The organism is Nocardia sp. NPDC051321 (genome assembly GCF_044455225.1).
Taxonomy (GTDB): Bacteria; Actinomycetota; Actinomycetes; order Mycobacteriales; family Mycobacteriaceae; genus Nocardia.
Genome location: NZ_JBITEM010000001.1, coordinates 510722 through 567152, shown reverse-complemented (window position 1 = coordinate 567152; position 56431 = coordinate 510722). Strand labels below are relative to the sequence as shown.

Below are 56431 nucleotides of genomic sequence, written 5' to 3'. Positions count from 1 at the left end.
CCTCGACGCACTCGTCGTCGGCGCAGAACTCCATCGCGGCTTCCAGGTCGAGCTGCAGCGGCTTGGCCAGCGTCTCGAACACGTCGGCGGTCGCGCTGCGCATGTTGGTCAGCTTCTTCTCACGCGTCACGTTGATGTCGAGATCCTCGGCGCGCGGGTTGATGCCGACAACCATGCCCTCGTAGGTGTCCGCGCCCGGTTCGACGAAGAACTGACCGCGATCGGCGAGCTGGATCATCGCGAACGGGGTCACCGAACCCGCCCGGTCGGAGACCAGTGCACCGGTGTGCCTGGCCCGGATCTCGCCCGCCCACGGCGCGTAGCCGTGCGAGACGGCGTTGGCGATGCCGGTGCCGCGGGTGTCGGTGAGGAAATCGGTGCGGAAACCGATCAGACCGCGCGACGGAACGATGAACTCCATCCGCACCCAGCCGGCGCTGTGGTTGGTCATCTGCACCATCTTGCCCTTGCGGGCGGCCAGCAACTGGGTGACCGCACCGAGGTACTCGTCGGGGCAGTCGACGGTCAGCTCTTCGTAGGGCTCGTGCACCTTGCCGTCCACCTGCTTGGTGACCACCTGCGGCTTGCCGACGGTCAGCTCGAAGCCTTCGCGGCGCATCTGCTCGACCAGGATGGCCAGCGCGAGCTCACCACGGCCCTGCACCTCCCAGGCGTCCGGGCGGCCGATGTCGAGCACGCGCAGCGAGACGTTGCCGACCAGTTCCTGATCGAGGCGAGACTTCACCATGCGGGCGGTGAGCTTGTGCCCCTGCACCCGGCCGACCAGCGGCGAGGTGTTGGTGCCGATGGTCACCGAGATGGCGGGCTCGTCGACGCTGATCCGCGGCAGCGCGACCGGGTTCTCGAGGTCCGCGAGGGTGTCGCCGATCATGATCTCCGGAATGCCCGCGATGGCGACGATGTCACCGGCCACGGCGACCTCGCCCGGCTGGCGCTCGACGCCGATGGTCTGCAGCAGCTCGGTGATCTTCACCTGCTTGACGCCGTCGCCGTGCATCCACGCGACGTTCGCGCCCTTGCGCAGCTCGCCGCTGTAGATGCGGACCAGCGCGAGACGGCCGAGGAACGCGGAGGCGTCGAGGTTGGTGACGTGCGCCTGCAGCGGTCCGGCCGGATCGCCCTTGGGCGCCGGGATGTTGTTGAGGAGCACCTCGAACAGTGCGTCCAGGTTCTCCGCGTCCGGCTCGTGTCCGTTTTCCGGACGCTCCCTGGACGCCTTGCCCGCGCGGCCCGAGGCGTAGAGCACCGGCAGGTCGAGCGCGAGCTCGGCGGCCTCGGCGGCGGAGTCGTCCAGATCGGAGGCCAGGTCGAGCAGCAGGTCGTGGCTTTCCTCGACGACCTCCTCGATCCTGGCGTCGGGCCGGTCGGTCTTGTTAACCACCAGGATCACCGGCAGCGAGGCGGCGAGTGCCTTACGCAGCACGAACCGGGTCTGCGGCAGCGGGCCCTCGGAGGCGTCGACCAGCAGCACGACACCGTCGACCATGGAGAGGCCGCGTTCGACCTCACCACCGAAGTCGGCGTGGCCTGGTGTATCGATCACGTTGATGACGGTGACGGAACCATCCGCGTGGTGCTTATGCACCGCGGTGTTCTTGGCGAGAATGGTGATGCCCTTCTCGCGCTCCAGGTCGCCGGAGTCCATCACCCGATCGACGAGCTCGGCTCGCTCGGCGAAGGCGCCGGATTGGCGGAGCATGGCGTCGACCAGCGTCGTCTTACCGTGGTCGACGTGGGCCACGATGGCAACGTTGCGAAAATCGCGCGCAGACGACACGCTGAATCCTCCTGCTGTTAGGTGTAGGTACCGGCCGACCCCTGCAAACAGGTGGAGAATCGAAACTCACCGGGCATTGCGGCCATATACACCCTACCTGTGTTCGGGTCACCCCTCCGCGCCAGGCACGCAACTAAGGGTATGCTAACCGACATGGGCAAGGTCAAGGCTAAGCAGGTTTCGCGGCTGAAACCGAAGAAGAAGTGCTGCCGGAAAAAGACGCGCTGCGTGAAATGCCCTGTGGTCATTATGCGTATGAAGAAGTGTGAAGCCGCAGGCATCTGCGGCAAGGACCTGAAAAAAGCGCTCAAGCAGGCGCGCGCCGCCTGAGCTTGCCGACCCTCCGGCAAGGCCTTCGAACCCGATCGCGCCCGACTGATCCGGCAATGACGGACATCACTCCCGGCGGAGGAGTAGAACCGGGGTTATGAGTGCCCCGTTGCTGACCGAAACCGAACTCACCGAGTCACTGACCACCCTGCCGGACTGGACCAGGGACGGCGACGTGCTGTCCCGCACCGTCCAAGCGCCAACCTTCCTCGCGGGCATCGAGCTCGTCCGGCAGGTCGCCGAGGCGGCCGAGGCCGCCAATCATCATCCCGACATCGATATCCGCTGGCGCAAGGTCAGCTTCGCGCTGTCCACCCACGATTCCGGCGGTCTCACCGCGCTCGACATCGACCTCGCCCGCAAGATCGACCAGCTGGCGGCTCAGCTCGGCTGACCGACTAGGCGGTGCGCGCCTGGCCCTCGGTGGCCACGCGCGCCGCCTGCGCCGGGTCCGACTTCTGGCGCAGGCCGGATCGGATCACCCAGACGAAGAACACCAGCGAGCCGATCACGTCCACCGTGCCGAGCCAGGCCAGCACGGCCGGTCGGGGAATGGTCCAGATCGAATCCTGGAAGAACGACAGCACCCACGGGATCCCGATCAGCGTATTCACCAGCCAGTAGCCCGCGATGATCTTGGCGCCGGGCGCCCGCCGCAGCGGACCGTAGAGCAACCACAGCACCGTCGGCAGCAGCCAGACCCAGTGGTGCGACCAGGAAATCGGCGAGACGAGCAGCCCGAACAGCTGCACCATGATCAGCGTGCCCATCCGGTCGTCCGGCTCGAGCACCCGCCAGGCGAAGAACGCCAGCACCGCGACCACCAGCACCCCGGCCAGCCACCACGGCCCGGATTGCACGTCGTAGCCGAGGATTCGGCTCAGCGCGCCGCGCAGCGACTGGTTCCACACCGAGCCGACCGGACCGATCCGGTCGGCGTCGCCGAGCAGGGTGCCGAAATACCGCCGCGCCTCATGCGGGGCGATCAAGAAGCTGATCCCGACGGTCCCGCCGAACACCGCCGCCGACCACACCACCGTCAGCCAGCGCCGCTGCGCCACGAAGTACAGACCGCTGATCGCCGGGGTCAGCTTGATCCCGGCGATGATGCCGACCAGCCCGCCGGACAGCCACCAGCGCGAACTGCGCACCGCGATCATCGCGCCGAGTACCAGGAAGACATTGACCTGGCCGTAGTCGATCGTGGTCCGCACCGGCTCCATCCACATGCCGAGCGCGGTCCAGCCGACGGTCGCGACCTGCCAGCCCGGCTCGTGTGCCCGCTCCACCCCGAGGATCAGCTCCAGCGCGATGCGCACCACGACATAGAGCGCGGCAACGGTGGCCAGCAACCAGCCGACGGCGACAGCCGTGAACGGCAGATAGTGCAGCGGGAAGAAGACCAGCGCGGCGAACGGTGGATAGGTGAACGGCAGCGGGAAGTCCGGCGTCTTCTCCGCGTAGGTGAAGTCGTAGAGCTTGTCGGTGAGCAGCGACGCCGATCCGTCCACGTACACGTGGAGGTCGACGACGTTGAGACCGTTCTTGTTCAAGAACATCCAGAGCAGCCTGGACAGAATGGACAGACCGAGTACCGAGACAGCCCATCGGAGTTGACGGTTCAAATCGCAGGCTTTCGACTCGGGTGGGGGGCGTCGGCCGAACACCCGCGATGCGAGTGTTCGGCGACAAGAACGGGTGGCCCCGACTAGATTAACCGCAGCGCCGATCCAGGTCGTCGCGCCCTCGTGTCACCACCCGAATCACTGATAACATTTGCATCACCTTTCACACCAGTAACACATGATGCGCGCTACCGTCTGATAACACTGATCGTCCGCAACACCTGTAGGGCGACGCAGCTGTACACATAGCCGCGTAATCCCTAGAGTGACCCCCGAAACGATGGCTTTTCAGCATCGGCCCAGATGTACCCGAGGTAAGGACGGCTAGACCAGTGCTTCGCACCCGAGGATCGCGGATTGCATTGTCGGCGCTCGCCATTGCGGCGACCGCCACGCTTGCCGCGCCGACGACTGCAGTCGCGGCGCCCGCGCCCGCGCCTGCGGCGACCCCGAACACCGTGCCGATGGTCCCGGAGGGTGTCCCGATCGACGCCCTTGCCGCCCTGGCCCCCGCCATCGTCGGCTCGATCGCCGGCCCCGCCGATGTCGCGGCAGGCCCGCAGTCGGCCATCCTCGATCAGGCCCGCAAGCTGCTCGCGACGCTGAGCCTGCCGCCGCAGATCAAGTCCACGCTGGAACGGATCATCACCTTCCTGGACGGCAGCGGTGGCGGTGGCCCCGAGCTGCCGCAGGAAGGGCCGGTCATCGCGCAGTTCCTCTACCCGACCATCGGCAAGGGCTGCATCGGCCCGACCGCCGACTCCATCGGCACCGCGCTCGCGGTATCCGGCCCGGCCCAGCTGCCGCCGCCCGGACCGAAGGCAGGTCAGGCCGGATTCGTGTTCACCGCGCTCGGCACCAAGGCGCCGACGGAGGTACAGAATCCGCCGATGACGGTGCAGTGGATGAACCTGGACACCCGCCAGGGCGGCCTGCTGCCGCTCACCGACGAGGCCAAGATCAACCCGGGCGGCCCGGCCACCCTGTCCGCGATCGCCGACACCGGTTCCGGCCGGGTCGTCGCGGTCATCTCCGGCTCGCTGACCACCAAGGCCGACGACGCCGACCCGCGCACCTGCTCGTTCCTCCCGACCCTCGGATTCTTCACCGTCGCATAGGTTTCAGACCAAAGGCGGCGTCCCTGCGGGGTCGCCGCCTTTGTCGTCTTTACGACATCACCTCGGCGAAACGCCGCGATGACAGATGAATGGGTGACGAATGTGGTAGACCGCTAACTATGGCGATCGAACATTCGATACGGCCCGGCCGCTCCATTCGGAGCAGGCGTTCGCATCGATCGATACTGTCCTTCCGATCCGAGGGCTCGATCCTGTCCATCGGATCGGCCTACTCGATCCTGTCGATCGGCAGCGTCGGCTCGATCCTGTCGATCGGTTCGGTCGGCTCGTTCGGGTCGGCCATCTCCTCGTTCTCGTTCACCAGCCTCGGTTCGGCGTTCTCCGGCCTGTCCCGCTGGTCACTGTTCTCCTGGCTCGGCGACCACGAGGCACCGGACAGCCGCCCGGCATTGCGAGTAGTTCCCGACGAGGAACCCGATCTGCGCGAAGCGCCGCTGAGCCACTCGCAAACCTAGGCTCGGCTCACCACTGCCCGTATTCGGGGGCCAGCGCGTGGTTGAGGTCGATGCCGATGCCGTCGAGCGAGCGCTTGTCGATCTCGAACTGGTGCAGCTGCGCGGCGGGGTGGATGACACCGTTGGAGCCCCAATTGTGTTGCCAGTACCAGGAACCCAGGCCTGCGACGCGGGCCAGTTCGATAGTCGGGGCGTTGGCGTACATGCCGGTGTTCTCCTTGCCGAGCACCTCCTGCCAGCCGAGCAGGTAGGGCGCGATCATGGTGGCGAAGTCGGCCGCGGTCGGGTTGTCGTCGATGGCGGCGTAGATCGGCACGCCCTCGGGCCCGCCCGCGGCGAGGTGCAGGTCGAGCCCGCGCTGCGCGTGCTTCTTGCCCGCCTCCAGTCCGCCGCGCCAGTCCGCGGTGGGCCCCTTGCCGAACTGGTAGCAGGACACGATCTGCAGGTTCGCCTCGTGCAACTCGTCGACCTCGTTGGCGCGCAGCGGCTTGCCCGCCATCCATTCCGCGCCGGGGCGCCGGTCGGAGACGTACCGGATCACGCCGAGATGTCCGGCGTCCCTGATCGATTCGGCCGAGGGCACCCCGCCCGCGTAATCGATCAAGGTGCCGACGGCACCGGCGGTGGCGGGTTTCGCGGAGGCGGTCAGGCCGATCGCGGCCGCCGCGGCGGCATAGCCGAATAGCGCACGCCGGGATACCGGAATGGAACGCATCGTAGGACTCCTTCGCGCAACCCCGACCATGGATGGCAGCGTGCCCGGCGCACCTTCCCCATACATTCAGCACGCGCCGGGAGCCTCGAACGTGTACTTATTTCACCATATTCACATGGGAACCGCTAGACCCACGGGACACATCCTTTCACATTGGTCACATAAGCAACCGGGATGCCGACGAGACATCTGATCGCGGGAACGCGGCAACTCGCCGGATACGGGCCCACTCACCCCCCGGGCGCCAACCCGCCTAGGTCTGGTCAGTAGTCCCCGGCGAGACCGGGGAGCTCGAGCCGATGCGGGCGGCCACGTCGATCGTCCGGCCCGAACTGTCCGCGAGCTCTTTGCTCACGACCCCCGCGACCTGGGCGATCACCTGCTTTTTGATGCCCGCGAGCGCACCGAGGGTCGCCGCACGCACACCGTGCGCCTTGAACTCCAGCCGGATGTCGTCCGGGTCGGGTGGGGGCACGTCGATGACAACGAGCAACGGGTCGGCAGCGCGCGCGGTCAACACCAGCGGCACCTCGACGTCGGCGCGGTAGCGGTTGGCCTTCAGCACGTCCACGGTGATGTCCAGGCTGACCGGCAGCGTCAGGTCGAAAGATCGTGGCGTGTCCGTCTTATCGTCCAGCTGCGGCACTCGGACACTCCCCCGCACGGTGACGGTCGCCGATTTGCCGGGCCCGGTCTTCAGTGGGCCGATCTCGATCGGCCGTCCCGCCATCCGTTCGACCACATCGAAAACGCGCTCGCGCGTCACGATGCGCGAGAAGAACCGGTGCCCGAATTCGTCGTAGCCGATCCAGTCGAACTCCGCCTGCTCCCGATGCGTCGACTTGGTGCCGCTCACGATGGCCTCGACATCGAAGACTCGGCTGCGCCGGGCCTGCGGGTCGGCGAGCATGGCGTTCACCCGCGAGGCGACCTCGCGCTGCACCAGGCCCGCGATCGGATCGAGCAGCATCTCCCCCGCCGCGTCCATCGCTTGGGCGCGCAGCACGAAGCTGACGTCACGCTGGGTGATCGGCGGGATGTCGATGACGATCAGCAGCGGGTCGGCGGTGCGTGCGTGCAGGGTGAGGTCGATTTCGACCCGCGCCTCCAGCCGCAACTTCTTGCCGCCGAGCATTACCTTCAGCGTCAGCGACACCGGAACGGTGACCTCGAACGTGACGTGCGGGCCGCTGTGCAGCACTTCCGGCTTGCCGACCTTGCCCTCGGCGACGAAACCCGCGAGACCGGCCGGGCCGAGGGAGAACGGGCCGATGGTCATGCCACGTCCGGTCATCCCGGACACCGCGGCCTCGATCCGGTCCTTCGTCACCGCGTGCGTGACAAATCGCTCGCCGAAATCGGCATAGTCGATCCACCCGGGATCGCTGATCGGTTCGTCGGTCGACTGCATCAGATGTTCCGCAACCCTCACCGCTCGATGGACACCGGACACGGTACGCGACCAACATTGCCCGAAACTTGCCCAAGTCTGAACCCGAGATCCCCGTCCTGCCGATGAGGGGGAGGCAGGGCGGGGATCGGCGACGGCGCTGCCGGGCGCCGTCACTATCTATCGTAGGGCTATCGCGCACGCCCGAAAGACGTGCGCACCAACCAACCACCGCCGTCGGCCGTCGATACTTCTCACAATTTGCCGAATCCGACGATCCCCGGCGCCTCGGCCAGCGCGAATGTGTGGATGCTCACCTCGCCGAACTCGTTGCCGCCGATCGTGGTCACGACACCGGCGCCGGATTTCAGCACAATGTTCGTGTGCTGGCCGAATGGGCTGGTGCTGTCGTACATCAGTACGTCACCTGTGCGCGGCTGGTAGCTGCCGAACGGGGCGAAGCGCCCCGTGCTCGCGTAGTACTCCTGCAGCGTGTACACGCCGGGGATCCGCCACGAGCCCGAATTCGGGTTTGCCAGCGGCGCCCCCGACTCCCGCATCACCCAGCTGACGAAGTCGGCGCACCACGGTTCGCTCGCTCCTTCGGCGTATTTGGTGCCCGCCCCCGGACTGTTGAATTCCCGTGCCGTCACCGCCACTACCGCGGCCTGTGCCGGGTCGAGCGTCGAGCGATCGACCGCGGGGAACTCGGCGCCGCGCTGGCCGACGATCGCCGCCGGGTTCGAATGGTCTTGCCACCAGCGGACTCCCAGCACTCCCGCCACCGTGAGCGCGAGCACCGCCAGTCCCACCGCGAGCCACCGGCCCGCGTGCCTGCCAGAGCGGCCGTGCCGCGGGCCCTCCGTGCGGTGGCGCACCCGATGCGAGGTTCTGACCTGGTGCTCCGACATCTCTCCCCCAGTTTGATTCGTGGTCGCGACCGTCTCGGTCCTTGCTGAATTGGACGAACGCGGTGCCCGAACGGTTCCCGTCGAATAATTATTTCCCGCGGCGATGGAACCAGGGTAGAGTATCTACCATCCCAGTCCAGGAGGGTAGACCCCATGGGTTTGAACATAAAAAATGAGAAGGTGCACGCCTTGGTGCGTGAGGCAGCGGAGCGGACGGGGATGTCCCAAACCAGCGTTGTCGAGGAGGCACTGAAACGCATGTTGAAAGAACTGGACGCCGAGCGTGAAACGGCGCGACAGTCGCGCAAGGCGCGACTCTGGGAAATCGTGGCCGATATCGACGCCAGGATGACTCCCGAGACCCGAGCGTTGCTCACCACCGATGATCTTTACGACGATCAGGGGATGCCCGCATGATCGTCGACGCATCGGCCCTGCTCGCCATCATCAAACAAGAGCCCGAACGTGGCAGTTTCATCGACGCGCTCGACGCGGCCGAGAGCCGGTCGATGTCGGTGGTCAACCACTTCGAGGTAGCGATCAAAGTGGATCGCAGTCCCGACCCGATCATGGCGCGGCGATTCGCGGAGTTGATCGGTGAGGGAGACATCGAACTCACTCCCGTCTCGCTGGAGCAGGCCGCCATAGCCCGAGCCGCATACCGCGATTTCGGCAAAGGCAGCGGACATAAGGCACAACTCAACCTCGGCGACTGCTTCGCCTACGCGCTCGCCACCATCACCAAGAAGCCGCTGCTCTACAAGGGCAACGACTTCGTGCACACCGATATCAGATCCGCGGTCTGACCTCGACGCTCGGTTCCGGGCGGCGGCGCGCCGCCCGGAATACCGTCCGGGCGAAGCGAATCCGCGCTACCCTCCCAGGACACCGGGCGACGGGGAGGTACGACCCTGGACACGCTGTGGACTTTCGTAGTACACCGGCGACATCAGCTGCTCATCGACTCCTACCTGCATGTGTCGGCGGTGTTGCAATCGGTGCTGATCGCGACCGTCGTCGCGGTGCTGATCGGGATAGCGGTGCATCGCAGCCCGCTCGGCTCGTCGATCTCGACGGCCGTGGCCAGCGCGATCCTCACGGTGCCATCGTTCGCACTGCTCGGCCTGCTGATTCCGATCCTCGGCCTCGGTGTCGCCCCGACGGTCACCGCGCTGGTGCTCTACGCGCTGCTGCCGATCCTGCGTAACACGATCATCGGACTGTCCTCGGTGGATCCCGCGGTGACCGACGCGGCGCGCGGCGTCGGCATGAATCGCTTGCGGGTACTGACCGCCATCGAGCTCCCGCTCGCCTGGCCCGCCATCCTGGCAGGCATACGGGTCAGCACGCAGCTGATCATGGGCATCCTGGCCATCGCCGCGTACGCCAAGGGGCCGGGGCTCGGCAACCTCATCTTCTCCGGACTCGCCCGGCTCGGCAGCCCGAACGCGGTGCCACAGGCCCTGGTCGGCACGGTGCTGATCGTCGTACTCGCGCTCGTACTGGACGGGATCTACGTCCTCGTCGGACGCCTCACCACCTCGAGGGGAATCCGTGACTGACACCGAAACCCGTTCCGGCGGCATCGAATCGGCGGTGTCCGGCGAGGAGATCGTGCTCGACGCGGTCACCAAACGCTATCCAGGCCAGCGCGATCCGGCCGTCGGCGAGGTGTCGATGACCATCCCGGCAGGCGAAATCGTGGTACTCGTCGGCCCTTCCGGCTGCGGCAAGACCACCACCATGCGAATGATCAACCGGCTGATCGAGCCGACCTCGGGCACCATCACCATCGGCGGGCGCGACGCCGCGTCGATGAATCCCGACCAGCTGCGCCGCGGCATCGGCTACTCGATCCAGCAGGCCGGGCTGTTCCCGCACATGACGGTCGCCAAGAACGTCGCGACGGTGCCCGGCCTGATCGGCTGGGACCGTAAGCGAGTCGCCGCCCGCACCGACGAGATGCTCGACCTGGTCGGCCTCGACCCCGACACCTATCGCGGCCGCTACCCGCGCCAGCTGTCCGGCGGCCAGCAGCAACGCGTCGGCGTCGCCCGCGCGCTCGCCGCCGACCCGCCGGTGCTGCTGATGGACGAGCCGTTCGGCGCGGTCGACCCGATCACCCGCGGCCTGTTGCAGGACGAATTGCTACGGCTGCAAGGCGAACTGGGCAAGACCATCGTCTTCGTCACGCACGACTTCACCGAGGCGGTCAAGCTCGGCGACCGAATCGCGGTGCTGGGCAACCAGTCCCGCATCCTGCAGTACGACACCCCCGCGGCGATCCTCGCCGATCCCGCGGACGAGACCGTCGCGGGCTTCGTCGGCGCGGACGCCTCGCTCAAGCAGCTCACGCTCACCAGGGTGAGCGATGTCGACATGGGACAATGCCCGACCGCCGTAGAAGACGAGCCGGTCGACGTACTACGGACCGCGCTGGCCGGGCAGGACTGGCCGTGGGCACTGGTGCTCGACAAGCAGCGGCGGCCGCTGCGCTGGGTGTCGGCCGAGCATCTGGCGCACGCGAACTCGTTGCGCGGCACCGGAACACCGATCGGCGAGCCACTGTCGCCGCGGTCGACGCTGCAGGACGCACTGGAAGCACTGCTCGCCGATCAGACGGCGAACGCGGTCGTCACCGGCAAGCGCGGTGAATACGTCGGGCTGATCACCATCGACACGCTGGTCGCGCACCTGTCGGCGATGCGCGCCGAACACGGATCCGGCCATCCCGCGGCGGGTGACGCGCCGTGACGGCGGCCATCGGCACCCCGCCCGCGACCGCATCGCCCGCCGCCCAGCGCCGGGCCGAGCGCATCCGGCTGTTCGTCCAGCCGGTGGTCGTGCTGCTGCTCACCGCGGGCGTGCTGATCTGGGCGTTCGCGCGAGACCTGACCACCACCCAGCAGGCCAGCCTGAACACGCACAACATCTTGAGCGTCACCTGGCAGCACATCCTGATCTCGGCGACCGTCGTGTTGATCGTCATCGTCATCGCGGTGCCGCTCGGCACGGTGCTCACCCGGCCCGGATATCGCCGTCTGGCACCAATTTTCGTCGGCATCGCCAATATCGGCGCGGCCGCACCGGCCATCGGCCTGATCGTGCTGTTCTACCTCGCCACCCGCACCACCGGCTTCTGGATCGGCGTCGCTCCGATCGCGTTCTATTCGCTGCTTCCGGTGCTGCGCAACACGATCCTCGGCTATCAGCAGGTCGACCAGACACTCACCGATGCCGGCCGCGGGCAGGGCATGTCGGCGGCAACGGTGTTGCGGCGCATCGAGTTTCCCCTTGCCGTGCCCTACATCCTGGCCGGCCTGCGCACCTCGCTGGTGTTGGCGGTCGGCACCGCGACGCTGTCTTTCCTGGTGAGCGCGGGCGGTCTCGGCATCCTGATCGACACCGGTTACAAGTTGCGCGACAACGTCACCCTGGTCGTCGGCGCCGTGCTCGCGGTAGCACTCGCGCTGCTGGTGGACTGGCTCGGCGCGCTCGCCGAGCAGTTCCTCGGACCGAAGGGGCTGAAATGAACCGGCGGTGGCGCGGTGTCGCGCTGGCGGCCGGGATGCTGCTGGTGGCGGCCTGCGGCTTGGAATCCGGTGGCGCGGTGCCCCTTCGGGTGGGGCCGGGCAGCATCGGCCCCGTTCCCGAACTCGATGGCGTCCGAATCATTGTGGGGTCCAAGGACTTCACCGAGCAGAACATCCTCGGCTACATCATCGAGTTCGCCATGTCGGCGGCGGGCGCGGACGTGCGGGATCTGACGAACATCCAGGGCTCCAACAGCCTTCGCGACGCCCAGCTGCACGGTCAGATCGATGTCGCCTACGACTACACCGGCACCGGCTGGGTCAACTACCTCGGCAAAGAGACCCCCGTCCCGGACGAGGTGGCGCAGTTCGACGCCGTCCGCGACGCCGACCTCGCGGCGCACGGCATGGTGTGGGCCGACATGGCGCCGATGAACAACACCTACGCGCTGGTGATGAGCCCGGCAACCGCGCAGGAGACCGGCGTGCGGACGCTGTCGGACTATGCGGCACTGATCGAGAAGGACCCTGCCGCCGCGGCGACCTGCGTCGGCACCGAATTCAATGTGCGCCAGGACGGATACCCCGGCATGGCCCGCAAATACAACATCGATGTCGGCAAGGTCCACAAACAGATCGTCCAGGATGCGGTGGTCTATCAGGCCACCGCCGACGCCAAGCAGTGCAAGTTCGGCTCCGTCGCCACCACCGACGGCCGCATCCCGGCCTTGAAACTTGTGCTGCTGCAAGATGATCAGCGCTTCTTCCCGAAATACAACGCGGCGGTTGTGATGCGCAAGTCCTTCGCCGACGCGCATCCGCAGGTCGCCACCATCCTGGCGCCGATCTCGCAGCGCCTCACCAACGAGGCGGTCACCGAGCTGAATCGGCTGGTCGACCTCGAGGGCCGAGAGCCAGCCGACGTCGCCCGCGACTGGATGGTCGCCCAGGGGTTCGTCACCGCACGCTGACGGTTTTCGATTGCGGCACAGCAGGTTGATACCGGCCGCGCACCTCGCCTCGCTTCAGGCGCGCGGCACGCGACCGAGGTAGTGCAGGAGTTCGGCGACCACGGTGTCGTCGGCCTGCCCGTCGACGACCGCGGCGTACGCGCCCCACTGACGCAGCGGCTCAACGATTTCCGCCTCCTGGCCACTCCCCGGTGCCGGGTGCGCGCTACGTGCCGCGGTGAGCAGATACCCAGCCAATTCCTCGGTCAACGGCGATGCCTGTCCGGTGCCGATCGCGATATCCCAGGCGTGTACCGCGGCATCCAGCGCGCACATCACGGCGGCGACCGGCGTCGGGAGCGCGCCGTGCGGCAGCGGCGTCGGAACGGCCTCGGTGCCGTCGGCGACGGTCGCCCAGGCGGCCGCGGTCTGCTCGATCGCGTCATCGACCAGCGCCGTCGGCGAGCCGTCGACACTGCCGGACGGATCGAACGGGTCGTACGCGGGCCCGGTTCCGACGCCGAGGGCCGCGGCGTAGGCGAGCTGATCGCCCGCGGCGTGCTGGACCACCTGCGTCACCGACCATTCCGAGCACGGCGTCGGCAGCTGCCACTGGTCGTCGCGAACCCCGGCGACAACGTTTGCCAGGGCACGGTAGGACTCGTCCAGGACGTCGCGCCACACAGGGCTCAGGGTGGCGATGGAGGAGGTGGTGGCGTTCATGTCAGGACCTTTCGAGATGGTGTTTCTTGCTTCTGACATCAGCCTATGAGTCCATTAGGCTAGTTTCGTTCCTATTTTTCCAGAGGTGAAATGTGACGCCGACCACAGTGCGTGTACTGCGTTTGCTGGCACTCCTCCAAGATCGTGCACACACCGGCAGGGAACTGGCCGAGCAGCTGGCGATCACCGACCGCACACTGCGCAATGACATCCAACGCCTGCGCGAGCTCGGCTACCCCGTGCAGGCGCAACGCGGCCCGATCGGCGGCTACCGCCTCGGTCGCGGCACCACCATGCCGCCGCTGCTGCTGGATGACGACGAGGCAGTGGCCGTCGCGGTCGCGGTCGGACTGGCCGAGGACGGCGCCACCGGGATCGCGGATATCACCGACAATGTCACCCGCGCGCTGGCCAAACTCGACCAGATCCTGCCGAAACGCCTGCAGCGCAAGGTGACCGCGTTACGCGAGGCCACCGCCATCGGCCCAGCGACCACCGGATCGCGCGAACCCGACGCCCCGGTCCCCGCCGCGATCCTGACCACGCTGGCCGGCGCCATCCGCGACGGCGCCACCGTGTTGATCGACCAGACCGACCTGGCGCGCGAAGAAGTCGAACCGTATCGACTCATCAATTGGCAGCGCCGCTGGTACCTGGTCGCCTACCACCTCGAAACCCATTCCTGGAGTGCGATTCCCGTCGCCAGAGTGCAGCAGGCCAGCACCGGCGCTCGCCGTTTCGCCGCCCGCTCACTGCCAGACGACGACCTCGTCGCCTTCGTCATGCGCCACATCGCCCGCACCGGCTGGAAGGTGCACGCCCGCGTCACCGTCCTGGCCCCCGCCGAAACCGTCATCGCCCGAATCAATCCCGCGGTCGGCGTCGTGGAGGCAGTCGACGCCGACACCTGTGTCCTGCTGACCGGCGCCGACGCCCTGGAAACCCTCGCCATCTACCTGAGCATGCTGATGATGGACTTCCGCGTCGACGGCCCCCCAGAACTCGTCGCCCACATCCGCACCCTCGCCCGCCGCTACACCGAAGCCGTCACACCCGACAACCCGACGACGCAGGCATAAGCTGTGCCCCGTGGCCGAAAACGAGTTGTTTCGATCGCTTCGCCGCCGCGTACACCGACGGCCTGACCGCGCTGCCCGAACCCGCTGAACAGCGGGCGCTGTCGACCAGACGACGTGGGTGGCCGAGGCGCTCGCGGGTCTCGGGCTGCGGCGCGTACACCTGCTCGGCGTCAGCATCGGCGGCTGGCTGGCCGTACGGGTGGCCATGCACCGCCCGGAATGCGTGGCCTCGGTAACCCTGCTCGATCCGGCGAATACCTTTGCGCCCATTACCTGGAAGGTGATCGTCATCTCGCTCGGCAGCATCATTCCCGGCCTCCCGAAGCGCGTGCGCTACTGGCTGCTGAGCTGGATCTCGGGCGGCATCCCGGTGGACGAATCCCTCCCCGAGGGACGCCTGATCGCTTCTGCCATGCGCGATTTCAGCTCGGCTCAGCCGACGCCCGTCCGTCCGACCCCCGAAGAGCTGGCCGCCATCGAGGTCCCGGTGCTCGCAATCCTGGCCGGGCGCAGCATCATTCACAATCCGACCCGCGCCGCCGAAACCGCCCGAACCATCCCGGGAGCCCAGGTCGAGGTGTGGCCGGACGCCTCACACGCCATCAACGGCGAGTTCCCGGACCGCATCTCCCAGCGTTTCGCCGAGTTCACCGCAGCCATTGGCTAGGCACGTCGGACGAGGCGACCGTACTGGAGTGCGCCGCCGACCACGGGCGCTGGGCAACTGACCTCGGAAACAGCGGAGCCGACCCGGGGTAACCGGGTCGGCTCCAACAGTTCTCAGCTCAGGCGTGACCGACGGTCGCCGCCGCGTCGGGCGCCTTGCGCATCGGGATCAGCGCGGTCAGCACGATCGCGACAATGGCGGCCGCCGTGGCGATCAGGAAGGTGGTGTGGAATCCGTCGCGCGACGGGAACACGTGCACGCCGAGCTGCATAGTCATGTGCGCGAGCACCACGCTCATCACCGCCGACGAGGTCGACGTTCCCACCGAACGCATCAGCGAGTTGAGCCCATTGGCCGCGGCCGTCTCGGTGATCGGCACGGCGCCCATGATGAGCGCGGGCATCGCGGCGTAGGCAAGGCCGACACCCGCGGCGACGATCATCGAGGCCACCATGATTTCCCAGACGCTGTTCATCAGCACCACGGCGCACAGGTAGCCCGCCGCGATCACCGCGGAGCCGAGCGCGAGGGTGATCTTCGGGCCGCGCGCGGCGGACAGCTTCGCCGAGACCGGGGAAAGCAGGATCATCACGAATCCGGTTGGCGCCAGCGCCAATCCGGCGTTGACCATGGTCAGGCCGAAGCCGTAGCCGGTCTGCTCCGGTGCCATCAGCAGCTGTGGGAAGGTGAGCGACATGCCGTAGAGCGCGAAGCCGACCGCGACGGACGCGATATTGGTGAACAGCACCCGCGGCCGCGCCGAGACCCGCAGGTCGACCAGCGGCGAACGCTGGCGCAGCTCGTAGGCGCCCCAGCCGAGGAACACCACCAGCGACACCGCGAACAGGATCAGGGTGGTCGGGCTCGCCCAACCCCAGTCGGCGCCCTTGGTGATCGGAATGAGCAGCGCCAGCAAGGCGATCGAAAGCCCAACCGCGCCACCGAAATCGAACCGCGCGGGGGTGCGCACCGGCGACTCCGGGACAAACACGAAAACCAATGCGGCACAGATGAGGCCGAGGCCGGCCGCGGTCCAGAACAGCATGTGCCAGTCCGCGTTCTGCGCGATCGCCGCGGCGAGCGGCAGGCCGAGGGCGCCGCCGACGCCAAGCGTCGCGCTCATGATCGCCATCGCCGAACCCACCTTCTCGGCGGGCAGTTCGTCGCGCATGATGCTGATGCCCAACGGAATCGCGCCGACCGCGGCACCCTGCAGCGAGCGTCCGATGATCTCGGGAATCAGCGAGGTGAAGGCCGCGCAGACGACCGAACCGGCGACCAGCGAGAGCAGGTTGACGAACAGCACCCGGCGCTTGCCGAACATGTCGCCGAGGCGACCGCTGATCGGGGTGAATACCGCGCCGGCGAGCAGGGTGGCGGTCACCACCCAGGAGGCGTTGGACGCCGAGGTGCTCAGCAGGTCGGGCAGCGTCGGGATGATCGGAATGACCAGCGTCTGCATCAGCGAGACGACGACACCGACCATGCCGAGGGTGGCGATGAGGACGGCCGGCGATGGACGCCTTCGGTCGTCGGAATCAGAGACGGTCGAAGACACGTCGGCAGCAACAGTCACAAATGTGCACGCTACACATCTTGTGTATCGTGCACAATTGGATATAACGTGACGCACCCGACATAGTGAGGCCCATGTCCGAATTCGGTCCCACCGACAACGCGGCGCTAACCCGCCTGGTCTACGAGCTGACCCTGCTCGCCAGGCACTTTCCCGCGTCCCTACTGCGCCGTCCAGGTTTCCAGCTCGACCGCTCGGCCTTTCTCATCCTGACCAGGCTGGAGTTCGACACCGCGCTGAGCCTGCGCGAGCTGTCCGAGACGTTCCAGCTCGACATCTCCACGATCAACCGTCAGGTCGGCGCGATGCTCAAACAGGGCCTCGTCGACCGGGTCCCCGATCCCGACGGCGGCATCGCCCGCAAGATCCAGGCCACCGGCAAGGGACTGGACGCGCTGGCCGCGGATCGCCTGCAGAGCCGGGACGGCATCGGCGCGGTGGTCGCCGACTGGGACGATGCCGATGTCGACCAGTTGAGCAGGCTGATCGCGCGGTTCAACCAGTCCGTCGAGCACATCGAAGACAATCCGTGGCCACGCCCGCCTGGGGTGCGGCAATCGGTCTAGCGGACCACCTTGGCTGATTTCAGCTCGGAGACCGTCCGGCCGCCCGCCTTGATCGTCGCGAGGACCGGGGCGGTCTCCAGCGTCCGGATCTGCTCGAGCTCGCCGAGGCGGCCGGTGAGGTATCCATGCAGCGCGGCGGGATCCGGGCACATCGCCTGGGCGACGAGGTTCGCCGAGCCGGTGGTCGCGACGACGAAGGCGAGCTCGTCGTGTCCGGCCAGCCTGGTGGCGACCGCGTCGAGGTGGGCCGGGGCGACCGACATCCACAGCAGCGCCTGCGTGGTCGCGCCGAAGTGCGCGTCGTCGAATTCGACATCGAAGAAGAGCGCGCCGGTCGCCCGCAGGTCGGCGAGGCGCCGGGTGACCGTCGCCGGTGACCAGCCGGTCGCCGTGGCGAGCTCCGCGAGTCCGCAGCGGCCGTCACGGCTCAGCGCGCCGAGCAAGGCGGTCTCGGCGGCAGACAGTGCCCGATTTCGCGGCGGGCTGTCGGCGCTGATCCGAAGCTGTTGCTGCTGAGCGGCATTCAAGGCATTGACATGGCCGCGCCACACTCCTGGCCCGCCGTGATAGGTATGCAGCACCAGATGCGCGGACACCCCGGTGATGCCGGCTGTGCGCGGAATATCGTGCAGCAGTAGCGATCGCGAGGTCTGCGCGCCCAGCGGGACATCGACGATGAGCAGGATTTCGGTGCCGCCCGACATCAACTTGACCCACGAGGTGTCGCAGCGGCGGGCCAGCGAGTTGGCGAGGTTTCGCGCGGCGGCCGTCGTGGTGGTGAGCCGAACCAGCCACTGCGCCTTACCGATTCCGCCCGCGTCTGGTATCCCGACAACGCGCAGACCGGCCTCCGCGCGGAGCCGGCGGTACCGGCGGGCGATGGTCTGGGTGGACACACCGAGGACCGCACCGATCTGATTGAACGGTGCCCTGCCGTCGATGTGCAGCGCGTGGATCAGGCCGCGATCCACTTCGTCCAGTGTGGTCATTCCTTTCATATCACCACGGCAAATGGAAACTTTCCACTAGCTACGAGCAGTAGATGGATCGGTTTACGGTTCCGGTCGCACGCTGGTCCAGGCAGCAAGCGCTCGACCGGAACGCTCGCACCATCGAAAGAGGAAGCGACACCATGATTCTCGTAACGGGTGCCACCGGAACCATCGGCCGCGCGCTGATCGACCAGCTGCGTACCGCGGGCGAACACGTTCGCGCAACCAGCCGACACCCGGCGGACGCGCACCTGCCCGCCGACGTCGAGGTGGTCCGAGCCGACCTCGGCGACCCCGCCGACATGGCCGCAGCCATGGCAGGCGTGGATCGGGTGTTCCTGTTGTCCACCGGCCCCGCGATTCCCGAGCACGACGCCGTCGTCGCCAGGGCCGCCGCCGAGGCGGGCGTCACGCGGCTGGTGAAGCTGTCGTCGGGCCGCACCGGCGACGACACCGCCACCGATCCCATCCCCACCTGGCATCGCGCGGGCGAGCGGTCCGTGCGCGCCTCCGGCGTGCCGTGGACCATCGTGCGCCCGCTCGGATTCATGTCCAACGCACTGCACTGGGCAGGCACGATCCGCGCGTACGGTGCCGTGCACGCGCCATTCGGCCAGGGGCGGATGGCCGTCATCGATCCGCGCGACATCGCGGCGGTCGCGGCCGTCGCACTCACCGCCGACGGGCACGACGGTCAGGTGTACACGCTGAGCGGACCGCAGGCGCTGTCCCCTCGCGAGCAGACCGCCATCCTCGCCGAGGCACTCGGCCGCCCGCTCGAATTCGTCGAAGTCGCACCGGAACAGGCCCGGCAGGCCATCCTCGAGCACGGCGTTCCCGCCGACCTCGCGGACGCGATCATGGCGCTGCGGGCCACCGCGCTTGCGGCTTTCACGTCCGTCGTGCACGACACCGTCGAGCGGCTCACCGGCGCTCCACCACGCACCTTCCGGCAATGGGCCCTCGATCATGCCGCCGAGTTCTGCTCCGCCGCAGCCTGACTCGGCCCGGGCAGCGTCGCGGCGGCAACCACCGTACGATCAGAGGGTGAGGCTGGGTGTGGGGTTGCTGGCCGTGTCGGTCCTGGCGACCGGGTGCGACGCCAGCGAGAACGAGTGGTCCGACTGGACCGTCACGGCGTACTACACCGCCGTCGAGTCCTACCACGACGGACCGCGCGAGACGGTGCACGGCTGCACCGACATCGACTGCGCCGACTCCGACGCCCAACTCGGCGACCTGCCCAGCGATTTCGTCGACGCGGTCCGCGACGAGGGCACCGGCCGCATCACCAGCGGTAGCAATGCGGGCGCCTACCTGAACTGGTCCTACGACTCCGGCTTCTGGCTCGACTCGCACCCCCGCGACGCCGCGGGCGAAATCCTGCAACCCTTCCACAGTGCCGCGGCCGACGGCCTGGAACCAGGCACCCGTCTGCGCCTGACCGACTGCGGCATCTTCGATCCCGAAGCCACCATGATCTGCACCAAATTCCAAGCGGCCGAATGGTCTATAGGCGACGAATTCATTCCGGGCTCCAGCGGCCCGCACCACCTCGACCTCTACATCGGCGAGGAAACCGCCGCGGATTTCCCGGAACCCGCCGACGTCCCCCTCTTCGCTGACGTCACGGTAGAACCGGTGCAGGACACGCCGAACGGGGAGTGAGGGCGCAGCTCCTCGCGCGTTCTGTGCGCGGAAGCGTCTGGCTGACAACGTGATCGGGGACTTTGCCGTTCGAGGTGAGGTTTGCGCGCTAGGCTCTGCGGCTGGGTCGGACCCGACGTCATGGGAGGCGCTTCGATTCACACGAAACAACACGCATGGTGGGACAACTATCTCGTCGCCCTGCTCGGTCTCGTGCTCGCGGCCGGATTCGCGATCGCCGCGATCGCCGCGGCCTCGGGCGGGGCCTATCCGCTGGCGATTGCGCTGGCGATGCTGGCACTGCCCTTCGCCGTTCCCACCATCGTTCAAGTACTCGGCGAGCTACTCATCTACTTGATGATTCCCGTCGCGTTGGTCGGCTTCGTACTGTTTCTCCCGGTTCTGGCCGTCAGCCCGGCGGCCAGGAAGTGGGCGCGGCGGCGGTGGCGGAACCGCTGAGCCGGGACCGCGCGCCGACGAAGATCACATAGCTCCTTCGTTAGCCGTCCGTAGAGTTATCGGCATCGAGCTGTTTGCCGGGTAACCGAAGGACGGAGGCCATGGGTGAGCGGTAGCAAAGCCCGGACCTGGGACGTACGTGGGATCGCCTGGTGGCTACCCGGGCTGGCCGTGATCATGTCGGGCGTGTTGCTGTACTCACCCTTCGGCGTCTCACTGATCGAGGGACGCGTAGTCGTCGCGGTCGCGATGCTGGTGCTCGGCGCGTCTGCCGCCGCTCGGTGGTGGTTGGCGCGGAGCGGGCGTTCGGCAACCGCCGAATCGGATCAGGCGTCGGGCGACGCCGGCCATGTATCCGCGCGAGTTGTGCGTGCTCGGCGGTTGCTGGGCATCGAGGCGGTGCTGGCCGCCGGGTTCGGTGCGCTCGGAATCGCCGGGCTGACCATGTCGGTGTCGCTCGCTCTGGTGTGGGTCGGGGCGTGCTGGATCGGGGTCGGGATCTGCGGGCTGTCGGCCGGAACACAGCGGGATGACGTCGTCGTCGCGTCCGCGGCACTCGCGGGCTGGCAGGTACTCGCCGGCCTGATTCTCGCCACGCTGCCGTTTCGCACCGGCCTGGATTTCACCGCGTGGACGATCGTCACGCTCTTGATCACCGGCGCGGCGATGGTGGTCCGCGGCGTCCGGCTGACCGCGCCCCTGCCGCGCGCGAGCACCCTGCGCTGGTGGCGTCCGGCCGCGGTGACCGTGCAGCTGATCGTGCTCGCCGTGCCGCTCGGCTGGTACGGGACGATCGTCACCCTGGCCGCCAGACAGGACGCGGAACAAACCCGGCTGGCCGCCTTCTACGACGTGCCACAAGGCATCTCACCCCAGCCGCCGGGCACCGTGATCCGTTCGTCGCCGATGTCACTGCCCGGCGTGCACGGCCACGGCCAGCGCATCCTGTACTGGTCCCAGGACCGCAACGGCACCCCGGCCGTGTCGTCCGGCATGGTCTGGACGCCACTCACCGAGGGCACCGATCGCCCCATCCTGAACTTCGCCCACGGCACCGTCAGCCTCGGTGCCGAATGCGCGCCGAGCAGGCAATCCGGCATCGCCGCGTCCATGCCCTGGCTCAACGACGCGCTCGGCCGCGGCTGGGTGGTCACCGCCAGCGACTACGCGGGCGCCGCGGGCACCGGCGACGGCGAGCACTACCTCGTCGCCACCGACCAGGGCCGCGACACCGTGAATGCCGCCCGCGCGGCCCGCAACCTGCCCGGCACCGGCGCGGGCACCGACATGCTGATCTACGGCATCTCGCAGGGCGGCCTCATCTCCCTGGCCGCCGCGGCCCAGACACCCACCTACGCACCCGAACTGCACCTCGTCGCCGACGCCGCCACCGCACCCGCGTCCGACATCGCGGGCATCCTCCGGGAACGTCCACCCCAACTCCTCAACGGCTGGGCCGTCACCCCCTTCCTCACCACCCAGTACGCCAAGGCCTACCCCCAACTCGACCCCAACGCCCTGCTCACCCCGCAAGCCGCGGCACGCAATCAGGAAATGGCCGGGGCCGGTTGCGCCGCAACACCTTTCGCCGCACTCTTCGCCCGGATAACCACCGTCCCAGGCATGGGCGACTACTTCAAAGGCGACCCACTCGCTGACCCCGCATGGCGCCAAGCCTTCGAGGAAAACCGCGCCCCCGACCTACCCCCGGGCATCCCCGTCTACCTGGCCCAAGGCCTGGAAGACAAACTCGTCCCCCCGAAATTCACCGCCGCCCTCGTCGACCGCTACTGCGTCGCGGGCACCCCGGTAACCACCCAATGGAACCCCAACGTCGGCCACGACACCCAAAACGACGAGGCCGTCGCCCCCCGCGTCATCCAATGGTTCGCCGACCACCTCACCAACGCCCCCACCCCCAACGACTGCGGCCAACCCCTCCCCACCTCCCTGACCAGCCACTAGTAACACCATTGCATATCTACCTATTTCTAGATAGATTTGCACTATGACGTCCGTGAGAGTGCCCATCACCACTGCATCCCGCAAGGGCGTGTCCGGGTTGGTCACCGCGAGCGAAGAACAGCGCGTCGTGCTGACCAGCCATGGCCGAGCGGTGGCCGTAGTCGATTCGGCGGACCGAATCGACGAAGACATCCGCAAGATTCGCGAGGCAAAGCTCGCAATCCTCGATGCCGCAGCGGATCTCGTATCGAAGCGGACGCGGGTGTTCGATCTCGCCGAGGTATGCGTCCGGCTCGGCGTCGACGAGTCCAGGGTGCGCGCCCTGGCGGCCGAGCGCGTCGCGAATCGGTGAGAAAGGGCGAATCGTTCCCGGGCTGCCAGGCCGAGATCGAGTTCTCGGATGCCTTCGTCGAATACCTCGAGGATCTGCCGCCCGCCGAGTGCGAATCCGTCCTCGTGGATCTGGTTGCGCTGTGCGGTAATCCAGCAGGCAGCCATCCGCTGAGCAACCGCGGCGCCGGGGATCGCCTGGCCGGCTGGAATACCCTCGACGTACTCGGCAAACAGCATCGCGTCATCTTCTCGAGCAGGGTCGTCGGCGACGTCGGCATCATCGAGGTGCTCTGCGCGGGGCCACGCCGGGCCGACGCCGCCTACGACATGGCGAACGCGTTGATCCAATGCGGCCAGCTCACACTCGATGAAGCCACCGAACTGTGGCAAGCGCTGGTTCTGCTCGATGTGCTGGCCGAAGACATCGGCCTCGACGGGTGGGACTACCGGCCGGAACCCGCGCCAGCAGGTCTGATTCGCACCGTCGTCGCCGCCGGGTTGCTCGACGAGACCATCGCCAGGGTGATGTCGAAGGACGAGATCAATGCGGCGATGTCGCAGGGCTGGGGTCCGGACGGCCCCGACCCCAGGGCCGCACTACGCGCCGCCTTGGCGCGCGCCCGCGCCGGAGTGGATCCAGGCGACCTGAACCGGATCATCGCCGGCCGGGGCGAACCACGGTGTGACGCAGTACTTCCCCGGGCCGGCGCCGCCTGCATTCGCCGCAAGGATCACCCTGGGCCGCACCGCGCCACTCGCTGAGCGGCGTAAGGCCGGGGCCGAAACCCCTACTTCGCCGGTGTGGTGACCGTCGCCGCGGGCGGGGATGTGGTCACCGCGGAGGTGGTCGCGGACGGCTGCACCGTGGGCGATGCGGTGGCGGTCGGCCGAATCGGTGTGGGGCACTTCTTGTTCCACTCGCCGAGGCTGTTGATTTCGGCGGGCGTCCGCGGATCGCCCGTATAGTCGAACCGCTCGGTGCAGATCACGCCGCAATTGTCGTTGCAGTTGTCGGTACCGCCGGGTCGCGGCGGGGTCACCCCGCAGTTCTCGTTGCAGTTGTCGGTACCGCCCGGCCGCGGGCCCGCCGGGTCACCACAGAAGATCACGCCACAGTTATCGGTACCGCCGGGCGGCGGCGCCTCACCACAAACGATCGCGCCGCAATTATCGGTACCGCCGGGCGGCTGCACCGCAGGCTGCCCCGAGTCGCCGGGCCGCGCCCCATCCTGACGTTGCGGTCCACCCGGATTCCCTTGCGCCGGAATCGAGCTCGTCGGCGGCACCGTCTTCGTCGGAGCAACCGAAGTCGTCGGCACCGCGCTCGGCAACGGCGTACGGGAGTCGGACTCCTTCGCCCCGCATCCCGCCAGCACCAACACCAACACCAGCGTCATCGCGGCCAGCAGCACGCCCAAGACCGCACGCAGACGTCGTCCCACCCAAACCATCACTATCCTCATCTCCTCCAGCTGCCGAAGCAGCACCCCGAACCCAAGCTAAAAGTACATGGCAACCCAATCTTTCGGGCAAATGGCCCATTCAGGACCCCGCTGCGCACCGCGGCTTCCTGGTGCACTGGCCCGAGTACCCTGCGGCATGCAGCCACGGAAACACGTCGTGAGCATCATGGAATTCGAGGGCGCGCAAGTAGTCTGCGAGACACAGTATTTCGGCAACCCCTTCGCCCCTGGTCCCTCTCGCACGCAGTGGGTCGAGCTGATGGACTAAGTCCGCCGCGTTGGTTCATCGGCAAGGTCGGTGGCATGGGCCAGTGCGTCGATCAGCCAGTTATAGGCTGGCCCTACGGTGACGCGGGGTCCGAACAGCTGCGCCGTCAGAGCCCAGTAGCGATGAATCCGGTGGTCCGTGTCGGGGGCACCGATCAGCAATCGCTCGCGGAAACGCGGAGAATCACGTTCCCCTCGCGCAGTGGCATGGGCATTGACGAATCGATCGACTTCGCTACCATCGCGCGGCCGCACGCCTTCGGTGATCAGTGTCACCACATCTACCATTACGTCGCCAACGTCGGCGTACAACTCTCGGGGGTCGCGGATCAGATCCGGCTGCATTCGCCAGAGATGCCGTCGCACAACACTGTTCATTTCTGGGTCGACAGCTAAAGCGGCCAACCCGGCATACGCGACTACCTCGTCGACGGACGGGTCAGCGGGCGGCTCCGGGACATTCCAGCACACCCACCCTTGCACGTCGCACCGAGGTATCGGCGCGAGGATGCGCCACCAGAACCGTACGAGGCAATCATGCACCGCACCGCCGTCCTGTGCGGCGGACAGCAACGCGAGTCGCTCGGCCCGTTGCGTCGGTGCGGCCGTCTCGACTGCCCGCACTGACGCCCGCCGCCACGCCAGCGACCTGAATTCGGTTTCTAGGCGCGCACTTTCGGCGGCGATGGCCTCGGCGATCGACCGCTCGCCGAGCAGCACCTCGGTGATCGAGCCGAGCCCGAGGCCGAGCGCGCGCAACCGCCGGACCAGCAGCAATCGTTCGGTGGCGCTATCGGCGTCGAACATCCGATGCCCGCCTGGGCTGCGGCGTGGTTCCAAAATGCCTTCGTCGCAATAGAACCGGATCGTTCGCACCGCAAGCCCGGTGCTCCGCGCCAATTCCCCGATGCTCACCAACGCCCGCGCCGGTATGTCGTCTGTCACAACCTATTGAACCTCCACCCCGGTGGAGCTCTTAGCGTACTGGCACTGCCGATCGACCGCCGTCCTGGACGGCGCGCTGAGTACCGCAGCTATGTGTTCGCATCGAAGAGAGGGTGAGTCGTGGCTACCACGCAGGAAGAAATCGTCGCAGGGATCGCGGAGATCATCGAGGAGGTGACCGGCATCGAGGCCGACGAGGTGATGCTGGAGAAGTCCTTCGTCGACGATCTGGACATCGACTCGCTGTCGCTGGTGGAGATCGCCGTGCAACTCGAAGATAAATACGAGGTCAAAATCCCCGACGAAGACATGGCAAGCCTGAGAACGGTCGGCGACGCGGTGGCGTACGTCCAGAAAATGGAGGCTGAGCAGCCACAACTCGCCGCGGAGATGGAGGCGAAATTCAAGGAAGGCCAAGGGAATTGAACCAGTCCCCGACGCTGAGGTGGTACGTCCGTGATTGCTGACGCACAGTTGAACCCCGCCGCGATCGAACTCGGCAGCTTCTTCCCCCAACCACCGGACACCGTGTGGCGGGCGCTGACGCAGCCGGATCTACTGGAGCGGTGGCTCCTTCGCCCGACCGGATTCGCTGCCTCCGTCGGAACCCGTTTTCGTTTCGCCGTCCCGGCCCCGTCGATCGATGAGATCGCCTGCGAAGTGCTGGCGGCCCGGCCGTATCAACAGTTGACCTACAGCTGGCTGCTTCCGCAGGCCGAGCATCCCGCCCGCTGGATCGTCGACTGGACGCTGCTGCCGCAGGGCCGCGGCACCCGACTCCTGTTGACGCAGACAGGTTTCGATATCGAAGACCGTCGACAGAAGATGCTCCGCAACGCCATGGAGCGACACTGGAAGCGGTCAGTGCTGCCACGACTCGGCGAGGTGATCCACCACTGACCTCGGTCGAATGCGGAGGTGGTCGGGTCGCCAGAACTCGACCCGACCGCCTAGGACTGCGCCGCGGCGTTCACATCCGAAGCTTCCTCGAACACCCTGCTGGATAGCTGCATCACGGTCATCGCCGATCCCATCGCCCCGACCAGGACGGCACCGGCGGGCGAGAACATGGTGAGGCTGGCGGCGTAGCCGAGGGCGATTCCGCACCAGGCCGCGGCGACCAGGATGAACGCGCCGCGGGCGGTGGCGATGTTCGACAGGTTGGTCAGCCCGACCCATAGCGGTGTTCCGGTGAAAACGGTGAAGCCGGTGAGTACGCCGACCAGCGGCGCCGCGGCCGCCACCGCGGCCAGCGTGCCGGTGCTGAGACCGGCGAGTAATGCCGCGCTGAGGCATGCCAGGGTCAGCAGCTTGACCCCGTACGGTTTGTGCACCCACTTCGCGGTGCCGATCAATAGCGCGGTGACGATGTTGAGCGCGAAGACGCCGGCGATCGGGCCGTTGAACTGGTGGCCGAGCCACAGGGCGAATGCCATCGGAGCGACGGTCACCAACAGCAGCATCAAGGGCAAGGCGCGACCCAGTATCGATATCGGCACCGTCGACGTCCGCCGGCGTGGCTGATCATGCTCCGCACACATCGGGCACGCCCCGAGGTGTGCGTAAATGTGCTGCGCCGCCGCTATTCCGTCTCGGCCGATCCATTGCAGGTTCGCCGGTCCCTCCAAACGCTGGTACCGCATGGTGGAATCGCGCCATCGTGCCGGGTCCTCCCACGGGTAGAAGCCAGGCTCCGGGGTCTGCGCCGGGGCACGGCCCTCGCGACCGGCGGTGTCGTCGTCGAGTGGCCCGTGCAGTATCCGGTCCGCCGGGTCCGTCGGTGGCACGGCGCCGGTGACCTCGTCCCACAGCTCGAGCATGTGCAGCACCCCCTCTCGCGACAGACGACAGGCCAGCAGGAACGCTCCGACCTGATCTCGACTTTTGGGCACCGTCGTGTTCTTGGGGTCGATGAATCGGTACGCCGTGGAACGAGGCAGCCCGGACGAGACGGCGATCTGGCCTGCCGTGAGACCGGAGAGCTGGTGAATCCTGCGCAGCATCGCCATGAACGCGGTCGCCGAATCACCTGTCGAGCCCTCTGCTGGATGGGTGGGAAACACCAGATCGTTCATCGTGCGCCGCCACCACCCTGCGCACCGAGAGCCGAGCCGAGCAGACGGCACACCGTGCGCACCGCGATCCCCGCCGCGCTGCCCGGCAGAGCCAGCGAAACAAGCGGAATCGCGATCATCATCAAATATTTCACCGCGCGTTCCGGTTCGACGCCGCGCGCGACGAGCATGAAGTGATAACCGAGGCCGGCCACCACGATGACCGCGGTCAGAAATGCCGAAGGCCACGACACGGCCGGAGCGGGAGCGGGAGGGACGGGGAGAGAGGGACCTGCCACAGGTCGATGCTCAGCACAATGCTGAACCTGGCGTTGCCGCCGAAGAGCCCAGACGTTCACAACAGCGCTTCCTGTTATCGAGGTAGTCCGAGGCCCGGCACTGTTCGACTCTCATTGCGCGCGCAAACCCCCACCACGGGACAGCGTGAACCTGCACCTCGGGCTACCAATTCGGTTGAGACAGCCGAGACTTCGACGAGTAAGTCGCGACATCCCCGTCTCCCGAGTTCGCGCTCAGGATCGAGGGACCGGCCCCGGTTTTGGGGCCAGCAGCAGACCATCTTGCACCGCTCCAGGGCAGATTACGAACGAACGACCAACGCAGAGTGGAAGATTCCTCAATTAGCCGTCCAACTGGACGGTCGATCACTGACCGGCAGGGTCCAGCCCTTGTCCAACGGGTGCAAACCGCTGTCTCATCGCAGTCCCGTGATAGTCCAACGCTCCCACCGGCCAACGATCAGGTCAGTGCTGCGGTACCCCTCCTACCAGCGTTTATCGGCAGTCTCGCCTGTCTGAACTGTGTAGCGTCCACGCGCCAACGTCTGGAGAACGTGCACAACGTGCGGCAGGCTTATCGTTATAGTGATTAGCCGACGCTACCGGCCGGTAATTTCGAGGCGCGACAAAAGCCCCCGGATGATCGTGTGAGACAGCCGAGCAACCGGGATCGGCGTCGTCTGTTCGCGCGGACACGCCAACGACGAAGGCTTCAGGCATTTCACTGCCTGAAGCCTTCGCCGCCAACAGTCGCCCCCCCAATCCCCACCCCCGCGAACACAATTCGTGCCAGCCCACCAGGCGCGCCGTCAAACCGCCACCCTCAGACGGGCAGCCACAATTCGCGGCCACAGTCAACGTGCGGCAGGGTTGGGCGCACCATGACCGACGACTCCTCGCAGCCCAGCCGGTGGCGACACGGCGCACGGCTCGCGTTGTGCATCGTATTCCTGCTCGGCATGTTCTATCTTGTTGCCGTCGTACGGGTTATCGACATCGAACGCGTACGCGACATGATCGCGGCGACGGGCCCGGCCGCACCGTTGGTCTACGCGCTGGTGTCGGCCCTACTCGGCGCCATCCTCGTCCCAGGCCCGATCCTAGCCGCCGGAAGCGGTCTCCTATTCGGCCCGCTGGTCGGCACATTCGTGACGTTGGGCGCGACGGTAGGCACCGCGACAATCTCCAGTTTCCTCGGACGACGGGCAGGCCGCGAGAGCGCGCGCGGACTGCTCGGCGCCAAACGAGCCGAACGCCTCGACGCACAGATCGAACGACGCGGCCTCTGGGCTGTAGTCGGCCAGCGCTTCATTCCCGGCGCCCCAGACGCCCTGTCGTCCTACCTGTTCGGCGCCCTCGGAGTCCCCCTGTGGCAAATGGCCACCGGCGCCTTCATCGGCTCGGCCCCCCGAGCATTCGTCTACACCGCACTCGGCGCATCAATCGGCGACCTATCCGCCCCCCTGGCCTACACCGCAATCACCGTCTGGTGCATCACCGCCATCCTCGGCGCCTTCGCCGCCCACCACAGCTACCGCAACTGGCGCCGCCGCGGCAAAGAAGTCGATCCAGTGGCGAAACCCTAGGCGTTGAAGCGGAATTCGACTGCGTTGCGGTACATACCAACGTCATGGCCACCTATCCACCTGCGGGAACCCGCCCGTGCCGAGCTCACGTGGCCAGTGTCAGCGCGACAGCAGATGGACAAGACATATGGATACGTCATCGACGATGGCCAGGACCTCGTGGACCACAGGCGAACAGACAGGCCACTCCTCCAGCTTCTCAGCCATCGAATCTGCTCGAAAAACGTATAAATCAACATGCTCCGACTGCTAAGGTCGACAGATGATCCTGCTTAGCTTCACGGTGTGCAACCACAAGAGCATTCGGGATGAGGTCACGGTCGATCTTGTAAGCCCGTTGTTGCGGACTCTTCAACCACGGGATGGCGGCTGGGCTGCTGTGACATACCCGATTGCGGGGATCTTCGGCGGTAACGCGACTGGCAAGTCCGCTGTGCTGGATGCGTTCTGGTACACGTTCACAGCGATCAGTCTGTCCGCTACAGCTTGGCAGGCATCGAAGTCAATGCAGCGGGCACCGTTCCGGCTCGACGGGACGGCGCGCACCTCATCGAGCACCTACGAGCTCGATTTCGTCCACGATGGACGTCGTCATCTTTACGGCTTCGAGGTGGACCATGACGGGATCAAACGCGAGTGGCTGCGCGATGTGCCCAGCTCGCGATGGCGCACGCTGCTGGATCGCGACCGGGAAGCCGGTACGTTGACATTCCACCAGAGCCTGCGCGCAAAGATGGAGGTGACTGGGCGTGAGCTCGTGCTCAGCCGGGCATTGTTGCTGCGCGACTCACCCCTGTACCCCATGGCTGATGATCTGGTCTCCGGCTTCGACTGCGTCCTGGTAAAGGATTCCCATCGCGAGGCGCGCCTGTCGAACCTCGCGGACTCACTGGCGGAAGGGACCATCACCTTCGCCGACCTCGAGGCACTGCTCCAAGTCGCCGACATCGGCGTCGTGAAGGTCAGCATCGAGGAGACCAAAATCCCTGACCACATACGCCGAGCATTCAGCCGACTCCGGCTCGAGCTGCGCGAAGATGACGACAAGCCCAGCGACAATGACGACGAAGAGCCCAGCAACCTGGACGACGACCAGCTCGCCCAGGTGGTCCGGCATCTGGTCTTCACTCACCGCGGCACTGCTGACGAATGCCCAGAGTTCTCCATCCAAGACGAAAGCGACGGGACGATCGCGTGGCTCGCCATTGCGGTGCCCGCGTTGGAGGCGCTGCGAAAGGGAGGCCTGCTCCTCGTCGACGAGATCGACGCGAGCCTGCATCCCCATCTCCTCGAGGTCCTGTTGGGAGCGTTCGCGGATCCCCTGGTCAACAACCGGCAGGCGCAGCTCATTTTCACGAGTCACGAGTCCTACGTCCTCTCACCGCTGAGCGAGGTGAAGCTGGAGCCCGAACAAGTCTGGCTTACGGACAAGACTAATGAAGGCGTCACCGAGCTGACCTGCCTAGCCGACTTCCCGAAGCACCCCGACGCGAATGTGGCGCGGCGCTATCTCACCGGCCGCTATGGCGGGACCCCGCGGCTCTCGCCGAGCATGCTGGCTGCACTCGTTGGCTCCCAGGCACGCTGAGGATGACAGGGCGCAGGCAGAGCGGACGTACCAGCAGGCCCAAGAGGCAGCCCGCCCGACGCATCCTCGTGGTTACCGAGGGAACGCGGACGGAACCCCAGTACGTCGAGGGCTTGAATCGCTATTTGCGCAGCAGGGGTACGACTGCTGTCGTGAAATCAGTCCCTGTCGGAAAGGACCCTATGAAGGTAGTCCGGAAGGGCATCGAGATTCGCGACAAGGCGGCGACCGACAAGAAGGACTACGACGTCTGCGTCTGCCTGGTCGATGTCGACCAGCACGAGGCGTTGCCAGCTGCCTGCCAGCTTGCTGCACGCGAGTCGATCCTACTGCTCGTCTCGAATCTCAAGTTCGAGGCTTGGCTGCGGTGGCACGTCGAGGACAAGCACTCTGCGCTGAGCACCTCGCAGCTCGACGACCTCACTGCGAAGCTCGGACTGGTCACGGAGAAGATGCTCGCACCGACTTTCCCATTCCACGCCGTACACGGGGCATGTGAGATCGCTCGCCGAGCGGACCCCGAACTCGAGGCTGGAAGAATAGGCCCCGATCCCTCCTCGGCAATGCCGATCCTCGTGGATCTCATGCTTGGCTATGAGACCTGGTCAGACGGGACTACTACACGTTGAAGCGGAATTCGACGACGTCGCCGTCGGCCATGACGTAGTCCTTGCCTTCCATGCGGACCTTGCCTGCGGCTTTGGCGGCGGCCATGGAGCCGTGTTCGACGAGGTCGTCGAAGGCTACGATTTCGGCTTTGATGAAGCCGCGTTCGAAGTCGGTGTGGATGACGCCTGCGGCTTTGGGGGCGGTGTCGCCCTGGTGGATTGTCCAGGCGCGGGACTCTTTCGGGCCTGCGGTGAGGTAGGTCTGCAGGCCGAGGGTGTGGAAGCCGGTGCGGGCCAGGGCGTTCAGGCCCGGTTCGGTTTGGCCGATGGATTCCAGGAGTTCCAGGGCGGACTCGTCGTCGAGCTCGAGGAGTTCGGCTTCGACCTTGGCGTCGAGGAACACCGCGTCGGCGGGGGCGACGGCGGCTTTCAGTTCGGCGATCTTCGCGTCGTCGGTGAGGACGGACTCGTCGGCGTTGAAGACGTAGAGGAAGGGCTTGGTGGTGAGCAGCGAAAGCTCTTTCAGCAGTTCACCATCCAGCTTGGTGCGCGCGGAGTAGAGGGTCTGGCCGCTGTCGAGGACGGCGTTCGCCGCGTTGGCCGCGTCCAGCAGGGGCTTGCGGTCCTTCTTGATCCTGGCTTCTTTTTCCAGCCGCGGGATCGCCTTCTCCAGGGTCTGCATGTCGGCGATGATCAGCTCGGTCTCGATCACCTCGATATCGGCGAGCGGATCGACACGACCGTCGACGTGCACCACGTCATCGTCGGCGAAGACGCGGACCACCTGGCAGATGGCGTCGGCTTCGCGAATGTTGGCGAGGAACTTGTTGCCGAGACCGGCGCCCTCGGACGCACCCTTGACGATGCCCGCGATATCCACGAACGACACCACAGCGGGCAGGATCTTGGCCGAACCAAAGATTTCGGCGAGCTTGTTCAACCGCGGATCGGGCAGCGGCACCACGCCGACATTCGGCTCGATGGTCGCGAACGGATAGTTCGCGGCAAGCACGTCGTTCTTGGTCAGCGCGTTGAAAAGCGTCGACTTTCCGACGTTGGGCAGGCCGACGATTCCGAGGGTGAGACTCACGAGTTCGAGAGTCTACGCGGCAGGCGCGGGCCCCCGACCCGCGCCTGCCCTACCGGTGATCAGGGGATAAGCACGACCTTGCCCAGATTGCCGCGGTCCTCGATCACCGCGTGCGCCTCGGCGGCGTCGTCGAGCGCGTATTCCGCGTGCACGGCGGGCCGAAGCTGATCGGACACCACGTACTGCCACAGCTCCTGCCGCCACTGATCGAGCAGGTCCGGCCGCCCCTGCGCGATGCGCGCCATCTGGAACCCGATCACCGACTTGGCGCCGACGAGCAGGTCGTAGGCCTCGATGGTGCCGCCGCCGGAGCTGTAGGCGACGAGCCGTCCACCGGGAGCGACCGCGGCGATAGCGGGCCCGAGCAGCTCACCACCCACGGCGTCCAGCGCGTAGTCGACGGGCTCGCCCCACGATTCCTGCCCGTACTCGATCACCTCGTCGGCGCCGAGCCCACGCACGAACTCCGCCTTGTCCTGATCCGAGACCGCACCGACGACCCGCGTCGCCCCGCGCACCCGGGCAAGCTGCACCGCGAGATGCCCGACGCCGCTGGCCGCCGCGGTGATGAGCGCCGACTCACCGTCTTTCGCGTTCGCCGCATCGAGCGCACCCAGCGCGACCAACCCACTGCGCACCAGCGCGACCGCGTCCACGGCCGACGCACCGTCGGGAATCGGCGACGCCATCGCCACCGAGAGCAGCGCGTAGTCGGCGTACCCGTGCCCGAACACCAGCCCGGTCACCCGATACCCCGGCGCGTATCCGGTGACACCGTCACCGACCGCGACCACCTCACCCGCGACCTCGCCGCCCAGCGCGATCGGCTCGCGCTGCTCGCGCACCTTCCGCACCATCGGCAGGGTCACCCCGATCGCCTCGACCCGGATCAGGAGTTCCCCGGGCCCCGGCGTCGGCACCTCGACCGACACGACCTCGAGCACCTCAGGACCACCGCTGCGCTCGTATTGGACCCGCCGCATCACACCTCCAGAAATCGTTAGAAGAGGACACGGTAACCAGCCCCCGCTGTGTGCTCATACCCAATTACGCCGTCGAGTGCTCCATCTCACCGCGCTTGCGGTCGCCGGTGGGCGGCGTAGCGTGACCTGCATGGAGCCGATCACCGAGGTGGTGACAGCGCGACCGGCGCCCATGCTCACGCCGTTCATCGATCATTACCTCGGCTACCGCATGACGGGTTATCCGGCGGGGCTGCATCGCGGCCTGCCCTCGGCGCACATGACGTTCATCATCAGCATCGGCCCGACGATCGACGTTGTGGCGCAGACGGATCCGAGTCAATCCCCGCAGGACTATCGCTGCTCGGTGAGCGGGCTGCAGGCCAGCACGGCGCTGATCTCGCATACCGGTCGTCAAGAGGGTGTCTCGGTCGCGCTGACCCCGCTCGGCAGCCGAGCGCTGTTCGGCGTGCCCGCCGCGGCGCTGTGGGACACGTCGGTGGAATTCGCGGACGTGGTCGGTCCGGTGGGCCACGAGCTGTGGGAACGGTTGCAGGAACCGAGGGGTTGGCCGGATCGCTTCGCCACGGTCGATCGGATCCTGACCAAGCTGGCCCAACCCGATCGCATGGTCGCACCCGAGCTGACCTGGGCTTGGCGCGCGCTAGTCGACTCCGGCGGCACCCGGCCGGTCAGCTCGCTGGTCGAGGACATCGGCTGGAGCAGACAGCACCTCGCCCGCCGGTTCGGCAACGAGTTCGGGCTGAGTCCGAAGCTCGCGGCCAGGGTCACCCGGTTCGAACGGGCCCGCCGGATGCTCGAGCGCACTCCCTCGTTCATCACCATCGCGCAGGTGGCGGCCAGCTGCGGCTACTACGACCAGGCGCATCTGAATCGCGACTTCGCCGAGCTGGCAGGCACCAGCCCGACGGTCTGGCTGAGCGAGGAGATTCCATCCGTCCAAGACACCGACCGGTCCGTCGAGCGACGCTGAACGCATGACGAATCCAACACCGACCGACAGCACCACCCGCACCGCCGTCTGGCCAACGCTGACGTTCCGCGACGCCAAGGCCATGTCCAAGTTCCTCGTCGAGGCGTTCGGCTTCGAGGAGACCGCGATGTACACCCGAGAAGACGACCCGTCGGTCGTCGAGCACGCCGAACTGCGCTGGCCGCTCGGCGGCGGCGTGATGTTCGGCTCCGCGTGCAAGGACGAGAGCGTGTTCGGCAAGCGCGTGCCCGGCAACGACTCGACCTACGTGGTCTGCGACGACCCGGACGCGCTGCTCGAGCGCGCGACCGCCGCCGGGGCCGTGGTGCTGCGCGGTCTGCGCGACGAAGACTATGGTTCGCGGGGATTCACCGTCCGCGATCCCGAGGGCAACCTCTGGAGCTTCGGCACCTACTGGGGCGAGTAGGCGTAAGTCCTACGGCCTGACGGCACCCAACGCCGTTGGGCCGCTGGCGTTCAGCGACCGCCGAGGCCCGACATGGCCATGCCGCGGATGAACGCGCGCTGGGCGATGCCGTACACCGCGAGCAACGGCAACAGAATGACCATCGAGGCGGCCATCAGAATCGGCCACTGGGTGTAGTACTGCCCCTGGAGACGCACCAATCCCAGTGTGGCGGTGGCGATCTCGTTGCGTTGAATCATGACGAGCGGCCACAGGAAGTCGTTCCAGACGGTGATCCAGGTGAGCACGCCGAGCACCATCAGCGCGGGGCGGGTGTGCGGCAACAGCACTCGCCAATAGACCTGCCAGGTAGAGCAGCCGTCGAGAATCGCCGCCTCCTCCAATTCCGCAGGCAGGGTACGGAAGAACTGCCGCATCAGATAGGTGCCGAAGGCACCGCCGAACAGACCGGGCACGATCATCGCCCACGGCGTGTCCACCCAGCCGAACGCCCGCATCAACAGGAACTGCGGGATCACCGTGACGGTCAGCGGCACCATGAGCGTGCCGAGGTAAGCGACGAACAGCACCTCGCGACCACGAAACCGCAAGCGCGCGAACGCATACCCCGCCAACGAGCAGAAGAACACCTGACCGGCGGTGACGCACACCGCGTAGACCGCGGTATTGAGCAGCATCCGCCCGAGCGGCAGCAGCTCGAACACCTTGCCGTAGTTGGACCACTGCGGGCTAGCCGGGAGCAGGTTCCCCTCGGCGACCTCCCCTTCCCGCTTCAACGACCCGGACAACGCCCACAGAATCGGCGCCAAAGCGCACCACGCGATGCCGATCAGCACCGCGTAGATCCCCGCCCCGCGCAGCAGCGCCCTGCCACGAGCCGTGTTCACAGATCCACCGCATCCCGCCGGGCAAATCGCAACTGCAGCACCGTGAGCACCAGCAGAATCGCGAAGATCACCCAGGCCAACGCCGACGCGTACCCGACCTCATAGAACCCGAAGGCGTTCTGGAACAACATGATTCCGAGCAGATAGGTCCCCGTTTCCGGGCCGCCGTTGCTACCGGTGAGCGCGTACACCTGATCGAACGCCTGCATCGAGTTGATGACCGTGATTACGAAGACGAACGACAGCGGCCCACGGATCAACGGCAGCGTGATCGCCGAAAACCGCCGCAGCGCACCGGCTCCGTCGATCTTCGCCGCCTCGTACAGCGGCTCCGGCACCCCCTGCATCGCGGCGAGCAGGATGACGGTCGCGAACGGCACGCTCTTCCACACCGTGACGACGCTCAGCGAGACCAACGCCAGGTCTGGATCGGTCAGCCACGGCACCGGTCCGAGACCGACCACGCCGAGCCCGAGATTGAGCATTCCGTCCTCGGTGAAGATGAACCGCCACACCACCGCCATCGCGACGGTGGACGCCACCAGCGGCAGGAACGCCAGCGTCCGAAAGAGCCCGATACCGGCCAACTTCCGATTCAACGCCGCCGCGATCCCCAGCCCGATCAGCACCGTCGGCACCAGCGTGAGCACGGTGAACACCGCGCTGTTGCGTAACGCGATGAGAAACAACGGATCCGACCCGAACAGTCGCGCGTAGTTGTCCAGCCCCACATACCGCTTCGGCCGGAACAAGTCCCACGAGTGAAAACTCAGATACAGCGAAAACCCCAACGGAAACAACAGGAACACCGCCACTGCCGCCACATTCGGCGCGACGAACGCCCACCCAGCCCGCTCCCGCTTGCGCGCCAACCCGGTGGCCCTGCTCACGGCGACTCCAGCAACGCGTCGAGGTCAGCGGTGAATCGGCCGTCAAGGGAGGCGGCGGTAGCGGCACCGCGCAGCACCCGGTTGGCACCGCGCTCCAACAGTGCGGAGACCTTGCCCCAGGCGGGGGTCACCGGCAGCGGCCGGGAGTTGTCCGGCCCTTCGGTGAACACCGCGAGGTTGCGTGTCTCGCGGTGTGCGGCAGCGAAACCGGGCGAGCCCATCGCGGATTTCAGCACCGGCACGAACAGCCCGGAGGCCGCGATGATGGCCTGCCCCACCGGTCCGGTCGCGAATTTGACGAATTCCCAAGCCTGTTCGACGCGCGGACTACCCGCCGCGATGGCAAGCCCGGTGCTGCCGACATCGGTGATCGCGCCGGGTCCACCGTGCGGTCCGACCGGCAACACCGTGACGTCGATCGAAAGCCCGTCCTGCCCCGCGAATTCCGAGTACAGCCAGTGCCCACCGAGCACCATCGCCGCCCGCCCCGCCCGGAACAGCTCCGGCGCCGAAATCGACAGCTGGTCGGCGACTTTCGGCGCCACCCGATGCCGCACCGCGAGATCGGCGTAGAACTGGAACCCCTCGGCGAACCGGGGATCCCCGAGGTTGGCCCTGGTCGGCGCGACCGACGGCGTGAACCACTCCGCGCCGTTGTTCATGCCGAAGCACGCGGCCGAATAGTACGGCACCCAGGCGTCGGCGAAGCCCCACTGCTTGTGCTTCGTGAGGGTGCGCGCGACATCCAGGAATTCGTCGAACGACCAGGCGTCGCGCCACCGGGTAGGCGGCGTCAGCCCGGCCGCCGCGAACAGCTCCCGGTTGTAATAGAGGAACACCCCAGACCACTGCTCAGGCAAGGCGTACTGCCCACCGGCATAGGTGAAGGTGTCGTAGAGCGCCGGATAGCTGTCGCGCCGTAACATCTCCGCGTACTCGGGTTCTCGATCGAGCAGCGTGCGCAGGTCCAACAGCACGCCACGCTCGGCGAGCCCGGAGTAGAGCAGTTCCCAGGCCATGATGACGTCGGGGCATCTACCGCCCGCGCAGTAGGTGAGCAGTTGCTGCTGTGGATCCGGGCCGGACATGATGGTGCGAATCTTGATGTCCGGGTGCCGCTTCCGGAATTCGTCGATGATCGACAACCGCACCCGCGCCTCCTCCGGCCTGGCCTGGAAGAAGAAGGTCAGCGCGTCGTCGGCGGACCCGCAGCCGGTCGCGCCGAGTACGGAGGCGCCCAGCGCCGAGCCGAGCAGGGTGCGACGACGAATCGGTGACACGAGCTCCTCCACGACGGCCTGCGGATGGATACGCGAACCCCGGGAGGAGAAACGGCGATGTGTAGGACCGATCGGCGAATGCCCGAGCCAGCATGGCAGCATACGGATGGCAACATCGCCGGGCGCGGAGAACACGCCCACTCGCACCGGCGAACACCGGACACCGTGAACAACGGTCGACCGGGCAGCTGACGCCCCGCGGGCCACCCGTACCCGCGCCGCGCCGACGGATCGAGCCCCGCTCGTAGGAAGCCACAGTAGGAGGCCTCGCGGCGATCTCGATCCGTATCGCAATGTTCAGACTTCACTAAGTCCGGCTCATACGCGCTTCGGTTCAGCTACGTTGACATCGTTTCAGCCAGCTCGATTTCACGGGAGAGTAGTTCGCATGGCGACCATCGAATACCTCCGGACAGATCCCGACCTACCTCCCGTGGGTGTCGTGGACAGTTCGCCTATTACCCCAGTCAAGAAGGGCATTTTCGCCGCGATCGCCGTTGTCGGCGCGATCGCCTGGGCCGTCCTGGCCATCTCCCGCGGCGAGTCGGTCAACGCGGTATGGATCGTGGTCGCGGCCGTGGCCACCTACGTGCTCGCCTACCAGTTCTATTCCAGGCTCATCGAGTACAAGATCGTCAAGCCGCGGGACGACCAGGCCACGCCCGCCGAGATCCTGGAAAACGGCAAGGACTACATGCCGATGGACCGGCGGGTGCTGTTCGGGCACCACTTCGCCGCCATCGCCGGTGCCGGCCCCCTGGTCGGCCCGGTCCTCGCCGCTCAGATGGGCTATCTGCCGGGTGTGCTGTGGATCGTGATCGGCGTCGTCTTCGCCGGCGCGGTGCAGGACTACCTGGTGCTGTGGGCATCGACCCGCCGCCGGGGCCGCAGCCTCGGGCAGATGGCCCGTGACGAGCTCGGCGCGGTCGGCGGCGTGGCCGCGATCATCGCCGTGCTGGTGATCATGATGATCCTGCTCGCGGTGCTCGGCATCGTCGTGGTCAACGCATTGGCCGCGACCACCGGCAAGGACGGCACACTGCAGGGCGGCAGCCCGTGGGGCGTGTTCTCCATCGCGATGACCATCCCGATCGCCCTGTTCATGGGCGTGTACCTGCGCTTCTTCCGGCCGGGCAAGGTCGGCGAGGTGTCCATCATCGGGTTCGCGCTGCTGCTGCTCGCCATCATCTCCGGCAACTGGGTCGCCGGATCCGGCTGGGGCCAGGACCTGTTCACCCTGTCGGGCACCACCATCGCGTGGTTCCTCATCGGCTACGGCTTCATCGCCTCGGTGCTGCCGGTGTGGCTGCTGCTCGCGCCCCGCGACTACCTGTCCACCTTCATGAAGATCGGCACCATCGTCCTGCTTGCCGTCGGCGTCCTGATCACCATGCCGGTGCTGAAGGCGCCCGCCGTCTCGGACTTCGCCAGTTCCGGCAAGGGTCCGGCGTTCGCGGGCAGCCTGTTCCCGTTCCTGTTCATCACCATCGCCTGCGGCGCGCTGTCCGGATTCCACTCGCTGGTCTCCTCGGGCACCACGCCGAAGCTGCTGGAGAAGCAGTCGCAGGCCAGGATGATCGGCTACGCGGGCATGCTGATGGAGTCGTTCGTCGCCGTGATGGCGATCATCACCGCGAGCATCATCGACCAGCACCTGTACTTCGCGATGAACGCGAGCGCGGGCCTGACCGGTGGCACCGCGGAGAAGGCGGCCGCCTACACCAACAGCCTTGGCCTGAGCGGTAATCCGATGACTCCGGCTGAGCTGACCCAGGCCGCCAAGGACTTCGGCGAGAACAGCATCGTCTCGCGGACCGGTGGCGCGCCGACGCTCGCTGTCGGCATGGCCGAGGTGCTGCACCGGTTCCTCGGCGGCAGCGGCCTCAAGTCGTTCTGGTACCACTTCGCGATCATGTTCGAGGCGCTGTTCATCCTCACCACGATCGACGCCGGTACCCGGGTCGCGCGCTTCATGCTGTCGGACTCGCTTGGCAACCTCGGCGGCCCCGCCACGAAGTTCAAGGACCCGTCGTGGCGGCCCGGTGCGTGGCTCTGCTCTGCGATCGTGGTCGCCGCCTGGGGCTCGGTACTGCTGATGGGCGTCACCGATCCGCTTGGCGGCATCTACACGCTGTATCCGCTGTTCGGCATCTCCAACCAGTTGCTCGCCGCGATCGCGCTCACCGTGGTGCTGACCATCGTGATCAAGAAGGGCCTGATCAAGTGGGCCTGGGTCCCGGCGATCCCGCTGATCTGGGATCTCATCGTGACGATGACGGCGTCCTGGCAGAAGATTTTCTCGGCCGACCCGAACATCGGCTACTGGAAGCAGCACAGCAACTTTGTCGCCGCGGTCGACGCGGGGAAGATCTTGGCACCCGCCAAAACCGCCGCCGATATGGACAAGGTCGTGCGCAACACCTTTATCCAGGGCAGCCTGTCGATCATCTTCGCGGTGCTGGTGTTGATCGTGGCGATCGTCGGCGTAATCGTCTGTGTGCGGGCTTGGCGTGCGGGCGGCGGACCGGACAGCGAATCGCCGGACGAACCGTCGAAGATCTTCGCGCCCAGGTCGTTCCTCGCGACCGCCGAGGAGAAGGAGGTGCAACGGGAATGGGACGCCCTGATCGCCGCAGGGAAGGTCCGAGCGCCGGGCGCCGCCCAGGTGAAAGCGACGCAATGACCGTGCACGTCGCCCCGCACGACAGTCGATCGGCTGCCGTGCGGGGCCTGCGTGCCGGTGCGACCGCGGTGCGCACGGTCGGCTGGTGGTTCAACTCGATCCTCGGCGGCCAGGACTATCAGCGGTACGTGGACCATCTGGCGCGCAACCATCCCGGCTGCGCGGTGCCGACGGAACGCGAGTACTGGCGGACCAGGCACGCGGACGCGGATAACAACCCGACGAATCGCTGCTGCTGACGCGCGGCGGGGCGACGCTCCGCCCGCCCTGGTGGCGGCTGATCTGCGCGTTCGCGATTCGCTCCGGCAACGCCCCCGTGCGCATCGCACACATACCGGGGGTGGTGGCAGATTTCCGCTAGCGGAGGTTGCCGACAGCTGACATTGTGGTGGGCGTGACGATCACGGCGTTGGATTTCGAGCGGTGCTACCGTGCGGTGTCGACCAGGGACTCCCGCTTCGACGGGCAGTTCTTCACTGCGGTGCGGACCACCGGAATCTATTGTCGCCCTTCGTGTCCGGCGATCACACCGAAACGGATGAATGTGTCGTTCCTGCCGACCGCGGCGGCGGCACAGCAGGCGGGCTACCGGGCCTGCCGCCGGTGCCTGCCGGACGCCGCCCCGGGATCTCCCCTCTGGAACACCCGAGCGGACCTGGCCGCGCGGGCGATGCGGCTGATCGGCGACGGGGTGATCGAACGCGGCGGCGTGCCCGCGCTGGCCGCCACGCTCGGCTATTCGCAGCGGCAGCTGACCCGCGTGCTCACCACCGAACTCGGCGCAGGCCCGCTGGCGCTGGCCCGCGCGCACCGGGCGCATACCGCCCGACTATTGATCCAGACGACGGCAATGCCCATGTCGGACATCGCTTTCGCGGCCGGGTTCGCCAGCATCCGCCAGTTCAACGACACGGTGCGCGAGGTGTTCGCGGTCAGCCCCACCACCATGCGGGCCGAGTCGAATCGGGCGAAGTCCGCCTCGAATGGACGCCCGGTGCCCGCCGTGAACGGCTCGCTCAGCCTGCGGCTGCCCTACCGCGAGCCGCTGGATCGGGCCTGGCTGGAGTGGTTCCTCTCCTCGCATGTGGTCCCCGGCATGGAGCTGTGGGATAACCGCGCCTACACCCGAAATCTGCGCACGCCGCACGGCCACGCGACGACCCGGCTCAGTTTCCAGCGCGACCACGTGCGGGCCGAGCTGGCCCTGCACGACATGCGGGACCTGGCACCGACCGTCGCGCGACTACGGCACCTGCTCGACCTCGACGCCGACCCGATCGGCATCGACGAGGCGCTGGGTGTCGCTCCGGGGCAACAGGTTTCGACACCGGAGCTGGCCGACCCGGACACCACTCGACTACCCGACGCGGGCGCCGGATCACCACCGGAGGCCGAGCTCGATCCCGGTGCCGGGCGACGGGCTGTCTTCTCCCCCGGCATTCGGGTGCCCGGCTGCCTGGACGGGCCGGAACTGTTGCTGCGCACCATGATCGGGCAGCAGATCTCGGTATCGGCGGCGGCGACGCACACCGCGCGGCTGGTCGACGCGCTCGGCGATCGGGTCGACGGGCCGATACCCCTGCTGTTCCCCACCCCGGCGGTGATCGCCGAACGCGGGGCCGAGGTGCTCACCGGTCCGTCGCGACGGATTCGCTCGATCATCGGCGCGGCCGCGGCGCTGGCCAGCGGCGAACTGGCGTTGCACCAGGGCCGCACCGCCGCCGACCTGCGCCGCGACCTGCTCGCGTTGGACGGGGTCGGCCCGTGGACGGCCGACTACGTGACCATGCGCCTGCTCGCCGACCCGGACGTGCTGCTGAACACCGATCTGGTGGTCCGCCAGGGCGCCGCGGTGCTCGGCATCGACCTCAGTGACACCGCACGCTGGGCGCCGTGGCGCTCCTACCTTTCCATGCACCTGTGGAAGGCGGCGCTGACCGACCGCGCCGCCCGCGCCAAGTCCGCCTCCTCGAAAGCGAGCACCCAATCGTGAACGCCACCACCGCTGTTCGCCCGACCAAGCGCCACATCGGTACCACCACCGCAGATTTCGCGACGGTCGATACGCCGATCGGCCCGTTCACCGCCGTGGTCAATGCCGACGGTGCCGTGCTGGCTGCCGGGTGGACCGCCGACGTTGACCTGCTGCACCCGGTGATCCACCCGGCTTTGCGTCCGGCCGAACTGCGGCAACGGGATTCGCTCGGCGAACTGACCCGGATCATCAACGCCTATCACGACGGTGATCTCACCGCGATCGATGATGTCCCGGTTCGCCAGCAATCCGGCGAATTCCTCATGCACGCGTGGGATGTCCTGCGCAAGGTTCCGGCGGGCGCACCGATCACCTACACCGAGTACGCCGCCATCTCCGGCCGCCCCGACGCCACCCGTGCCGCGGCCAACGCCTGTGCGCGCAACGCGGCGGCCCTGTTCGTCCCGTGCCACCGCATCTATCGCATCGGCGGCGCGCTCGGCGGCTTCCGGTGGGGTCTGCCGATCAAGCGCTGGCTGCTCGATCACGAGGCCGGACGCGAAACCCTGTGTTGACGGTTGCCTTTGGCCATATCGCGTCGAGTTCAACGGGCCGGTCAGGCGACGGTGGCCTCGAGGTGGGAGCCAGTGCGGCCGCGCCGGACGTGCAGGCGGCTGGGGATGCGCTGGCGCATTTCGTCGACGTGGCTGACGACGCCGACGACGCGGCCGCCAGCACGGAGTTCGTCGAGGACGCCCATCACCGCGTCCAGGGTGTCGGCGTCCAGGCCTCCGAAGCCCTCGTCGATGAAGAGGGTGTCCAGCACGAGGCCGCCGGATTCGGCGGCGACGGTGTCGGCCAGGCCGAGTGCCAACGACAGTGACGCCATGAAGGTTTCGCCGCCGGAGAGGGTCTTGGCGGGACGGATGGCGCCGGTGTAGTCGTCGCGGATATCGAGGCCGAGTCCGCCGCGGCGGCCGCGCGGGCCCGCCTTGTCGGAGTGCACGAATTCGTAACGGCCACCGGACATTCGGCGCAGGCGCAGCGAACCAGCCTGGGCCACCTCTTCCAGTCGAGCGGCGAGAACGTAAGAGCGCAGCGACATCCTGCGGTTGTTCTCGCCACGGCCCGCGACCACCTCGGCGAGACCTGCCAGTTCGTCGTGGGCGCGCTGCAGCGGGGCGATACGGTCCACTGCCGCCCAGAGTTGGCCGCCGAGATCTTCCAAAAGGCCGACCCGCCTGGTTGCTTCGGCGTGTGCGGCGACGGCGGTGTTCAGTTGCGTCTGCGCGGCGGTGACGGCGGACTCGAGTTCGGTCAGGTCGCCGGGTTCGGTGACGGCGGCCGCTTGGATTTCCGGTTCCGCGAGAACGGCTTGCGCGTGTGCGCGGGTGCGGTCGGCGTCGGTCAGTTCGGCTTCGATGTCGGCTTGCCGTTGCGGCGTGCGGCTCGCCGCGGTGACCACCCGCGCAACCGCGGTCAGTCGCGCCACAACCTCCTGGGGCGCCGCGACCACGGCTGCCAGAGGCGCGGATCCCGTGGCCGAGTCGTTCGCCGCATCGTCGGCGCGTGCTGTAGTCGCATCACCAGTTGGCACGAAACCCGCTGCACAGGAGAGGCTTTCGACACGGGCGGCGATGACGACTACCTGTTCGCGGGCTGCCGCCGCGTCGACGCGGGCGTCGCGGAGGGTGGTGGCGTCCGTGACGAGGGCGGTGAGGCGGGCGTAGCGGCGGTCGATGGTTTCGTCGGCGCCCGCGGCGGCGCGGAGGCGGTCGTTGAGCTCGGTGAGGCGGGTGGTGGCGGTGGCGATGTTCGCGGCGACTGTGCTTCGGCGCGAATCGGATTCGCGGAGTTCGTCGTGCAGGCGGGACTCGTCGGTACGCAGGCGGGCGAGTTCGGCGGTGAGACCCTCAGCGAGGGCGGCCAGCTCGGCGGTGTCCTCGTAGCGGTCGGTGGCGGCGCGCAAGGCGGCGGCCAGTTCGACCCGGTCGGTGTCGCCGCCCCGCACGGTGAGCGTTTCGATCTCGCGCTCCAACGCGGTGATTCGGGCCAGTACGCGGTCGCGCGCATTCTCGGCGGCGCGTTCGGCCGTCACCGCGGCCTCTTCGGCGTCCTTGGAGACAGCGCCGGCGGTGGGGCGGGCGGGGGCGGGGTGCTCGGCGGAACCGCATACCGTGCACGGCTGGCCGTCGGCCAGCCCATCGGCGAGTTCGGCGGCCATGCCTGCCAGCCTGCGCTCGCGCAGGTCGAGGACCCGTTCCTTGGCGTCGTTGTGCGCGGCGCGAGCCGTCTCGAACTCGACTCGGGCGTGGTCCAAATCTGTTTTGCGAGAGGCGAGTTCGACCGCGGCCGCCGCGGCGGTCTGGAGCCGCTCGCATTCGGCAGTCAGGGTCGGCAGGGTGGCGGCCGCGTTGGTTGCCTCGCGCAGGCGGGTTTCGAGGGTGGCGAGCGAGCCGGGGAGTTGTTCGCGCAGGCGGGTCAGTTTGGTCACCTGGGTGTTGAGGGCGGCGTCCTCGTCGCGCAGTCCCGCCAACTCCCGAGTGAGTCGGGTCGCCGCGGTCGCGTCGGCCCGTACCTCGTCCAATCCGCCGATCTGTGCGCTCCAACGGCGGATCGCGGCATCGATGTCGGCGTCGTCTCGGATAACCGCTCGGTCGGCCGGCTGGGCCACTGCTTCGGCCGCGCCTGTCCGATCGTGCTCGGCGGCAGAATGATCCGCTCGTATCGGTGACTCATCGTCCGCGTGCGCGGCGGAAGGTCGCTCGGCAGCAGCGTCCAGGTGCTCGACGTGGATCAGTTCGATGCCGCCGAGGTCGGCACCTGCTGGCTCGAGCAGGCGCGTGGTCAATTGCCTACTGGCGTTCAGCTTTTCGGTGTCCTTGCGACGCATCTGCATGACGGCGTCGCGGGCCTCGTCGATGGCCGCGGCGACCGGCTCGGCCCGGCGGGCCAATTCGAGTTCGGCGTGCAGCGCGGTGCGGTGTTCCGTGGCGGCCGCGTAGTCGTCGAGTTGCCTGCGAGCCACCGCCATTCGGCGGCGCAGCTCATGCAGCCTGCGTTGTTCCTCGGCGAGTGCGCGCACCCGTCCCGACTCTTGCTGGCGGCGTTCGGCTTCCGCTGCCGCGGCGGTCAGATCGGTACGCGCGGTGGCAAGCAGCTCTTGCGACCAGCTGACCGCCTCCAGCGGGCCGAGAGTCTCCGCCGCACCTGCCCCTGCCGCGACGCCGACCTGTGCGATCAGCCGGTCGATGCCCTGCTTGCGGGAGTCGAGGTCGGCGGTGGAGGCGCGGCGCTTGTCCGCCAGCCACTGTTCGGCGCTACCGAATCGTTCGGTGTCGAAGAGCTTTTCGAGCAGCTTCTCGCGATCTTCGTTGTCCGCCCGCAGGAATCGCGCGAAGTCGCCCTGCGGCAGCAACACCACCTGGAAGAACTGGTCGGCGCTCATGCCGAGCAGCCGGATGATCTCGTCGCCGATATCGGGTATCCGGGAGAGGTTTTCGCCGCGCCCGTCCAGCCAGGCCAGCGTCGCCTTGGCTGGATCGGTGCGCATGCCGGTGCCGCGCAGCTTCGGCCGTTCGAACTCGGGGATGCGGGTCAGCCGCACCCGCCGTCCGCCGAGGGTGGCCTCCAGGATCACCTGCGGCGGAGTCTGTTCCGGCGCGTGATCGGAGTGCAGGCGCTTGCTTTCGCCGCGGGCACCGGGGACCCGGCCGTAGAGCGCGAACGCGATGGCGTCGAGCACGGTGGTCTTACCCGCGCCGGTCTGCCCGTGCAGCAGGAAGAGCCCGTCGGCGCCGAGCGCGTCGAAGTCGACGACCGTGGTTTCGGCGAACGGGCCGAAGGCGGTCATCTCCAGCTTGTGCAGCCTCATGCGGCCGCACCGGCCCTCGTCGCGTGGCCATCGCTGGGCAGCACGGGGCGCGCCGCTCGGCGCGCGGTAAGGCGCGCCATCACGCCGAGAGTTCCGCTGCCGCGTCGGCGGCCGTCGGCACCTGATCCGGTTCCGCGACCGCGGCCGCGAGCGCCCGCTCCAGCCAAGCCATTTCGCCCTCGCTCGGCACACCGCGGACGTCGGTGAGGAAGCTCTGCGCTACTTCGGTATCGCGGCGACCGTGCACCCGCTCACGGTAGCGCAGCTCCGGGTTGCCCTCCGGCCGCACCCACTCGACGTGCACCGCGTGCGGGAACCGTTCGCGCAGCTTGCGCATGGCGTCGACCGGGCGGGTCGAGTCGGTGAGCACCGCGGAAACGTAGTGCTCCTCGGCAGGTGCGTGGTTGGCGTCGATGAGCAGCTCGTCGAGTGTTCCGGTGAGCTTGCTCAGCCCGCGGACCACGGGCAGGTCGCGCCGCTGAACCGAGTGCAATCCGGCGGCATCGAGCTCGATGAGCCACACTGCCTTGCGGTGCGAGCTCTCCGCGAACGAATACGGCAGCGGGGAACCGCAATAGCGCACGGACTCCGAGAGCGTCTGCGGGGAATGCAGGTGGCCGAGAGCGACATAGTCGATGCCGTCGAAGGCCGACATCGGCACCGTCTCCACGCCGCCGACCGAGATGGAGCGTTCCGAGCCCGTCGCCTCGCCGCCGACGACGAAGGCGTGGGCGAGCACCACCGTGCGGGTGCGATCGCGCTGTTCGATGTCCGAGCGGATCCGGCCCATCGCGGCGTCGAGGATGTCGGCGTGCGAACGTGCCTGCGGCACACCGAGTTCCACGCGGGTGATGTCCGGCTCCAGGTACGGGATGCCGTAGAACGCCACGGGACCGTGCTCGTCGTCCAGCAGCACCGGGCGGTCGGCCTCGGCGACAGTGGTGCGCAGATACAGCCCGCCCGCCGCCGCGAAGCTCGCGCCGGCCCCGAGCCGGGCGGGCGAATCGTGGTTGCCCGAGGTGGCGACGATGCGGGCCCCGGCCGCGCGGATCGCCTCGAAGCCGCGGTTGCACACCGCGATCGCGTCGGCACTCGGAATGGACCGGTCGTACACGTCGCCGGGCAGCACCACCACGTCGACCGACTCCTCGGCCACCAGCTCCGCGATCGCGGTCAGTGAACGCGCCTGGTCGGCAAGCAGATCGACCCCGTGGAACGTGCGTCCGATGTGCCAGTCCGAGGTGTGCAGCATCCGCATCCGCGAAACCGTAGGCCACCGCACCGACACAATTCAATTGCCGAGGCCGCCGTGTCGGATAGCCGCCCTTTCGTGCGGCGTGTCAGCGGTGATTCGCCGGCACTCCGATGGCTATTCCGCGGTGCGCGCCGGCACCATATGCCGCTCCGCGGTCGTCCGGTCACCGGGCTCATAAGTCACACCGCGAGTGGGGTTTTCGACGCGGCGTAGCGCATCGCACCATCGGGTACGACGCCTGGTCGATCACTACCCGAGCGATGCGGGTCACGAATTCGGTTGCCTTGTCATGACTGACGGCGTCGCACCGCCACGTATGGACGGCTTGACCGCCGCGTTTGCCGACACGGCGCTGCGTAATTGCCGACCGGCGCGTTCTTGTCGGTGGGGTGCGGCACTATCGGCGCTATGACCGCACCGATGCTCGTCGCACTGATGCTGGTGTTCGCCGCCGGGGTAGGGCTCGGCTGGCTCGGCCATGCCGCGCGCGCCGGGCAGCGGGCCGCGCAGGCGGAGGCGAGACTCGCGGCGGCCACCGACAACGAGCATCTGCTACGGCAGTCGCTCACCGCGGCGAACGAGGATGCGGCGCGCAGGCATTCGCATGCGATCGGCGCCATGGTCGATCCGCTGCGCGACGCGGTCGGCGCGCTGAACCAGCACATCCAGCAGGTCGAGCACCATCGGATCAACGCGTACTCCAGCCTGCGCGAGCAGGTCGCCGGCATGCAGCGCACCTCGCTGCAGCTCACCAGCCAGACCAGTCAGCTGGTCGCCGCGTTGCGCGCGCCGCAGGTGCGCGGGCGGTGGGGCGAGATCCAGCTGGAGCGGGTGGTCGAGCTGGCCGGGATGACCAGGCACGTCGACTTCGACACCCAGGTGACCCGCGCGGCCCGCGGCGACGGCGATGGCGACCGCACCGGGAACGTCCGCCCCGACCTGGTGGTGAATCTGTCCGGCGGCAGGCACATCGTGGTCGACGCCAAGGTGCCGTTCAGTGCCTATTTGGACGCGAGCATGGTCGACGATCCCGACATCCGGGCCGAGCATCTGACCAGGCACGCCAAGCACCTGCGCGGGCACATCGACCAACTGGCCGATAAGGCATATTGGGCCGCGTTCGATCCGGCGCCGGAATTCGTGGTGCTGTTCATCCCCGGCGATCCGTTCCTGGACGCCGCGCTGACCACGGACTCGGGACTGCTCGAGTACGCGTTCGGCCGGAACGTGATCCTCGCGACGCCGACCACATTGATCGCGCTGCTGCGCACGGTCGCGTTCGGCTGGCGGCAGGAGGCGCTGTCCAGGGATATGGCAACAGTTCAGCAATTAGGCAAGGAGTTGTACGCCCGGCTCGGCATGACGGGCAGGCATCTGGATCGGCTCGGCGCGCAACTCGGCAAGGCCGTCGACGCTTTCAACTACACGGTGGCGTCGGTGGAATCGCGGGTCATGGTCACCGCGCGCAAACTGCACGACCTGGAAATAGCGGAACAGGAGGTGCCTGCGATCGAGCGAGTGGATTCGTGGCCACGTGCGGTGGGCTTCGCCGACGCCGACGATTAGCCGGGACAACCGCCGTGCCATAACGCCGTCCGAGGCGGCGAAGGTTAGTGTTCATAATGTGGCTGCTTCCCAACGTGTGCGAACCCGGGTGCCCGCGCCGCAACGCTCGATACTGCCGACGGTCCCGGGTCTCCCGGTGGGCGCGGCGGTCCTGATCGCGGTTGCCTGCACGTTTCTGGGTTTCTTGATCGATGCGAACGGCGACAGTACCGATCTCACCGGTACCTTCGCCGCGCTGTACGTCGTCGGTTGTGTCGCAGCCGTACTGACAGTCCGCTATCGCGGGCTGTTCACCACCATGGTGCTGCCGCCGCTGCTGCTGTTCATCGCGGTTCCGCTGGCTTACAAGCAGCTGACCGGCGTCGCGCTGGACTCGATCACCGAGATCCTGCTGAAACTGGCGGTCCCGCTGGTCGAGCGGTTCCCCACCATGTTCCTCGCCTCCGCGCTGGTCCTGCTGATCGGCGGCGCACGCATCATGATGCAGCGCCGCAGCGACGCCGCGGGTGGAGCGGCCGATCCCAAGCGCAGCGAAAGCTGGGGCCGACCCGGCACCAAGCGCCCGCGCACCGGCAGGCCCGGTAGCGCCGGTCTCGCCGAATCGGCTCGCCGCCGCACCCGCCGCCCCAAGGACGACGCGGACGATCTCGACCGCGCCGAGGACACCCCACGACCGTCCCGCCGCGCCACGACGCCGGTGGCCGACGCCCCGCCCCGAGTCGCAGGCCCCGCCCGCCCCCGCGAGGGCCGCCCGGCCCCCCGCACCGGCGCCCGCCCCGCCGCCGCGGGCCCGCGCACCGACGCCGAACCACCCCGCGGCAATCCCCCGCGCCGCCGCGGCGAAATGCCGCCCCCACACCCCCAACCCAATGTCCGCTACCGCGAACGCGATTCGAGCCGCCCGGACCGCCGCAGGCCCGAAAACCTGTAGCTCCCGCCGGATCGTCAGTTACCAAGACCGTCGGCAAACGGCATTGCTCGCCAGTGCTCGATGGACGGTTTCAACGCGTCGGCGAGCATCGGCAACTGCGGAACGAGCACGAGACACGCCAGCGTTCTGGCCATGCCTACGGCGTTGATGAAGCGCATCACGCGCTCGTCCAACTGTCGCTGTCCTCGGCGCTCGGCCGCGGCGTTGTAGGCGGCCTCGCACTCGGGGCCGAGAAACGCCAGATCCCATTCGACCGGTCCCAAGGTGGCCAGTTCGAAGTCGGCATATAACACACCACTCGGCACGGCGACGATATTGACCGCCGGGGAATCCCCGTGGATCGGCTGCAGGTCGATGACAGGGAACTCCGCCTCGAACGCCGCACGCGACCGGATGACCGGCTCCAGGACCGCCCATTCGCGCTGTGCGCGGTCGAGGTCAGCAGGGTCGATCAGGTCGGGGCGCGCTGCGAGAGCCGCAAGGCTCTCGGTGACCCACGCCGGTTCGGCCGAGGACAGGAACGGCAGCTCCCCCGGGTAGTCACGCAGCGCGGCGTGCAGGTCGGCGATCAGGCCGGCGTTGTGCACGTAGTCGGGTTCGACGCTCGGGCCCTGCTCGACAAACTGCCAGAACGTCATCGAGAAACCGTTGCGCCGCACGGGTTCCCGCGGCACCAGCGGACTCGGCGGAATCACCGGCGTGCCCTGTTCGGCGAGCCACGCCACCACATCGAGCTCCACCCGCTGGCGTGCGGCCTGCGCGTCGAGGTCCAGGTGCGCGGGTAGGACGGTGGGGACGCGGACCACCACCGGTGCCGGAGCCAGGTGCACAACGACGGAGAACGCGTCATGCAAGATCGTCGCGTCGGTCACCGTCAGCCTGAGCGCACGGCCCGCGGCAACGGCCGCCTCGACCGCGCGCGACGTGCGGGTGGTGAGTTGGTCGGACGTCATCGCTGCTGGCATTCGGCGATGGTGCCAGGCCTGCTAGTTGCGACGCGACGGATTTACCGCGGTTCGACTAGCGGGCGCGGGTGGTGCGCAGTTCTCGGGGCAGGGCGAAGACGAGGGTTTCGTTGGCCGTGGTGACCGGCTGGACGTCGGCGTAGCCGTGCTCTTCGAGCATGTCGAGGACGCCGCGGACCAGGATCTCTGGGACCGAGGCGCCGGAGGTGATGCCGATGGTGCGGACGCCGGTGAGCCAGGCGGGGTCCACCTCGCGGGCGTAGTCGACCAGGTAGGACGCCTTGGCGCCGGCGTTGAGGGCGACCTCGACCAGCCGCACCGAGTTCGACGAGTTGCGCGAGCCGACGACGATCACCAGATCGCATTCGGGTGCCATCGCCTTGACCGCGACCTGACGGTTCTGGGTGGCGTAGCAGATGTCGTCGCTGGGCGGGTCCTGCAGCGCGGGGAAGCGCTCACGCAGCCGCTGCACGGTTTCCATCGTCTCGTCGACGCTCAGCGTGGTTTGTGAGAGCCAAATCACCTTCGACTCGTCGCGCACGGTGACCTTATCCACCGCGGCGGGGCCGTCCACCAGTTGCACGTGGTCGGGTGCCTCGCCCGCGGTGCCCTCGACCTCCTCGTGCCCCTCGTGCCCGATCAGCAGGATGTCGTAGTCGTCGCGGGCGAACCGCTTCGCCTCCTGGTGCACCTTGGTGACCAACGGACAGGTGGCGTCGATGGTGTGCAGATTGCGCGCCGCGGCGGAGGTGTGCACGGCCGGTGAGACGCCGTGCGCGGAGAACACGACCACCGAGCCCTCGGGCACCTCGTCGGTCTCGTCGACGAAGATGACGCCCTGCTCACGCAGCGTTTCCACGACGTGGCGGTTGTGCACGATCTCCTTGCGCACGTAGATCGGCGCGCCGTGCTTTTCCAGGGTCTTCTCCACGGTTTCCACCGCACGGTCCACGCCGGCGCAGTACCCACGCGGCTCCGCGAGCAGCACCCGCTTGCCGCCGACGGTATCGGCGGTTCCGGCACCCGCTGAGCGGGCAATTCCGACGTTCAAGGGTATGGCCGTGGACATGCCGACAGCTTACGTGCGCACACCGACTCCGCGCCGGTCGGGCATTGCGCCCGCGAACCGCGCGCGCGGCGGCGAGGCGTACTCTGCGCACGCCGTTCCATGCGCCAGAATCACTCCGGTGAGCCCCGACCTTTGCATAGCACACCATTTCGGGCAGGCTAGGACCATGTTTCGACCACCGTTCCTGGCCCGGGTAGCCGCCGGGGCCGCCGTATACGCCATTGAGGAAACTCGCAGGCTACCCACGGCCGCAATGAATTTGCCGATCACCGCCATCAGCCAGATGCTGCAGACGACGATGCACGTCCAGCAGTTCGTGACCAGCCTCGCGCTCAAGGGCGACGCGGTTTTCGATCGATTGGGCAACGCTCCGGAAGAACAGCCGGAGTGGGCCACCTTCGACGAGGACCTCGACAGCGAGCAATCCTTCGGCGGCACCGCGGCGCACACCAGCCCCTTCGATCTGTACGCCGCCGAAGAACCCGAATCGCCTGTCACCACCCAGGAGACCCCGGCCGGGCACAACGGCCACTCGGTCGACTTCGTCGCCGAGCCGGACACCGCTGAGCCGGAGATCGTCCGCGCGGAGGACCCCGCGCCCGCGATCAGCGAGCCGGAAGTAGCCACCCGCTACGACTACGCCAACATGACCCTCGCGCAGCTGCGCGCCCGCCTGCGCATGCTGACCGTCGAAGACCTCACCGCGCTGCTGGATTACGAGCAGCAGACCCAGGACCGGGCGCCGTTCGTGACCATGCTGACGAATCGGATCGCCACCGTGCGGGCCCAGTGACCGAACCCCGGACGCCTTCGCAGACGGTTGGCCGGGCCACCCCCGGCCAACCCGAGCAACCCCAGACCCCGACTGCCGCGCCCGCGAATTCCGCCGAGCAGCCGTATCCGGTCCGTTCCGTCGCGATCAAGGTCGCGCAGTGGATCGACCGGCTCGGCAGCATCTGGGTCGAGGGTCAGATCACCCAGATCAATCTGCGGCCGGGCACCCGCACCGCGTTTCTGGTGTTGCGCGACACGTCCGCGGACATGTCGCTCTCGGTGACCTGTGACCCGGACCTGATCCGCAAGTCCCCGATTCCGCTGCAGGAAGGCAGCCGGGTCGTGGTCTACGGCAAGCTGTCCTTTTTCACCGGCCGCGGCACTTTGTCCTTGCGCGTCATCGAGATTCGCCCGGTCGGCATCGGCGAGCTGCTCGCCAGGATCGAGCGGCTCAAAGCTTTGCTCGCCGCCGAGGGACTCTTCGATCCGCGGCTCAAGCGGCCGATCCCGTTCCTGCCCAAGACCATCGGCCTGATCACCGGCCGCGCGAGCGCCGCCGAGCGCGACGTCCTGACCGTGGCCAGAAATCGTTGGCCCGCAGTGCGTTTCGAGATCCGCAATACCGCGGTGCAGGGACCTACCGCGGTGACGCAGATGCTGGAGGCGCTGGCGCAGCTCGACCGCGACCCGGCGGTCGAGGTAATCGTGCTCGCCCGCGGCGGCGGCAGCGTCGAGGACCTGCTGCCCTTCTCCGACGAGGCACTGTGCCGCGCCATCGTCGCCGCGACCACCCCGATCGTGAGCGCGATCGGCCACGAGCCGGACAACCCGCTCAGCGATCTGGTCGCCGACCTGCGCGCCGCCACCCCCACCGACGCCGCGAAACGCGTTGTCCCCGACGCCGCCGCGGAATTGGCCGGGGTGCGCGATATGCGCGCCCGCTCCGCCGCCGCGTTGCGCGGCTGGGTCGACCGGGAAACGCGCGCGCTGACCCAGCTGCGCTCGCGTCCCGTGCTCGCCGACCCGCTGCGCGAAATCGACCGTCGCCGTGAGGAAATCGAGCGCCTGCGCGCGTCGGCCCGGCGCGTCGCCGAGCAGTACATCCGCACCGAGGCCACCGCGACCAGGCACCTGCGCGAGAAGCTGACCGCGGTGGGCCCGGCCGCCACGCTGGCCCGTGGCTACGCTGTCGTGCAGCGCGTCGCGGGCACCGAGCGGCATGTGGTGCGCACGATCGAGGATGCACCCGCGGGCAGTCAGCTGCGCATCAGGGTCGCCGACGGCGCCGTCTCCGCGGCAGCGCTTGGCACGAAGGCACTAGGCGCGCAGCGACCCACCGAAGACACCGAAACAAGGAGGAGCTGACCTTGGCCGAGCCCGGCCCCCGCGACGCCGAGACCGAACTGGCCGAGATCGCCACCTTCGGCTACGAGCGCGCCCGCGACGAACTGGTCAATGTCGTGAAGATGCTCGAGCAGGGCGGTCTCGACCTGGACGAGTCGCTTGCCCTGTGGGAGCGCGGCGAGGCGCTGGCCAACCGCTGCGAGGAACACCTGGCCGGTGCCAGAAAGCGCGTCGAGGACGCGCTGTCGCGCACCGACCTCGAGGACCACAAATGACAATCCGCCGGGCCACGCCGGACATCCGCACCACCGACATCGAGCGCAGCCGCGACTTCTACAAGTTGCTCGGCTTCGAAGAGGCGATGGATCTCGGCTGGGTAGTCACCATGGCCTCCCCGTCCAACCCCACCGCCCAGGTATTGCTCGTCGGCCCCGACGCGGAAAAGCTACAGCCGAACATGAGCGTCGAGGTCGATGACGTGGACGCCGTGCACGCGGCGATGACCGAGGCAGGCGCCGACATCGTCTATCCGCTGACCGACGAGGAGTGGGGTGTCCGCCGCTTCTTCGTCCGCGACCCAAGCGGCACCATCGTCAACGTGGTCAGCCACCGACACTAATCAGCTATGTGACACAAATTTGTGGCACAATATGTCTATGACTGCCATCCCCATCCGTGAGCTCTCACACCACACAGCTCGATGCTTGGCGTTGGTCAAAGCTGGCGAAACAATCGAAATCACCGAGCGCGGCAAAGTCATCGGCCGCATTGTGCCGGTGGACGCGGAGCGGGATATTCGCGCCAAGATGCTTGCCGAAGGACGGATGCGGCCTGCGACCAGGGGTCGTGCAGACTTTCTTGCGGATGTGCGCCGTCGGCTGGTATCGGCGCCTGCGGACCCTGCCGATCGGGCGAGCACGGCGCTGCAGGCGCTTCGAGATGACGAGCGCTACTGATGCTCTATCTGGACACCAGCGCGCTGGTGAAACTGGTCCATCTGGAGACCGAGTCCGCCGCGCTGATGAACTGGCTCGATGATCGACCCGAAGTGCCGTGGGTGGCGTCTGCCCTTGTCGAGGTCGAGTTGGTCCGGGCGGTGCGGGTGGCCGAGCCCGCCGACCTGATTCATATCCCCGCTGTCCTGTCTCGGGTGGACAGGCTCGATATGGATGGAATCGTACGGTCGAATGCCGCGGCGATTTCACCCGCGACCATACGAAGCCTCGACGCACTCCACTTGGCAACCGCGCTAGAACTGGCAACCGATCTCACCGCGGTAGTCACATATGACAAGCGGCTGGGTGAGGCAGCGGAGGCAGCGGGCCTGACCTGGGTGGCTCCCGCCTAACGGGTCAGCGGCTGGGCGGCTGTGATCGCCTGGGCCAGGGTGACGAACGAGTCGCGCTGGCCGGCGCCGGTGATGAGGACGCGGGACTGGCCGAGGTCGGCTATCCAGGCCGATTCCGAGCCGGGTTCGGCGTAGACGATCCATTTCTGGTCGCCGATCTGCTCGGTGCCGCTGGCGTAGCGGGAGCCGAGGACGAACCTGGACATCGATTCCTCGGTCGCGTTGCTCTGGCTGAAGCGCATGTAGGAGCCGTGGCCAGTGATATAGCCGACAGTGCTGATCGGGCCGCCGCCGGTGCCGCTGATGTTTTCGCGACTGCCGGAGTTTGGGGTCCAGTCACTGGGGAGGGCCGGGTTCCGGATGGGGAATGGCAGGCTGCGCGCGTCGGAGGTCAGCGCCGCCCGCACGTCGAAGTGGGGAATCTGTCCCTGCGTCGGACCCTTTGCGGCGAAAC

General features: G+C 67.5%; 60 protein-coding genes (2 of these 60 cut by a window edge). 38 read left to right on the top strand and 22 right to left on the bottom strand.

The features are described from left to right. A protein-coding gene (typA, locus tag ACIA8C_RS02680) for a translational GTPase TypA (protein ID WP_397130498.1) crosses the window boundary here: on the bottom strand, positions 1-1798 show its 5' portion. It extends 101 nt beyond the left edge of the window; only the first 1798 of its 1899 coding nucleotides appear in the window; its start codon is at positions 1796-1798; its stop codon lies beyond the left edge, outside the window. Between the two features lie 153 nt (positions 1799-1951). Between typA and ACIA8C_RS02675 the strand changes: the two genes are divergently transcribed. Continuing rightward, on the top strand, positions 1952-2128 hold the full coding sequence (locus ACIA8C_RS02675; protein ID WP_191093947.1) for a hypothetical protein: 177 nt from the start codon (positions 1952-1954) through the stop codon (positions 2126-2128). 97 nt (positions 2129-2225) lie between these two features. Further along, a complete protein-coding gene (locus tag ACIA8C_RS02670) occupies positions 2226-2522 on the top strand; it encodes a 4a-hydroxytetrahydrobiopterin dehydratase (protein ID WP_397130497.1) in 297 nt (98 codons plus the stop codon). 4 nt (positions 2523-2526) lie between these two features. Here ACIA8C_RS02670 and ACIA8C_RS02665 read toward each other — a convergent pair whose 3' ends face one another. Next, the gene (locus ACIA8C_RS02665; RefSeq protein ID WP_397130496.1) at positions 2527-3753 is read right to left on the bottom strand and encodes a mannosyltransferase; all 1227 of its coding nucleotides are present in this window, start codon (positions 3751-3753) and stop codon (positions 2527-2529) included. Positions 3754-4085: 332 nt separating this feature from the next. Here ACIA8C_RS02665 and ACIA8C_RS02660 point away from each other — a divergent pair, with 332 nt between their 5' ends. Beyond that, positions 4086-4871, top strand: a complete 786-nt coding sequence (locus ACIA8C_RS02660; RefSeq protein WP_397130495.1) for a hypothetical protein — start codon at positions 4086-4088, stop codon at positions 4869-4871. 119 nt (positions 4872-4990) lie between these two features. After that, positions 4991-5347 (top strand): hypothetical protein, encoded by a 357-nt coding sequence (locus ACIA8C_RS02655; RefSeq protein ID WP_397130494.1) that lies wholly within the window; start codon positions 4991-4993, stop codon positions 5345-5347. Positions 5348-5354: 7 nt separating this feature from the next. On the opposite strand, the gene ACIA8C_RS02650 is transcribed toward ACIA8C_RS02655, so the two are convergent. The 3 genes from ACIA8C_RS02650 to ACIA8C_RS02640 form a co-directional block, all read right to left on the bottom strand. Further along, positions 5355-6062: a DUF1906 domain-containing protein gene (locus ACIA8C_RS02650; protein ID WP_397130493.1), complete on the bottom strand. Its 708-nt coding sequence runs from the start codon at positions 6060-6062 to the stop codon at positions 5355-5357. A 253-nt stretch (positions 6063-6315) separates the two neighbouring features. After that, the gene (locus ACIA8C_RS02645; RefSeq protein ID WP_397130492.1) at positions 6316-7473 is read right to left on the bottom strand and encodes a hypothetical protein; all 1158 of its coding nucleotides are present in this window, start codon (positions 7471-7473) and stop codon (positions 6316-6318) included. A 233-nt stretch (positions 7474-7706) separates the two neighbouring features. Continuing rightward, a complete protein-coding gene (locus tag ACIA8C_RS02640; RefSeq protein ID WP_397130491.1) occupies positions 7707-8363 on the bottom strand; it encodes a CHAP domain-containing protein in 657 nt (218 codons plus the stop codon). Positions 8364-8516: 153 nt separating this feature from the next. On the opposite strand from ACIA8C_RS02640, the gene ACIA8C_RS02635 reads away from it, so the two are divergent. The 6 genes from ACIA8C_RS02635 to ACIA8C_RS02610 all read left to right on the top strand — a co-directional run bounded on the left by ACIA8C_RS02635 (position 8517) and on the right by ACIA8C_RS02610 (position 12867). Further along, positions 8517-8780: a type II toxin-antitoxin system VapB family antitoxin gene (locus ACIA8C_RS02635; RefSeq protein WP_397130490.1), complete on the top strand. Its 264-nt coding sequence runs from the start codon at positions 8517-8519 to the stop codon at positions 8778-8780. Then, complete coding sequence (locus ACIA8C_RS02630) at positions 8777-9169, top strand: type II toxin-antitoxin system VapC family toxin (RefSeq protein ID WP_397130489.1); 393 nt, start codon at positions 8777-8779, stop codon at positions 9167-9169. Before ACIA8C_RS02635 ends, ACIA8C_RS02630 begins: the two co-directional genes overlap by 4 nt. A gap of 105 nt (positions 9170-9274) precedes the next feature. Further along, a complete protein-coding gene (locus ACIA8C_RS02625) occupies positions 9275-9925 on the top strand; it encodes an ABC transporter permease (protein WP_396994379.1) in 651 nt (216 codons plus the stop codon). Next, complete coding sequence (locus ACIA8C_RS02620) at positions 9918-11117, top strand: ABC transporter ATP-binding protein (RefSeq protein ID WP_397130488.1); 1200 nt, start codon at positions 9918-9920, stop codon at positions 11115-11117. The genes ACIA8C_RS02625 and ACIA8C_RS02620 overlap by 8 nt, the downstream gene beginning before the upstream one ends. Then, positions 11114-11896: an ABC transporter permease gene (locus ACIA8C_RS02615; protein WP_397130487.1), complete on the top strand. Its 783-nt coding sequence runs from the start codon at positions 11114-11116 to the stop codon at positions 11894-11896. The genes ACIA8C_RS02620 and ACIA8C_RS02615 overlap by 4 nt, the downstream gene beginning before the upstream one ends. After that, positions 11893-12867: a glycine betaine ABC transporter substrate-binding protein gene (locus tag ACIA8C_RS02610; RefSeq protein WP_397130486.1), complete on the top strand. Its 975-nt coding sequence runs from the start codon at positions 11893-11895 to the stop codon at positions 12865-12867. The genes ACIA8C_RS02615 and ACIA8C_RS02610 overlap by 4 nt, the downstream gene beginning before the upstream one ends. A 54-nt stretch (positions 12868-12921) precedes the next feature. Here ACIA8C_RS02610 and ACIA8C_RS02605 read toward each other — a convergent pair whose 3' ends face one another. After that, the gene (locus tag ACIA8C_RS02605) at positions 12922-13569 is read right to left on the bottom strand and encodes a TIGR03086 family metal-binding protein (RefSeq protein ID WP_397130485.1); all 648 of its coding nucleotides are present in this window, start codon (positions 13567-13569) and stop codon (positions 12922-12924) included. 92 nt (positions 13570-13661) lie between these two features. On the opposite strand from ACIA8C_RS02605, the gene ACIA8C_RS02600 reads away from it, so the two are divergent. Further along, a complete protein-coding gene (locus ACIA8C_RS02600) occupies positions 13662-14648 on the top strand; it encodes a helix-turn-helix transcriptional regulator (protein WP_397130484.1) in 987 nt (328 codons plus the stop codon). A gap of 118 nt (positions 14649-14766) precedes the next feature. After that, positions 14767-15315 carry an alpha/beta fold hydrolase gene (locus ACIA8C_RS02595; RefSeq protein ID WP_397130483.1) on the top strand — a complete coding sequence of 183 codons (549 nt, stop codon included), beginning with the start codon at positions 14767-14769 and terminating at the stop codon, positions 15313-15315. A gap of 118 nt (positions 15316-15433) precedes the next feature. On the opposite strand, the gene ACIA8C_RS02590 is transcribed toward ACIA8C_RS02595, so the two are convergent. Then, positions 15434-16891, bottom strand: coding sequence for an MFS transporter (locus ACIA8C_RS02590; protein ID WP_397130482.1), 1458 nt, complete (start codon positions 16889-16891; stop codon positions 15434-15436). 74 nt (positions 16892-16965) lie between these two features. Between ACIA8C_RS02590 and ACIA8C_RS02585 the strand changes: the two genes are divergently transcribed. Next, positions 16966-17457, top strand: a complete 492-nt coding sequence (locus tag ACIA8C_RS02585) for a MarR family winged helix-turn-helix transcriptional regulator (RefSeq protein WP_397130481.1) — start codon at positions 16966-16968, stop codon at positions 17455-17457. Here the strand turns inward: ACIA8C_RS02585 and ACIA8C_RS02580 are convergent. Beyond that, positions 17454-18446: an Lrp/AsnC family transcriptional regulator gene (locus ACIA8C_RS02580; protein WP_397130480.1), complete on the bottom strand. Its 993-nt coding sequence runs from the start codon at positions 18444-18446 to the stop codon at positions 17454-17456. The genes ACIA8C_RS02585 and ACIA8C_RS02580 overlap by 4 nt on opposite strands. 143 nt (positions 18447-18589) lie before the next feature. Between ACIA8C_RS02580 and ACIA8C_RS02575 the strand changes: the two genes are divergently transcribed. The 6 genes from ACIA8C_RS02575 (at position 18590) to ACIA8C_RS02550 (ending at position 23615) form a co-directional block, all read left to right on the top strand. After that, positions 18590-19450 (top strand): NAD(P)H-binding protein, encoded by an 861-nt coding sequence (locus tag ACIA8C_RS02575; protein WP_397130479.1) that lies wholly within the window; start codon positions 18590-18592, stop codon positions 19448-19450. A gap of 46 nt (positions 19451-19496) precedes the next feature. Next, positions 19497-20117, top strand: coding sequence for a hypothetical protein (locus ACIA8C_RS02570; protein ID WP_397130478.1), 621 nt, complete (start codon positions 19497-19499; stop codon positions 20115-20117). 120 nt (positions 20118-20237) lie between these two features. Then, entirely contained in the window at positions 20238-20555 is a 318-nt protein-coding gene (locus ACIA8C_RS02565) for a hypothetical protein (RefSeq protein ID WP_397130477.1), read from the top strand. Between the two features lie 105 nt (positions 20556-20660). Further along, positions 20661-22520 carry a lipase family protein gene (locus tag ACIA8C_RS02560; RefSeq protein ID WP_397130476.1) on the top strand — a complete coding sequence of 620 codons (1860 nt, stop codon included), beginning with the start codon at positions 20661-20663 and terminating at the stop codon, positions 22518-22520. A gap of 43 nt (positions 22521-22563) precedes the next feature. Next, on the top strand, positions 22564-22872 hold the full coding sequence (locus ACIA8C_RS02555) for a hypothetical protein (RefSeq protein ID WP_397130475.1): 309 nt from the start codon (positions 22564-22566) through the stop codon (positions 22870-22872). Next, entirely contained in the window at positions 22869-23615 is a 747-nt protein-coding gene (locus ACIA8C_RS02550) for a type II toxin-antitoxin system RelE/ParE family toxin (RefSeq protein WP_397130474.1), read from the top strand. Before ACIA8C_RS02555 ends, ACIA8C_RS02550 begins: the two co-directional genes overlap by 4 nt. A gap of 26 nt (positions 23616-23641) precedes the next feature. Here the strand turns inward: ACIA8C_RS02550 and ACIA8C_RS02545 are convergent, their stop codons facing one another. Then, positions 23642-24304, bottom strand: coding sequence for a hypothetical protein (locus ACIA8C_RS02545; RefSeq protein WP_397130473.1), 663 nt, complete (start codon positions 24302-24304; stop codon positions 23642-23644). Positions 24305-24580: 276 nt separating this feature from the next. Continuing rightward, entirely contained in the window at positions 24581-25528 is a 948-nt protein-coding gene (locus tag ACIA8C_RS02540) for a MerR family transcriptional regulator (protein WP_397130472.1), read from the bottom strand. A 120-nt stretch (positions 25529-25648) separates the two neighbouring features. Here ACIA8C_RS02540 and acpM point away from each other — a divergent pair, with 120 nt between their 5' ends. Together acpM and ACIA8C_RS02530 are read left to right on the top strand one after the other, a co-directional pair. Continuing rightward, positions 25649-25954, top strand: a complete 306-nt coding sequence (gene acpM, locus ACIA8C_RS02535) for a meromycolate extension acyl carrier protein AcpM (protein ID WP_397130471.1) — start codon at positions 25649-25651, stop codon at positions 25952-25954. A 30-nt stretch (positions 25955-25984) separates the two neighbouring features. Continuing rightward, positions 25985-26428 carry an SRPBCC domain-containing protein gene (locus ACIA8C_RS02530; RefSeq protein ID WP_397130470.1) on the top strand — a complete coding sequence of 148 codons (444 nt, stop codon included), beginning with the start codon at positions 25985-25987 and terminating at the stop codon, positions 26426-26428. A 50-nt stretch (positions 26429-26478) separates the two neighbouring features. On the opposite strand, the gene ACIA8C_RS02525 is transcribed toward ACIA8C_RS02530, so the two are convergent. Together ACIA8C_RS02525 and ACIA8C_RS02520 are read right to left on the bottom strand one after the other, a co-directional pair. Further along, a complete protein-coding gene (locus tag ACIA8C_RS02525) occupies positions 26479-27603 on the bottom strand; it encodes a hypothetical protein (RefSeq protein WP_397130469.1) in 1125 nt (374 codons plus the stop codon). Further along, positions 27600-27836, bottom strand: a complete 237-nt coding sequence (locus ACIA8C_RS02520; protein WP_397130468.1) for a hypothetical protein — start codon at positions 27834-27836, stop codon at positions 27600-27602. The genes ACIA8C_RS02525 and ACIA8C_RS02520 overlap by 4 nt, the downstream gene beginning before the upstream one ends. Positions 27837-28762: 926 nt before the next feature. Here ACIA8C_RS02520 and ACIA8C_RS02515 point away from each other — a divergent pair. From ACIA8C_RS02515 to ACIA8C_RS02505, 3 genes are all read left to right on the top strand, one after another. Beyond that, positions 28763-29467 (top strand): TVP38/TMEM64 family protein, encoded by a 705-nt coding sequence (locus ACIA8C_RS02515; RefSeq protein WP_397130467.1) that lies wholly within the window; start codon positions 28763-28765, stop codon positions 29465-29467. A 262-nt stretch (positions 29468-29729) separates the two neighbouring features. Further along, positions 29730-31055: an ATP/GTP-binding protein gene (locus ACIA8C_RS02510; protein ID WP_397130466.1), complete on the top strand. Its 1326-nt coding sequence runs from the start codon at positions 29730-29732 to the stop codon at positions 31053-31055. 2 nt (positions 31056-31057) lie between these two features. Beyond that, positions 31058-31684 carry an RloB family protein gene (locus ACIA8C_RS02505; protein WP_397130465.1) on the top strand — a complete coding sequence of 209 codons (627 nt, stop codon included), beginning with the start codon at positions 31058-31060 and terminating at the stop codon, positions 31682-31684. Here the strand turns inward: ACIA8C_RS02505 and ychF are convergent. Both ychF and ACIA8C_RS02495 read right to left on the bottom strand, forming a co-directional pair. After that, entirely contained in the window at positions 31674-32753 is a 1080-nt protein-coding gene (gene ychF / locus ACIA8C_RS02500) for a redox-regulated ATPase YchF (RefSeq protein ID WP_397130464.1), read from the bottom strand. The two genes, ACIA8C_RS02505 and ychF, sit on opposite strands and share 11 nt — an antisense overlap. Positions 32754-32812: 59 nt before the next feature. After that, positions 32813-33736 carry a zinc-binding alcohol dehydrogenase family protein gene (locus ACIA8C_RS02495; protein WP_397130463.1) on the bottom strand — a complete coding sequence of 308 codons (924 nt, stop codon included), beginning with the start codon at positions 33734-33736 and terminating at the stop codon, positions 32813-32815. A 130-nt stretch (positions 33737-33866) separates the two neighbouring features. Here ACIA8C_RS02495 and ACIA8C_RS02490 point away from each other — a divergent pair, with 130 nt between their 5' ends. Both ACIA8C_RS02490 and ACIA8C_RS02485 read left to right on the top strand, forming a co-directional pair. Next, the gene (locus ACIA8C_RS02490) at positions 33867-34709 is read left to right on the top strand and encodes a helix-turn-helix domain-containing protein (protein WP_397130462.1); all 843 of its coding nucleotides are present in this window, start codon (positions 33867-33869) and stop codon (positions 34707-34709) included. Between the two features lie 4 nt (positions 34710-34713). Continuing rightward, positions 34714-35136, top strand: coding sequence for a VOC family protein (locus tag ACIA8C_RS02485; protein WP_397130461.1), 423 nt, complete (start codon positions 34714-34716; stop codon positions 35134-35136). 50 nt (positions 35137-35186) lie between these two features. Here ACIA8C_RS02485 and ACIA8C_RS02480 read toward each other — a convergent pair whose 3' ends face one another. From ACIA8C_RS02480 to ACIA8C_RS02470, 3 genes are read right to left on the bottom strand one after another with little or no spacing between them, the layout of a single operon-like run. After that, positions 35187-36023: a carbohydrate ABC transporter permease gene (locus ACIA8C_RS02480; protein WP_397130460.1), complete on the bottom strand. Its 837-nt coding sequence runs from the start codon at positions 36021-36023 to the stop codon at positions 35187-35189. Further along, the gene (locus ACIA8C_RS02475; RefSeq protein ID WP_397130742.1) at positions 36020-36895 is read right to left on the bottom strand and encodes a carbohydrate ABC transporter permease; all 876 of its coding nucleotides are present in this window, start codon (positions 36893-36895) and stop codon (positions 36020-36022) included. Before ACIA8C_RS02475 ends, ACIA8C_RS02480 begins: the two co-directional genes overlap by 4 nt. Positions 36896-36909: 14 nt before the next feature. Next, positions 36910-38193: an ABC transporter substrate-binding protein gene (locus tag ACIA8C_RS02470; protein ID WP_397130459.1), complete on the bottom strand. Its 1284-nt coding sequence runs from the start codon at positions 38191-38193 to the stop codon at positions 36910-36912. Between the two features lie 388 nt (positions 38194-38581). Here ACIA8C_RS02470 and ACIA8C_RS02465 point away from each other — a divergent pair, with 388 nt between their 5' ends. The 4 genes from ACIA8C_RS02465 (at position 38582) to ACIA8C_RS02450 (ending at position 43426) form a co-directional block, all read left to right on the top strand. Further along, entirely contained in the window at positions 38582-40876 is a 2295-nt protein-coding gene (locus tag ACIA8C_RS02465) for a carbon starvation CstA family protein (protein WP_397130458.1), read from the top strand. A gap of 68 nt (positions 40877-40944) precedes the next feature. Continuing rightward, entirely contained in the window at positions 40945-41115 is a 171-nt protein-coding gene (locus ACIA8C_RS02460) for a YbdD/YjiX family protein (RefSeq protein WP_397130741.1), read from the top strand. Positions 41116-41270: 155 nt separating this feature from the next. Next, complete coding sequence (locus ACIA8C_RS02455; RefSeq protein ID WP_397130457.1) at positions 41271-42869, top strand: DNA-3-methyladenine glycosylase 2 family protein; 1599 nt, start codon at positions 41271-41273, stop codon at positions 42867-42869. 35 nt (positions 42870-42904) lie between these two features. Further along, entirely contained in the window at positions 42905-43426 is a 522-nt protein-coding gene (locus ACIA8C_RS02450; RefSeq protein ID WP_397130740.1) for a methylated-DNA--[protein]-cysteine S-methyltransferase, read from the top strand. A 41-nt stretch (positions 43427-43467) separates the two neighbouring features. Here ACIA8C_RS02450 and ACIA8C_RS02445 read toward each other — a convergent pair whose 3' ends face one another. Both ACIA8C_RS02445 and ACIA8C_RS02440 read right to left on the bottom strand, forming a co-directional pair. Further along, positions 43468-46725 (bottom strand): AAA family ATPase, encoded by a 3258-nt coding sequence (locus tag ACIA8C_RS02445; RefSeq protein WP_397130456.1) that lies wholly within the window; start codon positions 46723-46725, stop codon positions 43468-43470. Between the two features lie 79 nt (positions 46726-46804). Then, complete coding sequence (locus ACIA8C_RS02440) at positions 46805-47983, bottom strand: exonuclease SbcCD subunit D (protein ID WP_397130455.1); 1179 nt, start codon at positions 47981-47983, stop codon at positions 46805-46807. A gap of 405 nt (positions 47984-48388) precedes the next feature. On the opposite strand from ACIA8C_RS02440, the gene ACIA8C_RS02435 reads away from it, so the two are divergent. After that, positions 48389-49546: a DNA recombination protein RmuC gene (locus tag ACIA8C_RS02435; protein ID WP_397130454.1), complete on the top strand. Its 1158-nt coding sequence runs from the start codon at positions 48389-48391 to the stop codon at positions 49544-49546. A gap of 58 nt (positions 49547-49604) precedes the next feature. Next, positions 49605-50477 (top strand): DUF6542 domain-containing protein, encoded by an 873-nt coding sequence (locus tag ACIA8C_RS02430; protein ID WP_397130453.1) that lies wholly within the window; start codon positions 49605-49607, stop codon positions 50475-50477. Positions 50478-50491: 14 nt separating this feature from the next. Here the strand turns inward: ACIA8C_RS02430 and ACIA8C_RS02425 are convergent, their stop codons facing one another. Further along, positions 50492-51442: a phosphotransferase family protein gene (locus ACIA8C_RS02425; RefSeq protein ID WP_397130452.1), complete on the bottom strand. Its 951-nt coding sequence runs from the start codon at positions 51440-51442 to the stop codon at positions 50492-50494. Between the two features lie 55 nt (positions 51443-51497). After that, positions 51498-52511, bottom strand: coding sequence for a 4-hydroxy-3-methylbut-2-enyl diphosphate reductase (locus tag ACIA8C_RS02420; protein WP_396994103.1), 1014 nt, complete (start codon positions 52509-52511; stop codon positions 51498-51500). A gap of 166 nt (positions 52512-52677) precedes the next feature. On the opposite strand from ACIA8C_RS02420, the gene ACIA8C_RS02415 reads away from it, so the two are divergent. From ACIA8C_RS02415 to ACIA8C_RS02390, 6 genes are read left to right on the top strand one after another with little or no spacing between them, the layout of a single operon-like run. Beyond that, complete coding sequence (locus ACIA8C_RS02415) at positions 52678-53304, top strand: lipid droplet-associated protein (protein WP_397130451.1); 627 nt, start codon at positions 52678-52680, stop codon at positions 53302-53304. Further along, complete coding sequence (gene xseA / locus ACIA8C_RS02410) at positions 53301-54650, top strand: exodeoxyribonuclease VII large subunit (RefSeq protein ID WP_397130450.1); 1350 nt, start codon at positions 53301-53303, stop codon at positions 54648-54650. Before ACIA8C_RS02415 ends, xseA begins: the two co-directional genes overlap by 4 nt. 2 nt (positions 54651-54652) lie before the next feature. After that, entirely contained in the window at positions 54653-54904 is a 252-nt protein-coding gene (locus ACIA8C_RS02405; RefSeq protein ID WP_397130449.1) for an exodeoxyribonuclease VII small subunit, read from the top strand. Further along, positions 54901-55248 carry a VOC family protein gene (locus ACIA8C_RS02400; RefSeq protein ID WP_397130448.1) on the top strand — a complete coding sequence of 116 codons (348 nt, stop codon included), beginning with the start codon at positions 54901-54903 and terminating at the stop codon, positions 55246-55248. The genes ACIA8C_RS02405 and ACIA8C_RS02400 overlap by 4 nt, the downstream gene beginning before the upstream one ends. Before the next feature lie 37 nt (positions 55249-55285). Continuing rightward, complete coding sequence (locus ACIA8C_RS02395; protein WP_397130447.1) at positions 55286-55585, top strand: type II toxin-antitoxin system Phd/YefM family antitoxin; 300 nt, start codon at positions 55286-55288, stop codon at positions 55583-55585. Beyond that, positions 55585-55977, top strand: a complete 393-nt coding sequence (locus ACIA8C_RS02390; protein ID WP_397130446.1) for a type II toxin-antitoxin system VapC family toxin — start codon at positions 55585-55587, stop codon at positions 55975-55977. Before ACIA8C_RS02395 ends, ACIA8C_RS02390 begins: the two co-directional genes overlap by 1 nt. On the opposite strand, the gene ACIA8C_RS02385 is transcribed toward ACIA8C_RS02390, so the two are convergent. Further along, positions 55974-56431: the 3' portion of a DUF4245 domain-containing protein gene (locus ACIA8C_RS02385; protein ID WP_397130445.1), read on the bottom strand. 109 nt of this gene lie beyond the right edge of the window; only the last 458 of its 567 coding nucleotides appear in the window; its start codon lies beyond the right edge, outside the window — the gene reads right to left on this strand; it ends in the stop codon at positions 55974-55976. The genes ACIA8C_RS02390 and ACIA8C_RS02385 overlap by 4 nt on opposite strands.

Coding starts and splice junctions, on each gene's coding strand:
- ACIA8C_RS02675 (WP_191093947.1), top strand. CDS start 1,952: ATGGGCAAGGTCAAGGCTAAGCAGGTTTCGCGGCTGAAACCGAAGAAG.
- ACIA8C_RS02670 (WP_397130497.1), top strand. CDS start 2,226: ATGAGTGCCCCGTTGCTGACCGAAACCGAACTCACCGAGTCACTGACC.
- ACIA8C_RS02655 (WP_397130494.1), top strand. CDS start 4,991: ATGGCGATCGAACATTCGATACGGCCCGGCCGCTCCATTCGGAGCAGG.
- ACIA8C_RS02650 (WP_397130493.1), bottom strand. CDS start 6,062: ATGCGTTCCATTCCGGTATCCCGGCGTGCGCTATTCGGCTATGCCGCC.
- ACIA8C_RS02645 (WP_397130492.1), bottom strand. CDS start 7,473: ATGCAGTCGACCGACGAACCGATCAGCGATCCCGGGTGGATCGACTAT.
- ACIA8C_RS02640 (WP_397130491.1), bottom strand. CDS start 8,363: ATGTCGGAGCACCAGGTCAGAACCTCGCATCGGGTGCGCCACCGCACG.
- ACIA8C_RS02635 (WP_397130490.1), top strand. CDS start 8,517: ATGGGTTTGAACATAAAAAATGAGAAGGTGCACGCCTTGGTGCGTGAG.
- ACIA8C_RS02630 (WP_397130489.1), top strand. CDS start 8,777: ATGATCGTCGACGCATCGGCCCTGCTCGCCATCATCAAACAAGAGCCC.
- ACIA8C_RS02610 (WP_397130486.1), top strand. CDS start 11,893: ATGAACCGGCGGTGGCGCGGTGTCGCGCTGGCGGCCGGGATGCTGCTG.
- ACIA8C_RS02605 (WP_397130485.1), bottom strand. CDS start 13,569: ATGAACGCCACCACCTCCTCCATCGCCACCCTGAGCCCTGTGTGGCGC.
- ACIA8C_RS02585 (WP_397130481.1), top strand. CDS start 16,966: ATGTCCGAATTCGGTCCCACCGACAACGCGGCGCTAACCCGCCTGGTC.
- ACIA8C_RS02580 (WP_397130480.1), bottom strand. CDS start 18,446: ATGACCACACTGGACGAAGTGGATCGCGGCCTGATCCACGCGCTGCAC.
- ACIA8C_RS02575 (WP_397130479.1), top strand. CDS start 18,590: ATGATTCTCGTAACGGGTGCCACCGGAACCATCGGCCGCGCGCTGATC.
- ACIA8C_RS02565 (WP_397130477.1), top strand. CDS start 20,238: ATGGGAGGCGCTTCGATTCACACGAAACAACACGCATGGTGGGACAAC.
- ACIA8C_RS02555 (WP_397130475.1), top strand. CDS start 22,564: ATGACGTCCGTGAGAGTGCCCATCACCACTGCATCCCGCAAGGGCGTG.
- ACIA8C_RS02545 (WP_397130473.1), bottom strand. CDS start 24,304: ATGGTTTGGGTGGGACGACGTCTGCGTGCGGTCTTGGGCGTGCTGCTG.
- ACIA8C_RS02525 (WP_397130469.1), bottom strand. CDS start 27,603: ATGAACGATCTGGTGTTTCCCACCCATCCAGCAGAGGGCTCGACAGGT.
- ACIA8C_RS02515 (WP_397130467.1), top strand. CDS start 28,763: ATGACCGACGACTCCTCGCAGCCCAGCCGGTGGCGACACGGCGCACGG.
- ACIA8C_RS02510 (WP_397130466.1), top strand. CDS start 29,730: ATGATCCTGCTTAGCTTCACGGTGTGCAACCACAAGAGCATTCGGGAT.
- ACIA8C_RS02505 (WP_397130465.1), top strand. CDS start 31,058: ATGACAGGGCGCAGGCAGAGCGGACGTACCAGCAGGCCCAAGAGGCAG.
- ACIA8C_RS02495 (WP_397130463.1), bottom strand. CDS start 33,736: ATGCGGCGGGTCCAATACGAGCGCAGCGGTGGTCCTGAGGTGCTCGAG.
- ACIA8C_RS02490 (WP_397130462.1), top strand. CDS start 33,867: ATGGAGCCGATCACCGAGGTGGTGACAGCGCGACCGGCGCCCATGCTC.
- ACIA8C_RS02485 (WP_397130461.1), top strand. CDS start 34,714: ATGACGAATCCAACACCGACCGACAGCACCACCCGCACCGCCGTCTGG.
- ACIA8C_RS02465 (WP_397130458.1), top strand. CDS start 38,582: ATGGCGACCATCGAATACCTCCGGACAGATCCCGACCTACCTCCCGTG.
- ACIA8C_RS02445 (WP_397130456.1), bottom strand. CDS start 46,725: ATGAGGCTGCACAAGCTGGAGATGACCGCCTTCGGCCCGTTCGCCGAA.
- ACIA8C_RS02440 (WP_397130455.1), bottom strand. CDS start 47,983: ATGCGGATGCTGCACACCTCGGACTGGCACATCGGACGCACGTTCCAC.
- ACIA8C_RS02435 (WP_397130454.1), top strand. CDS start 48,389: ATGACCGCACCGATGCTCGTCGCACTGATGCTGGTGTTCGCCGCCGGG.
- ACIA8C_RS02425 (WP_397130452.1), bottom strand. CDS start 51,442: ATGCCAGCAGCGATGACGTCCGACCAACTCACCACCCGCACGTCGCGC.
- ACIA8C_RS02420 (WP_396994103.1), bottom strand. CDS start 52,511: ATGTCCACGGCCATACCCTTGAACGTCGGAATTGCCCGCTCAGCGGGT.
- ACIA8C_RS02415 (WP_397130451.1), top strand. CDS start 52,678: ATGTTTCGACCACCGTTCCTGGCCCGGGTAGCCGCCGGGGCCGCCGTA.
- ACIA8C_RS02400 (WP_397130448.1), top strand. CDS start 54,901: ATGACAATCCGCCGGGCCACGCCGGACATCCGCACCACCGACATCGAG.
- ACIA8C_RS02395 (WP_397130447.1), top strand. CDS start 55,286: ATGACTGCCATCCCCATCCGTGAGCTCTCACACCACACAGCTCGATGC.
- ACIA8C_RS02390 (WP_397130446.1), top strand. CDS start 55,585: ATGCTCTATCTGGACACCAGCGCGCTGGTGAAACTGGTCCATCTGGAG.